The 57,671-nt window shown below is 66.3% G+C and carries 39 protein-coding genes and 3 pseudogenes (1 of these 42 running past the window's edge); 16 read left to right on the forward strand and 26 right to left on the reverse strand.

Annotated elements, in window-relative coordinates:
• Together ALI144C_RS02140 and ALI144C_RS53985 are read right to left on the reverse strand one after the other, a co-directional pair.
• The coding region (locus ALI144C_RS02140; protein ID WP_168211145.1) for a helix-turn-helix domain-containing protein at positions 1-207 on the reverse strand (207 nt) is incomplete at its 3' end.
• 63 nt (positions 208-270) lie between these two features.
• Entirely contained in the window at positions 271-549 is a 279-nt protein-coding gene (locus ALI144C_RS53985; RefSeq protein WP_143230338.1) for an AMED_5909 family protein, read from the reverse strand.
• 318 nt (positions 550-867) lie between these two features.
• On the opposite strand from ALI144C_RS53985, the gene ALI144C_RS53990 reads away from it, so the two are divergent.
• On the forward strand, positions 868-2,136 hold the full coding sequence (locus ALI144C_RS53990; protein WP_143230339.1) for a hypothetical protein: 1,269 nt from the start codon (positions 868-870) through the stop codon (positions 2,134-2,136).
• A 201-nt stretch (positions 2,137-2,337) separates the two neighbouring features.
• The gene (locus ALI144C_RS02150) at positions 2,338-3,063 is read left to right on the forward strand and encodes an MBL fold metallo-hydrolase (protein ID WP_076985288.1); all 726 of its coding nucleotides are present in this window, start codon (positions 2,338-2,340) and stop codon (positions 3,061-3,063) included.
• Between the two features lie 170 nt (positions 3,064-3,233).
• On the opposite strand, the gene ALI144C_RS02155 is transcribed toward ALI144C_RS02150, so the two are convergent.
• The 4 genes from ALI144C_RS02155 to ALI144C_RS02170 form a co-directional block, all read right to left on the reverse strand.
• Positions 3,234-4,436: a helix-turn-helix domain-containing protein gene (locus tag ALI144C_RS02155; protein WP_076985289.1), complete on the reverse strand. Its 1,203-nt coding sequence runs from the start codon at positions 4,434-4,436 to the stop codon at positions 3,234-3,236.
• Positions 4,437-4,667: 231 nt separating this feature from the next.
• The gene (locus ALI144C_RS02160) at positions 4,668-5,714 is read right to left on the reverse strand and encodes a PucR family transcriptional regulator (RefSeq protein ID WP_143230340.1); all 1,047 of its coding nucleotides are present in this window, start codon (positions 5,712-5,714) and stop codon (positions 4,668-4,670) included.
• Between the two features lie 44 nt (positions 5,715-5,758).
• Positions 5,759-8,029 carry an ATP-binding protein gene (locus ALI144C_RS02165; RefSeq protein ID WP_143230341.1) on the reverse strand — a complete coding sequence of 757 codons (2,271 nt, stop codon included), beginning with the start codon at positions 8,027-8,029 and terminating at the stop codon, positions 5,759-5,761.
• A gap of 62 nt (positions 8,030-8,091) precedes the next feature.
• Complete coding sequence (locus tag ALI144C_RS02170) at positions 8,092-9,282, reverse strand: lipase family protein (RefSeq protein ID WP_076985291.1); 1,191 nt, start codon at positions 9,280-9,282, stop codon at positions 8,092-8,094.
• A 284-nt stretch (positions 9,283-9,566) separates the two neighbouring features.
• Between ALI144C_RS02170 and ALI144C_RS02175 the strand changes: the two genes are divergently transcribed.
• A complete protein-coding gene (locus tag ALI144C_RS02175) occupies positions 9,567-10,778 on the forward strand; it encodes a PucR family transcriptional regulator (protein ID WP_076985347.1) in 1,212 nt (403 codons plus the stop codon).
• 473 nt (positions 10,779-11,251) lie between these two features.
• Here ALI144C_RS02175 and ALI144C_RS02180 read toward each other — a convergent pair whose 3' ends face one another.
• The 4 genes from ALI144C_RS02180 to ALI144C_RS02195 are packed head-to-tail and all read right to left on the reverse strand — an operon-like array spanning position 11,252 to position 19,735.
• A complete protein-coding gene (locus tag ALI144C_RS02180; RefSeq protein ID WP_076985292.1) occupies positions 11,252-13,918 on the reverse strand; it encodes a hypothetical protein in 2,667 nt (888 codons plus the stop codon).
• A complete protein-coding gene (locus ALI144C_RS02185; RefSeq protein ID WP_076985293.1) occupies positions 13,915-17,100 on the reverse strand; it encodes a tubulin-like doman-containing protein in 3,186 nt (1,061 codons plus the stop codon). Before ALI144C_RS02185 ends, ALI144C_RS02180 begins: the two co-directional genes overlap by 4 nt.
• Before the next feature lie 11 nt (positions 17,101-17,111).
• Positions 17,112-19,529, reverse strand: coding sequence for a hypothetical protein (locus ALI144C_RS55195; RefSeq protein ID WP_076985294.1), 2,418 nt, complete (start codon positions 19,527-19,529; stop codon positions 17,112-17,114).
• Positions 19,526-19,735, reverse strand: coding sequence for a hypothetical protein (locus tag ALI144C_RS02195; RefSeq protein WP_143230342.1), 210 nt, complete (start codon positions 19,733-19,735; stop codon positions 19,526-19,528). The genes ALI144C_RS55195 and ALI144C_RS02195 overlap by 4 nt, the downstream gene beginning before the upstream one ends.
• 335 nt (positions 19,736-20,070) lie before the next feature.
• Between ALI144C_RS02195 and ALI144C_RS02200 the strand changes: the two genes are divergently transcribed.
• The 4 genes from ALI144C_RS02200 (at position 20,071) to ALI144C_RS02215 (ending at position 26,411) form a co-directional block, all read left to right on the forward strand.
• Positions 20,071-23,751, forward strand: a complete 3,681-nt coding sequence (locus tag ALI144C_RS02200; RefSeq protein WP_076985296.1) for an AAA family ATPase — start codon at positions 20,071-20,073, stop codon at positions 23,749-23,751.
• A complete protein-coding gene (locus ALI144C_RS02205) occupies positions 23,748-24,572 on the forward strand; it encodes a hypothetical protein (RefSeq protein WP_076985297.1) in 825 nt (274 codons plus the stop codon). The genes ALI144C_RS02200 and ALI144C_RS02205 overlap by 4 nt, the downstream gene beginning before the upstream one ends.
• Before the next feature lie 80 nt (positions 24,573-24,652).
• On the forward strand, positions 24,653-25,792 hold the full coding sequence (locus tag ALI144C_RS02210) for a hypothetical protein (RefSeq protein WP_076985298.1): 1,140 nt from the start codon (positions 24,653-24,655) through the stop codon (positions 25,790-25,792).
• 94 nt (positions 25,793-25,886) lie between these two features.
• Positions 25,887-26,411, forward strand: coding sequence for a pyridoxamine 5'-phosphate oxidase family protein (locus ALI144C_RS02215; RefSeq protein WP_076985299.1), 525 nt, complete (start codon positions 25,887-25,889; stop codon positions 26,409-26,411).
• Here the strand turns inward: ALI144C_RS02215 and ALI144C_RS02220 are convergent.
• Positions 26,398-26,898, reverse strand: a pseudogene (locus ALI144C_RS02220) (alpha/beta hydrolase fold domain-containing protein); the annotation flags it as partial. The gene ALI144C_RS02215 and the pseudogene ALI144C_RS02220 sit on opposite strands and share 14 nt — an antisense overlap.
• A gap of 206 nt (positions 26,899-27,104) precedes the next feature.
• Entirely contained in the window at positions 27,105-27,704 is a 600-nt protein-coding gene (locus ALI144C_RS02225; protein ID WP_076985301.1) for an ArsR/SmtB family transcription factor, read from the reverse strand.
• Positions 27,705-27,967: 263 nt separating this feature from the next.
• Here ALI144C_RS02225 and ligD point away from each other — a divergent pair.
• The 4 genes and pseudogenes from ligD (at position 27,968) to ALI144C_RS02250 (ending at position 32,810) form a co-directional block, all read left to right on the forward strand.
• Positions 27,968-30,068 (forward strand): annotated as a pseudogene (gene ligD, locus ALI144C_RS58845) (DNA ligase D).
• Positions 30,069-30,896: 828 nt separating this feature from the next.
• Positions 30,897-31,184: a hypothetical protein gene (locus ALI144C_RS02240; RefSeq protein ID WP_076985304.1), complete on the forward strand. Its 288-nt coding sequence runs from the start codon at positions 30,897-30,899 to the stop codon at positions 31,182-31,184.
• Between the two features lie 328 nt (positions 31,185-31,512).
• Entirely contained in the window at positions 31,513-32,127 is a 615-nt protein-coding gene (locus ALI144C_RS02245; protein ID WP_083752639.1) for an RICIN domain-containing protein, read from the forward strand.
• A 275-nt stretch (positions 32,128-32,402) separates the two neighbouring features.
• Complete coding sequence (locus tag ALI144C_RS02250; RefSeq protein ID WP_076985306.1) at positions 32,403-32,810, forward strand: hypothetical protein; 408 nt, start codon at positions 32,403-32,405, stop codon at positions 32,808-32,810.
• A 359-nt stretch (positions 32,811-33,169) separates the two neighbouring features.
• Here the strand turns inward: ALI144C_RS02250 and ALI144C_RS02255 are convergent, their stop codons facing one another.
• Entirely contained in the window at positions 33,170-33,730 is a 561-nt protein-coding gene (locus tag ALI144C_RS02255) for a hypothetical protein (RefSeq protein ID WP_076985307.1), read from the reverse strand.
• Between the two features lie 25 nt (positions 33,731-33,755).
• Between ALI144C_RS02255 and ALI144C_RS02260 the strand changes: the two genes are divergently transcribed.
• Both ALI144C_RS02260 and ALI144C_RS57165 read left to right on the forward strand, forming a co-directional pair.
• The gene (locus tag ALI144C_RS02260) at positions 33,756-34,043 is read left to right on the forward strand and encodes a hypothetical protein (RefSeq protein ID WP_076985308.1); all 288 of its coding nucleotides are present in this window, start codon (positions 33,756-33,758) and stop codon (positions 34,041-34,043) included.
• A gap of 9 nt (positions 34,044-34,052) precedes the next feature.
• Positions 34,053-34,581 (forward strand): annotated as a pseudogene (locus ALI144C_RS57165) (GGDEF domain-containing protein).
• Between the two features lie 114 nt (positions 34,582-34,695).
• Here ALI144C_RS57165 and ALI144C_RS02275 read toward each other — a convergent pair.
• Both ALI144C_RS02275 and ALI144C_RS02280 read right to left on the reverse strand, forming a co-directional pair.
• Entirely contained in the window at positions 34,696-34,917 is a 222-nt protein-coding gene (locus tag ALI144C_RS02275; protein ID WP_076985310.1) for a DUF397 domain-containing protein, read from the reverse strand.
• 37 nt (positions 34,918-34,954) lie between these two features.
• Positions 34,955-35,866, reverse strand: coding sequence for a helix-turn-helix domain-containing protein (locus ALI144C_RS02280; protein ID WP_237773922.1), 912 nt, complete (start codon positions 35,864-35,866; stop codon positions 34,955-34,957).
• Between the two features lie 1,310 nt (positions 35,867-37,176).
• On the opposite strand from ALI144C_RS02280, the gene ALI144C_RS02285 reads away from it, so the two are divergent.
• Together ALI144C_RS02285 and ALI144C_RS02295 are read left to right on the forward strand one after the other, a co-directional pair.
• Entirely contained in the window at positions 37,177-38,049 is an 873-nt protein-coding gene (locus tag ALI144C_RS02285) for an integrase (RefSeq protein ID WP_193441143.1), read from the forward strand.
• Positions 38,050-39,298: 1,249 nt separating this feature from the next.
• A complete protein-coding gene (locus ALI144C_RS02295; protein WP_076985313.1) occupies positions 39,299-40,273 on the forward strand; it encodes a hypothetical protein in 975 nt (324 codons plus the stop codon).
• A 93-nt stretch (positions 40,274-40,366) separates the two neighbouring features.
• Here ALI144C_RS02295 and ALI144C_RS02300 read toward each other — a convergent pair whose 3' ends face one another.
• From ALI144C_RS02300 to ALI144C_RS02315, 4 genes are all read right to left on the reverse strand, one after another.
• Positions 40,367-41,827: an ROK family protein gene (locus ALI144C_RS02300; RefSeq protein ID WP_143230345.1), complete on the reverse strand. Its 1,461-nt coding sequence runs from the start codon at positions 41,825-41,827 to the stop codon at positions 40,367-40,369.
• A 623-nt stretch (positions 41,828-42,450) separates the two neighbouring features.
• Positions 42,451-42,756: a hypothetical protein gene (locus ALI144C_RS02305; protein WP_193441144.1), complete on the reverse strand. Its 306-nt coding sequence runs from the start codon at positions 42,754-42,756 to the stop codon at positions 42,451-42,453.
• A 284-nt stretch (positions 42,757-43,040) separates the two neighbouring features.
• Entirely contained in the window at positions 43,041-44,792 is a 1,752-nt protein-coding gene (locus tag ALI144C_RS02310; protein ID WP_168211147.1) for a BTAD domain-containing putative transcriptional regulator, read from the reverse strand.
• A 256-nt stretch (positions 44,793-45,048) separates the two neighbouring features.
• Positions 45,049-47,859 carry an ATP-binding protein gene (locus ALI144C_RS02315; protein WP_076985316.1) on the reverse strand — a complete coding sequence of 937 codons (2,811 nt, stop codon included), beginning with the start codon at positions 47,857-47,859 and terminating at the stop codon, positions 45,049-45,051.
• 342 nt (positions 47,860-48,201) lie between these two features.
• Between ALI144C_RS02315 and rfbA the strand changes: the two genes are divergently transcribed.
• Positions 48,202-49,095, forward strand: coding sequence for a glucose-1-phosphate thymidylyltransferase RfbA (rfbA, locus tag ALI144C_RS02320; RefSeq protein WP_076985317.1), 894 nt, complete (start codon positions 48,202-48,204; stop codon positions 49,093-49,095).
• A 52-nt stretch (positions 49,096-49,147) separates the two neighbouring features.
• Here rfbA and ALI144C_RS02325 read toward each other — a convergent pair whose 3' ends face one another.
• The 7 genes from ALI144C_RS02325 to ALI144C_RS02355 form a co-directional block, all read right to left on the reverse strand.
• Entirely contained in the window at positions 49,148-50,137 is a 990-nt protein-coding gene (locus ALI144C_RS02325; RefSeq protein ID WP_076985318.1) for a Gfo/Idh/MocA family protein, read from the reverse strand.
• Between the two features lie 33 nt (positions 50,138-50,170).
• Positions 50,171-51,046 (reverse strand): AfsR/SARP family transcriptional regulator, encoded by an 876-nt coding sequence (locus tag ALI144C_RS02330; RefSeq protein WP_083752640.1) that lies wholly within the window; start codon positions 51,044-51,046, stop codon positions 50,171-50,173.
• Positions 51,047-51,248: 202 nt separating this feature from the next.
• Entirely contained in the window at positions 51,249-51,830 is a 582-nt protein-coding gene (locus ALI144C_RS02335) for an NADPH-dependent FMN reductase (RefSeq protein WP_076985319.1), read from the reverse strand.
• Positions 51,831-51,832: 2 nt separating this feature from the next.
• Positions 51,833-53,248 (reverse strand): NDP-hexose 2,3-dehydratase family protein, encoded by a 1,416-nt coding sequence (locus ALI144C_RS02340; protein WP_076985320.1) that lies wholly within the window; start codon positions 53,246-53,248, stop codon positions 51,833-51,835.
• Between the two features lie 216 nt (positions 53,249-53,464).
• Positions 53,465-55,063 (reverse strand): MFS transporter, encoded by a 1,599-nt coding sequence (locus tag ALI144C_RS02345; protein WP_076985321.1) that lies wholly within the window; start codon positions 55,061-55,063, stop codon positions 53,465-53,467.
• A gap of 194 nt (positions 55,064-55,257) precedes the next feature.
• Positions 55,258-56,520 (reverse strand): activator-dependent family glycosyltransferase, encoded by a 1,263-nt coding sequence (locus ALI144C_RS02350; protein ID WP_076985322.1) that lies wholly within the window; start codon positions 56,518-56,520, stop codon positions 55,258-55,260.
• Positions 56,520-57,671, reverse strand: the 3' portion of a protein-coding gene (locus ALI144C_RS02355) for a DegT/DnrJ/EryC1/StrS family aminotransferase (RefSeq protein WP_076985323.1). Its footprint extends 45 nt past the window's final position; the window shows 1,152 of its 1,197 coding nt (coding positions 46-1,197); the start codon falls outside the window, past its right edge; its stop codon occupies positions 56,520-56,522. Before ALI144C_RS02355 ends, ALI144C_RS02350 begins: the two co-directional genes overlap by 1 nt.

The raw sequence follows: 57,671 nt of genomic DNA on the forward strand, positions 1-57,671 counted from the left end.
GCTGAGAACACCGTAGGCGTCCAACAGGATGACCAGTTCGTGGTACGTCGGCAATTGGTGACGTTCGAGCCTGCCGAGTTTCTTCGGCTCGATGCGAGCACGCTCACCCGCCTGCTCCTGGGTCCACCTGCCCTGTTCACGGAGCTTCTTCAACGCCCGCACGAGCTTGCGGCCGTGGTAGTTCAGGGGTGGGATCGACCCTGCCATGCTTGTTCCTCCAGCGATACCGCGACCACGGCGTGTCATGGGTGGCACGATGTCGCGTTGTATCTACTGTGGACTACGTACGCTGCTTTGACGTGTCGCCGTTTGGAGTTCTTGCTGAACCTGATCTGCCTTCTCCTTTTCCAGCCCAACACAGGCGATTGCTTCCCAATAGCGTTGCGCATCCGTCTTGGCGACATCGCGGAACATGGCCTCGCGCTCGCGATAGAATTCGCACTTCTGCCGTGCTGTCGCACTGACCGGGGGCAACATCGGCGTCACCGAGTACGCCTGTTGCAGGGTGGTTATACCCTTCCCGATACGCCGTGGCCCCATTTCGGTCATTACTGACGGCTCCTCAGCGTTGCTAGCGCTCGCTACACGGGCGCCATTCGATACAGACCGTGCCATTAACTGTCCGTTGCCCATACCGTCGCCGCCACATCAACCCTGGAATGCCCATATTCAGATCGGGAATCCCGCCACGTGACGGGGTACTTTGTCGGTGTTCAGCTTCACCCGTTGGTGTACGTCTGACGGCGGATGTACGCTGGTCAGCAGCGATAGATCGAGCTCAGCACCATGCGGGGTAGGAAGATGAGCGTTGCCGGGCCACGGAGAAGATTGACCAACGGCGCACGGCGCTGTCCTAGCTGTGGTTCGGTGCTCGCCGCTGACAACACGGCGGCTCTATGCAGTAGGTGCCTGCGCGACCAGCTTTCAGGCCCACCTGCCGACCTCCGGGTTGAATTTTTCCAGACGGACGAATTTAGGGCAGCGTTCGATAGCCAGCATATGGGCCAGGTGTGCAGGGCATACCGACATCATCCTCACTGGCTCGAACTGCTCGGGAAGACGCTCAATCAGGAGACACTGGGGCGATGGCTTGGCCTCAACCAGAGTCAGATCAGCAAGCTTGAAAAGGGTGCGCCAGAGTACAATCTCAAAGCTTTGCGTGAATATGCGGCAGCGCTGAGCCTGCCGCATCACATGCTTTGGTTTGATTTTCCCGGCGAGCGTCGCTACGCATTTTCCGAGGTCGAACCCCGTTCAATGGCCGCAAGTATTGAGTTCGAGTGGCAGGACCCGGCGTTCGAGAATCCCCTGAGAAAACTAGGAGAAAAAGCGGCCGGTGCAGCTTTGGCTGCCTTGACGGCGGCAGAGTCGGCTGCTTTTGGATTGAGGCATCAAGTGGTCGAGATACACGCATCCACGATGGAGCAGATCGAGGAAGAAGCTCGGCAGCTCAGTACGGATTTTATTGCCAACGATCCACTGAACACTTTCATGCGCAGCCGGAGACTACGCGATGACATTTTCACCCTGCTTGATCAGCGCGCGTTTCCTCACCGGCAACGACTTCTGTACGGTTTCGCGGCTCGTACGTGCGGTTACTTGGCGGCAGCAGCGAGTGACTTCTATGGCGACTACGACGCGGCCGCCCGTCAATGCCGTGTCGCGCGTCAACTCTCCGACGCGGCAGATTTTTCTGAATTGCAGTCTTGGGTTCTTGGCATAGAGTCGGGAATAGCCTTCTGGCGTGACGAATGGAAGCGGGCGGCCACTCTCGCCGAGCGCTCGCTAGAACTTGCGGTAACCCGTTCGGGCGTGATGCGCGCGGCTTCAATGAGGGCACGCGCCCTGGCACGCCTAGGAGACAAAGAGGGGTTGCAGGATGTTATCGCCGCATCCGAAGCAAGTTCGATTGATACCGTTGGCGACGAAGAGAACGGAATGATTTTGTTCTCGGAAGACAATCATTTGCGTTGTATTGGCACGGCAAACCTATGGGTCGGTGAAGCGCGTAGAGCACGCGAGCAGCTCACACAAGCGCTCGACGCCTACCTTGCCAGTTCTCCCGAGAACTTCGCTGTAATCACAGTGATCCGAGCAGACATAGCCCTACTCATTGTTGATGGACAAAGATGTTGAAGGCGCGACAGAGGCCCTCACCCCGCTGTTCGAGGTAGATACCAGGCGGAGGCTCGAAGGCGCCGTTCGACGGATGCGCACGCTCAACAGAGTTCTCCAGTCCCAGTATGCGGGCTCAGCACAGGCCAGCGACTTGACATCACGTATCAACACTTTCCTTTCAAGCGTGCATGAAAACTCGAAAGAATTGCCGGAGGGCTCGTGAAACTAAGAGTACTAGGATGCTCGACACCCTACCCGCGGCCTCAATTCCCATGTTCCGGATACCTCGTCTCGTCAACAGAGAACCACATTCTTCTGGATTGCGGCTCTGCAGTATTCGGCGCGTTGCTCGAGCATATCGATCCCAGCAGTCTGTCGGCAGTGTGGATCTCTCACATGCACCCAGACCACTGTGGCGACCTTCCGGCATTGGCGAACTGGGCGCTCAATACAGCGAATGGCCCAAGGATTCCGGTCGCAGGCCCAGAAACCTGGGATGCTCGACTGAACGCGTTCATCTCGAACGACAACAAGGCCGACGTCGTTGCCGACATATTCGACGTCCAGTACCTTCAAGACGGTGGTACACTGTCCGCTGGCGAATTCAACCTGGCAAGCCGACTTGTACACCACTCGGTAGCCACTTATGGCGTACGCGTCTCGGACGGTACGCACACAATCGCGTACTCGGGAGACAGCGGGCCTTGTGCAGCGCTGGATGAGGTTGCCGACAATGCCGACTTGTTCTTGTGCGAAGCGGGCTCGAACGAGCCCGCCGAGTATCATATGACCGCACAGCAAGCGCATGAATTGGCGGTTCGGGCCAACACCAGAAGGTTGATACTCACACACATTCCAGCCGATGCGCCGGTGAACAAACCCGCAGGTCAATCCGCTCCGTCGGACATCGCATACCCAGGCGGCGAATGGCTTACCAGCGAGTGAGCCAAGGCGATCAAGATCTGACAGCATTCGGGCACAACCAGTCAGGAGCGCGGGGACGTTGCTCCCGCACGTGTTCGATACGTGGGGTCCGAGTAGGGCGCCACGTCCCACTACCCGATCAGTGGTAGGACACCTTGTCCTACCACAAGATGGTCCCGATATGTCGGGACTCAATTTCCAGTGACGCCGAGTCTCCGAGCCAGTCCGCGAAGCCGCGCATTCCGTCCGTGCGACAGCAGTTCAGCCACGATTTGACGGGGTAGCGAGTGGTAGCGCATCAGGTCAGGGGCCAGGTGCTCAGCGGCCAGTACAGCATCCAGAGCACGCTGGTCTTGACCGAGCCTGGTGTGTGCGAACGCCTGATCGTAGAGGTTGCGGGCGCGAGACACGATCGGCAGTCGAGTGTCTGTCGGCAGACGTTCCGCGGCAGTGAGCGCCGCCGTGTAGTTCTCAGTGACTACGTGGACGTCGACTGTCTGCATGGTCACCTGGGACACCCCGAACGACGTTTCATAGTCGTTGCGGTCACCGCCTAGGCGTTCGGCGAAGTGCATCGCCGTTGTGAGCAGGTCGTTGGCCTCGCGTACCCGCTGACCTCGCCCGGCAGCACTAGCCGCTGTTAGCAGAAGGTGACCGTAGGCTGCCATGTGCGGTAGTGGTGCGTTTCCCGTCGGTTCGATCTGCCTTGCAGCATGAAGAGCGACTTCACGGGATTCGTCGTAACGACCCTGTGTCAGGAGCAGGTGAGCGGCAGAACTCCGCATCATCGCCTCCAACAACGGGTCCGAGCCGTGTTTGACCGCATCGAGTGCGTTCCGGATGGCAAGCCATGCAAGATCCGGTTGACCAAGTCGCGTCACGGTGCATCGGGTGACGCAGTACATCTGGGCCAATAGCTCGTACGCCTGAGCGTGTTCTCCGGCAGCAGCCGTTCTAGCTGTAGCGCGGAGTTGTGCTATCCCAGCAGGTATAAGGGTGCCAAGTTGCTCCAGCCGCCCGGCCCAGTAGCTTCCCCATGCGTACTGGACGATTCGACGCGCCTCGGTAAGGGTTACGGGTTGACCGTGTCCTGTTACGTCACTTTGTACGAGGTCGTCTACAGAGGTCAGTGCGTCTCGGATGGCAATCACCCCAGTGTTGGGGTTGTTGGACGGCATTGACGTTGGCCTGGCAAGGAGCTCCGAAAGATCAACATCCAAGGCACGGGCGATTCGATGCAGACTGCCGATCGACGCGGTATGACGCTTCCCTTGTTCGAGCTTTCGAATCAGATCCACGCTCACCTGCGCGGCGTCGGCCAGCTGTTGTTGCGTGAGCAACTTGCCGCGCAAGGAACGGATGCGTGCGCCGATTGGCAACTCATGGTCACCCATGACTGACCTTCTTTCGCGGAGTTGCGCCTCTTCGCGTGCCCCCGGTGGCCAAGCCGGGGGCGTCCCTTCGTGAAGAGGTGCCCATAAGGCTACCCACCAAGTAGTTACGCGTGGCCATGGACGGTCAGCAGTGACCCGCTCGTCGTGACCCAAGCAACCAATGTGGCATTCGTTGCGAAAAACGCAACCAAGGCGGCATTCGTTGCGTCCCGGGTACGCCGCGTGAGAGCACTAGTTGCGGTAGTGGCTGGTGCGCAGCAGTGCGGCACGGGTGGCCAGCTCGAGGTCGAGCCTGCCGTGGGGTTCGGAGAACTGGCTGCCGAACATCTCCTGCAGCTTGCGCACCCGGTACCGGAACGTCTGCACGTGCACCCCGAGCCGCTTGGCGGCTTCCTCCGCCTGGCCCCGGCCGGGTCTGCTCAGCCACTCGTGCAGGGTCGCCAGCATCCGTTCGCGTTGCTTGGGCATCAGGTCCGCCAGCGGCGCGAGCCTGCGGTCGATGAGCTGTTCGAGCAGGTAGCCGTCGGTGAACAGCAGCAGGTTCACCGATTCGGCCATGCAGTCGATGACCGGCCTGCGCAGCGCCGGGTACCGCTCCACGAGGTCAAGCGCGCGCACGGCGACGGCGAGCGAACCCGACACCTCGGCGAGCGGTGCCGGGATGCCGATGGCGGCACGCCAGCCGGGGCAGCGGTGCGGGAACGACTTCAGCACCGGGTCGCCGGCGCGCACGATCAGACAGGTGCGCCCTTCCCATTCGCCCGCCAGCACGTTCGGGCCCAGCTCACCGAGCGGCTCGGTACCCAGCCGCGCCAGTGCGATCCCGATCGCCGTCCTCGGCATCGGCCAGTTCACCTCGCGGGCCAACTCCTCGTCGGGTTCGTTCGCCATGACGAGGTGGAACAGCCGACGCCTGCGCATCACCATGCTTTCCTCGCCGGGGTCACGCGCCGCTGTGTAGCCCGCGGCGCAGACCGTGGCCACTTCGGCGATCCGGGCCGCGATCACGGGTCTGCCCGCGACCTCGGCGGCGACCTGGAACACCCGGCGCAGCGAATCGCCGGACAGCCCGTCGGCGACGGCCAGCGCGCCGAGGCTGCGGAACATCCTGACCCATCTGGCGTCCATCGCGCCGGGTGCGGTTGCCCAGTCGAGTGCGGCGCCGAGCACCGCGCCGAAGGGGCCGGACAGCTCGATCTCAGGCGACTCGGCGCGCAGCCGCGCGGTCACCTGTCCATGGAGCAGCGAGGTGGTCGCTGCTGCGTTCAGACCAGACACACTCACAGAGTGTCAATACCGCCGTACCGAGTTCATCGTTGAAACTACCTAAAGGACTGCTCCGACAGCTTCGAGTTCACGAACCACGCGGCGATCTGGGCCCGGTTTGTCACCTGGAGCTTGACGCGGATGTGTTCGACGTGTGATTCGGCGGTGCGCCGGGCGATGGACAGCTCCTCGGCGATCTCGTTGTTGGTCATCCCCCGTGCGACCAACTCGGCGACCTGCGCCTCGCGCCTGGTCAACGGCGAACTGGCGAGCTGGCGCTGCGGTGGTGTCCGGCCGCCGACGGCGAACCCGACGGCTTCGTCGGCGTCCATCCGGACACCTTCCATGAACTCGGCCGCGGCTTCGATCAACCCCAGTTCGCCGGTCACGAGTTCGATGTCCTTGCGCATCGGCTCGACGAACGAGGCGTAGTTGGTCGGCATGGCGCCGAGGGCCTGCCAGAGTTTGGTGGCGGCGCCGAACAGCCGGGCGGCCCGGCGCGGCCGGTCGGTGTGCGCCGCGCAGCCCGCCATCACGGTCAGGGAGAACGCGAGGATGGTCCGGTCGTCGGTCATCTTCTGCAGGCGCAGCAACTCCAGCCCGGCCTTTTCCGAGGACCGCACGTCCCCGCGCAGGTACTCCGCCGCGCTGTAGGACCACAGCGCCCAGGACCGCCAGAACACCTCGCCCGCTGCCACGCACCGGCCGACCGCGTTCTCCAGGATCCGGCGGCCGGAGTCCGGGTCGCCCGCCAGGCTGACCGCCAGGCCGTAGTTGTACGTGGCCCACAACTCGCCACCGTGGTCGTCCTGTTCGCGGAACATTTCGATGGCCAGGCCATACAGTTCGGCGGCGCGCGCGGGTTGGTCCCCGATCAGCGCCGCGTACGCCCGCACGTGGTGCACGTAGGCGCGCGCCCGGACGTGCCCGCTCGTCTCCGCCGCGACGCAGGCCTGCTCGAACGCCGTCATGTCGCCCTGCACCAACGCCAGGAAGGCGTACTGCCACTGACCGTCGGCCCACTCCGGGTCGTCGTCCGCGACCAGTGACAACAGTTTGACCAGCCACATCCGGCCTTCGGTGTTCAGACCGGCCACCACCCAGAACTCCTTGACGGCGTTGATGATCCGCATCCCGCTGGGGGCCTCGTGCGGCTCGGTCAGGCAGAAGTCCAGCGCGGCCCGCAGGTTGGCGTGCTCACTGCGGATCAGCTCGATCAACGACACCTGGTGCGGCCCGAACCACTCCTGTTCGAACCGCGTGGCCAGCCCGACCAGCCAGTCCCGGTGCAGCCCGCGCAACCGGGCGGTGTCACCAGTGGCGCGCAACTGGTCCTCGCCGTACTGGCGGATCGACTCGAGCATCCGGAACCGGACCGCGCCCGCGTGGTCCTCGCGCAGCAGGATGGACTTGTCGATCAGCCCGTCCACGGCCTCCAGCACCGACTCGATGCCGTCACCACCGCACACCTCCTCGGCGGCGTCGAGGTCGAACCCGCCCACGAACACCGAGGCCCGTGCCCACAGCAGACGTTCGGTGTCGGTGCACAGCTCATGGCTCCAGTCGATCAGCGACCGCAGCGTCTCGTGGCGACTCGGGCCCCATCTGTTGCCCTGGTTGAGCAAGGTGAACCGTTCGTCGAGCCGGTCGGCCAGCTGGCGCACCGACAGTGAACGCATCCGGACCGTGGCCAGCTCGATGGCCAGCGGCAACCCGTCCAGCGCACGGCACAGCCGCACCACGTCGTCCGCGTTCTCCCCCGTCACCGCGAACGAGGGCAGCACGGCGGTCGCCCGTTCCACGAACAGTTGCACAGCTTCGGAACTCGTGGCGTCGTCGACGCCGTCCGGCACGCTCAGCGGCGGTACCGGCAGCACTCGTTCGCCGCCCACACCAAGGGACTGCCTGCTCGTGGTCAGCACCACCAGCTGCGGGCACGCGGTGAGCAGCGCGTGCACCAGATCCGCGCAGGCGTCCACGAGGTGTTCGCAGTTGTCCAGCACAAGCAGCAGCCGCTGCTCACCGATGTACTCGACGAGCTGGTCGATCGGGCGCAGCGAGGAGTGGTCGCCCAGTCCCAGCAGATCGGCCACGGTACTGGGCAGCAACTCCTGCTCGCGCAGTTCGGCCAGTTCGACGAACACCACGCCGTCGGGGAACCCCGGCCGCGCCGCGTCCACCGCGCGCAGCGCCAGCCGGGTCTTGCCCACCCCACCGGGTCCGGTCAGCGTCACGAGCGACGCCGCGCCGAGTAACTCGGCGGCTTCGCGGATCTCGGCGCGACGCCCGACGTAACTGGTCAACTCGGCCGGCACGCGGCGTTCCATCGCCAACCACCCCCGTCTGATCCGGACGGCCATTGTGCCGTGCAACCAGCCGGAGCGCATCCTTAACAGTTGGAGGTCGCTGGTTTTCCCGCTACGCGGTCGGCGATGAACGCCCTGGCATCCGCGTTCCCGTGATACACCAGGGTTATGTGGTCGGTCGCCTGCGTCTTCCACGTCAGCTCGACGCCTTTGCCGCAGTACGCGTCCCGCAACGCCTTGGCCTGCGAGTAGTCGACGAGGTCGTCGCTGGTGGCGTGGTACTGCAGGACCGGGACCTTGATCGGGGTGGAGCCGAGCTTGTTCTCCGCGACCCTCGCCAGCCACGGCGGCGTGAGGACCGGGCTGCTCGTGGTGTAGTCGAGCAGCTTCTTGTCCTTGTAGTTCAACAGGACTTCCATCGTGCACGCGTCGGCGCGCATCTCGGTGAGCAGCGCCCGTCCCGCGTTGTTCAGATACGTGTCCAGCTTCAGATCGGGGTATGCGGTATCCAATCCCGACAGGGAATACATCAGCAGCCCGAAACCACGCTTGCCGTCCAGTTGCAACGCCACCTGGGTCAGGTCCGCGGGCACGCCACCGCCCACCACGCCGACCAGGTTGAGGTCGGGCGCGTAGGCGGGTTGTTGCTCGCCCGCCCACATCGCCGCGCCGCCGCCCTGCGAGTAACCGCGGAAGGCGACCTTGGCCGTTGTGGACAGCTTCGTTTCCGGAAGTCGTTGTGCCGCACGGACCGCGTCGATGACCGCGTGCCCCATGGACTGTCCGACCACATAGGTCGTCCGCGGGTCCGGTTCGTATCCCTCGTAGTCGGTTATCGCGACCGCGTAACCGGCGGCGATCATGTCGTTGACAGCGGGCTGTTCGTAGAAAGCCCCCGCGTCGATCATCTTCGACGGCGCGCACCGGAAAGCCGGGCCCTGGGTGCCCGCCGCCAGACCGATGATCGGCGCGGTGGCCGGGTCGACGCGCTTGGGGACGAGCACGGTCCCGGTGACCGCGTCGGGCTGGCCCAGCGCGTCCGTGGACCGGTACATCACCTGGTAGGCGATCACGGATTCGTTGATCGGGGTCTTCGCCGGGCCGATCTTGGCCGGGCGCCAGCGGATGACGTCACCCGGCGATCCCGGCGGCAACGGCACGGGTGGGACGTAGAAGCTGTCGTCGGCCGGGCCGGGGTCGACCGCAGCGGCCGGAGCGGCGGCGACGGTCACCGCGGCGGTCATCGCGGCGAGAATCGCGGATAGTGCGCGCATGTGCTGTCTCCGATATTTCGAGGTCGATAAATCGTAACCTACCCGCCAGTAATGTCAGAGGCAAACATCCGCTTGAACTGTCATTGCGAAACAATTTCAAGGAATGGTTCATACCTTTTTACCACGGTGCCGACCAGGCCAAACGACCCAACTTTAGCAAGATCGTATAGTTCCTGACGAACGGACTGTCAGTACTCGACAATAGTGCATCATTGACATTGATCCCGGTCATATTTATGGTCGATGGATCCTTGCCCTGCTTTTGTCACACAGGAGTGGCGATCATGAGGACGGAACTCGACCGTGCCGTGGGCACGCCAAGCCAGCAGGCGCTCACGGCCGTGCCGAGAGAACTCGCCGAGCGGATGCGGCCACACCTCGGCCAGATGGTCCGCGACATGATCGTCGAGATCCAGCGCGCGGTCCCGGCGTACCGGCAGCCGTTGGAGGGCAAGTTCGGCGAGATGCTCATCGGTGGCGTGCAGACGGCCATCGAGGAGTGCTACGACACCATCGGCACCTCGCCGGCGCTGCGACCGGACTGGCTGCAGTTCTTCCGCTACAGCGGGAAAGTCGAGTTCCTCGAAGGCCGGACGATGGACGCGCTGCAGACCGCCGTGCGGATCGGCGGGCGAGTCGCGTGGCGGCACCTGTCCACCGCGGGCCGCGCGCTCGGCATCGAGCCGGACACGCTGTTCGCCGCCGCCGACGCGATTTTCGCCTACGTGGACGAACTGTCCGCAGTGGCCGTCGAGGGCTACACCGAAGCACAGGCACGAGCAGGCGGTGCGCTGGAACGGCGCCGCCAGCAGCTGTTGAAGATGATCCTGGCGAAACCGCAGGCACCGAGGGAAAGCATCGCCGAACTGGCGGTGGCGACCGACTGGGAACTGCCGGACCAGCTGGCGGTGATCGCGTTGGAGTACCGCGACGACCAGCACCAACTACCCGCGACCGCACTCGGCCCGCAGGTCCTCGTCGACCTGGAAAGCGCTGAACCCTGCCTGGTGGTGGCGGCGCCGGACACCCACCTCCCACGCCTGGCGGGGGAACTGCGCGGCCGCCGCGCCGCCATCGGCCCGATCTCCCCGCTGTCGGACGCACGGCACTCGATGCGCTGCGCCCGCACCGCGCTGACACTGGTGCAGCGCGGTGCCTTGCCGCAGCAGCCGATCACGTGGTGCCGCGACCACCTGTCCACTTTGCTCCTGCTGTCCGACGAATTCCTCGCCGCTCAGCTCGTGCGCCGCGCGCTGGCGCCGTTCGCCGAGTTGACCGAGAAGCAACGCGACCGCCTGACTGCCACCTTGCACGTCTGGCTCGGCACCAGCGGCAGCATCAACGAGATCGCCAGCAAGCTGGACATCCACCCGCAGACCGTGCGCTACCGCATCGCCCAGCTCACTGAACTGCTCGGTGACCGGCTCAACAACCCGGCCGAACGCCTCAACTTGGAGATCGCTTTGCGCGCACGGCAATTGATCGATCCCAGGTGATCGATCCGCGCTGGGCCTCGATCCGCGCTGGGCCTCGATCCGCGCTGGGCCTCGATCCGCGCTGGGTCTCGATCCGCGCTGGGCCTCCACCTCGATGTGACGACCGCCCGGCGACCACTGCCGGGACGACCACGGCTGTGGGTCCGGTCCAGCCGTGGTTCCTCCACGAAACCTGTGCCAAACGAGAGCACCCGCGGCCAGCGCGCGCTCCATCTCCTACGCTCAACGCCGCGACACCAACGAAGGTTCCAACCCCGACGAACTCGCCCACAATACTTGACACCAACGCACCTCGCCTGATCCGGATCCGGATCGGCGAGGCGAGGCGAGGCGAGCTGAGCCGAGGTGTGAAGGAACGACGGCCGGACTGGGGCCGAGGCGCTGGCTGGGGCGTGGTGAGGCGAGCCGCCCGGGCGAGCAGCGCCGCAGCAAGGCGACCCCAGTTCGGCAGTCCGGCGACCCCAGTTCGGCGTCTACTGCTCGGCGAGCAGCCGCAGGTCGGCTTCCTCGCACCCCTCCGACACGTCCAGCCGGATCACCGACATCTGGTAAGGCAGGTCCTTCGCCGGATTTCCCCGTTTCACCACGTGATCGTGCTGCGGCAGGCGCAGCGAACTGCGGGTCCACTGCTCGAACGGCCCCCACAGGTACACCTTGGCCACGTTGCCGCGGCCCCTGATCCGACCCTGGTCGCTGAACACGGTCGACGCCAGCGGTTGGCTCGGCGCGTCGTCGGTCGGCTCCGGCAGCACCGCGGTCAGGAATTCCGGTGTGGACATCAGCGACCCTGTCGAGTCGGCCGTCACCATCGGCATCACTTGTTCCGGCGCCTGGTCGAGCAGTGCGTCGCGGATCCGGTCGGTCAGCTCGTCCTTGGCGATCGTGCCGCAGTTGCCGTTGCGGAACTCGCGCAACAGCTTGTCCCTGGCGTGTTTCGGAGGTTTTGCCGGGTCTGCCTGTGCGTCGTTCGGGCCTGGGCCCGGCGAGGCGTCCGGGTCCACCTGCCCACCGCTGCGTCCTTCCGGGTTCGGGATCAGGGTCTGTTTGAGCACGCCGTAGAGCCGCGTCAGCCAGCCTTTGCCGAAGACGTCCTTGGTTGTCCGGTCGATCACTTCGTCGAACTGCTCGGTCGTCACTTCCGGCCGTGCCACCCGGAACGCCTCCGGGCGCGTCATGTCCGCCGGGCCTGGCACCGACGCGTGCGCCTCGCCGTAGGGCTCGTGCAGCATCCAGCCGATCACCTCGCCCCAGTCGACCAGCACCTCGTACACCGACGTCAGCCGGTCCACTTCGGCGGGCCACCGTTCGATCGCCGCCACGTGGGCTCGCAGGCGGGAATCCACGTACTGCAGGTCCCGTTCGAGTGCGGCGGCCCGCGCTGCCAGCGCCAGCATCCACAGCACCGCGTATCCGCCGCCGAGGATCGCCGCGCTGACGGACAGGATCAACGCCCACTGCGGCAACGGGGTGACCGCGACCGACACCAGCCAGCCCACCAGGCCGATGAACCCGATCAGCATCGCCCACACCTGGTTTCCCAGCCGGGTGCGGATCCGGTCGAGTTCGTTGAGCACCGCCTTGCGTTCCCGCTGCGCCTCCGCGTACTCGACCGCGCGACGGCCGAGGTCACCGCTGGCCTTCCGCATCTCGTCGCTGACGTGCGTGCTCAGTTTGCCCAGCAGCGACTTGTCCTCGCGTCGTTCGGTGACCCAGTCGTTGACCCGGTCGCGGAACGCCTTGAGCTTGTCGCCGCCCGGCAGTTCGGCGAGGCGTTCGTACAGCGCCGCGATCATGTTCACGTCACCGGGCCGGATCCGCCGCGTGGGCGGCAGGTCGATGCTGCCCAACACGTCCTGTTCGGACTTGTCCAGGTCCAGCCCGCGGCGGGGCGGCGGGGCGACCCACTTCGGATCCGACACACCCGGCCGCAGCGTGTTCCACGACGCCTCCACCTCAGGTGGCAGGTCACCGCCGTCGACCAGGCTGAAACTCAGCCGCCGCAACGGCGACCACACCTGCGTCGACACGGGCACGGTCCCCGGCAGCAGGCCCCGCAGCTGGTCTGGCGCGTCCCTGGCCACCTCGAGCATCTCCCCGGCCGTGACGACCCTGCGGCCGATCTCGTTCGGCGCGACGTCGACGACCGTGCGTTCGAGCCATTCCTGTGCCGCGGTGGCCAGCTCCATGGTCCCGCTCTGCTGCCACTCCAGCATCCGGATCTTGGCCAGCTGCAACGAGAACCGCACGAGCATCCGCAGGGTCTTGACCGCGAGGTGGTCGGTGGGTTCCTTGATCTCCAGCCGCGGCGGGCGGTACGAGAACTCCCCGTCCTCCATCTTCAGCATCATCGCCACCGCCGCGTCGACCACGGCCTCGTCGTGGGCCGTGCGGTTGGGGTCCGGGCCACGGTGCCGGTTGAGCGACGTCACGCCGTCGCGCATCAGCCGGTCGACGACCTCCTCCGGCATCATGCGGCCGTCCACCACCCGCGCCATGGCACGGGTGACCACGATCCGGCCGTGGTTGCCCGCGCCTTGGCCTTCGATCTGGTCGAACGCGCCGCGATCCGCGTGCCGCCACAGCCCCGCGACGGACGCGCACGCCAACGCGGTGTGCGCGCGGAAGATCTCCGGGCGGCTCAGGCCGAGGTCGATCGCGCCTTCCCTCGGCCGGTCCTCCGGCGAGACGATCACGTTGATGTCGCACCCGGGTTCCAGCAACTGCTTGGTCCACACGTCGGTGCCGTCGGGCACCAGCAGGTTGATGCGGCGCAACACGGTCTGCGAGCCCAGCCGTGCCTTGAGGTCGTCGGCGAAGGACCACAGGTCGCTCATCGGCTCGTCGCCCTTGTGGACAGCGGTGATCGGCCGCAACGCCACGACCCGCACGACTTGGTACTTGTTCTGGCCGTAGATCTCACGCACCGGCATCGTCTTGGTGTCCACGGAGGTCACGTACCGCACGGGTGTTTGCAACGGGTCGCCGTGGGCGAACTGGTCGTCGGAGAGGTCGAGCCAGATGGAGTCGTGCAGCAGGCCCGCCGCTGTCCAACCCGCGATGGTGTCGCGTTCGACCTCCGTGTCGGCTCCGGCGACGAAGGTGATCGTGTCGACCTCGGCACTGGTCCCTGAGTCGTTCACAGTACTTCGCCTCCGACCTCGCGGCACAGGTCTTCCAGTACTTCGTGCACGTCGGCGCGCAGTTCCCACGCGCGGTCCGGGGCCAGCGGCAGTTCCACCGGCAACCGTTGCACGGCTTTGCCCAGCAGCTTCTCGATCTGGGTCGCGATGTTGCCGCCGGACTGGGTGTTCTCCCTGACCAGGTCGGTGACCCGGCCGAACTCGGCCAGCGCGCGGTACGCCTTGACCGGCTCCGAATCCTCGGCCAGCGATTCGATGAACACCAGCGGGAACGACTCGAGCACGGCTGCCAGCGCGTCGAACGGGTCGCCGACCATGACCGGTTCGCCGAGCAGCGGCGCGGGGAACGACAACTCGTTGCCGGGTGCGGTGATCCGCACCTTGGTGCCGTGGCCGGTGATCTCGATCCGGTCGAGCAGGTGCGCCACGAACCAGCCGCGGACCATCTCCCGGCGCATCGGCGCGGGCAGCGGCACCACGCGTGTCAGCGGCCGTGCCCGCCGCCAGCGCGCGAACCCCGCGCGCTGGCCCGCGTTCTCGGATTTCTGCTGCCAGTCCGAACGGATCGGGTCGGTCAGCGACAGGAACGCGACCGGGTGGCACGGCGCGCCGAGGAACGTGGTGAACTCGATCTCGCCGGAACCGGCCACGTTGAACTGGTCCGCGGCCTTGTCCTCGTCGAACCCGGCGCGTTTGACCAGCAGCTGCAAGGCCTTGTTGTACGCGTCGGTGCCCTTGCGCAGCGGGATCTGGCTGATCAGCGGCCGGTTGCCGATCGTGCCCTCACCGGCTTGCAGGCTGCCGTACGACGGGTCCATCTCCACCAGCGGCGCGGACGCCAGCAGTGCCTGCTCGAACTGGGCGGCGAACCGGTCGATCCGGGCGCGTTGCTCGGCGTCGGGCTGGTCCCCGCCGAGCGCGTCGGCCAACGACTGCTCGATGTAGGAGCCGAGCCCGGGTGCGGACGTCGCCCATTCCTCGCAGCGGGCGAGCAGGTCGGCCGCGGCGACCTCGATCCGGTAGACCGCCCGTTGTTCGGTCGCGTCGGCCACCCATTCCCGCATCACCTCGGGCCGCCAGGTCGCGGTCTGTTCCAGCAGCGACGGCAGGTCACCCGACCCGTCGCCGATGATCTTCCTGACCGCGGCGGTGACCGCGTCGCCCTTGAGCGACGCCGAGACAGCGGTCTGCAGCAGCTCCAGGAACTTCTCCGGGTAGTCGTCGATGTCGTCGACGAGGAACTGGGTCCGCACCGGCTCGAGCGACTTCGGCACGCGGAAACCGGGCGACGGCGGCCACTGCTCGACCACCGACGGTTTCCCGTCCACAGCGGACTCGACGTCCCTGCGCAGCGCGTCGAGGCCTTGGCCGAGCTCGGCCACCAGTGGTTTCAGCAACTCGCGCACCAGGTTCTTGAGCAGCTTCGCCGCGCGTTTGCGGACGACGCAGTCCACCGAGCGGCCGAACGCCGACTCTATCCCCCATTCCAGGCCGGCGATCACGCGCTCGTTCTCCGGCGGGAACAGCCTGCGGCGGCGGAACAGGTTCTTCGGCGGGTCCTCGCCGAGGCCTTGGCCGACGCGTTCGCGGTAGGTCCCCGCTTCCTGCTCGTCCTGCTGGGCGCCGTTCTCCAGGTGCGGGATGGCCTCGTCGGTCAGCACCCGGATCGTCTCATGCAGCAGCCGAAGGGTGACCGGCAGACCGTCGGACACGATCGACTTGACCGTCGTCTCCCTGATCCTGCCCTGCACGGCCGTGATCCACGCCTCGGACGTGGCGTCGAGCAGTTGTTGTTGCTGCCGCACGAAAGCGTCCCGCCGCTCGCCGATCAACGCGATCAGCGTGCCGCGCCACTCCGACACCTGTTCGGGGTTCGAGCCAGCCGCCGCACGCACCTCGCGGCACTGGGTCTGCAGCACCTCGTCCCGTGGCGGCCGCAGTGCCTCGTAGACGTCCTCGACCGGGTGGTTGAAGTCCGGGCCGCCGAGCCCTGCCTGCCGCATGAAGTGCTGTTTGCGTTGCCGGACAACAGCGTCCATGTCGACGCTGACACCGGGCGTGCCCTTCATGATCCGCTCGGCGGCGGCCCTGGCCAGGCACTGGCCGACGTACTCGCGGAACAGGCCACGGCCGAGGCCCACGCTGGCGTAGCCGAGCGCGGAGAACGGCATGGCCACGTCGTTGCCCGCCAGTCCGAGCGGGTCTGGCCGGGTCGCGGCCTGCTGCCAGTTGCTCTGCACGTAGGAGGAGAACTGCTTCTGGATGCTCGGGCTGGTCGCCCATGCGGCCACGGTCCGGCCGACCGCGGCGAAGACCTCCTGCTGGGTGCGGAAGTTGACCTTCTGGTTGGTCGAGCCGACCAGGAACGCACGCGCCGGGCCGCTGCGCGGCAACTGGTTGCCCACGGTGACGCCGGCCAGTTGGTGCATCGGGTCGATGGTGGGCTCGCTGTTCCAGTACCCGGCGAGCAGTTCGGTGACCGTGGCCAGTGCGTTGGCCTGCACGCCCTGCCGGACGTCGTCGGCGAGGCCGGCGAAGACGTCCGGCGCGTAGAGGATCGCGGTGGAGTCCGCGGCCCACGAGTAGTGGTGGCCGCGCAGCAGGTCGCAGACGTCCTGGAACATCCCGGAGCCGGTGCCGCCCGCGAGCGACGAGATCACCACCGCGACGGGGGCCGTGTCCTTGGCCATGACAGGCGGTTTGCCGGTCAGTTTGGTGGTCACCGGTTCCAGGCTGGCCGCCGCGTCGGCGTGCCGGACCCGTTTGACCACGGTGGTCAGTTCTTCCTTGATGTGCTTGAGGCGGGTGATGGCCAGTACCCGGCCGATCGAGCGGTACTGCCCGGCGCCTTCCTCGATGGCCACGTTGACCTTGGCCGGGTCCGGTCGCCAGCCCGCCATCGCGCTCTTGGTCTGTTCGCTGTTGCCCAGTGCGCGGGCGATCGTCCGGTAGGTGACGTCCCGCTGGACCAGTCCGACGTAGGTGTAGTTGCCGGACTCGGGGATCGCGAGGTTCTCGTGGGTTTCCTGGGTGGTGCGGCTGTCGACGTGCAGGAACTGCCAGCCCGACGGCATCTCGTTGATGCCGACGCGGCGCAGCCTGGTGCTCAGCTCGTTGTACAGGTGCAGCAGGGTGTCGCCGCCGGACCCGCCGACTCCGACGAACAAGAAGGGTTGGGACACAGGTGGACTCCTCAGACTGGTGAATCGACGGACGCGGGCTGGTCGCGCGGCAGCAGGCGGCGGCAGGCGGTCAGGCAGGACCGGGTGAGGGCGGCGGCCATGTCGGTCACGTTCTGGTCGGTGAGCACCACGATCAGTTCCGCGGTGAACTCCTCCTCCCCGGTGACGGCGGCGCCGGTCGTGACGACGACGGTCCCGCCGAGGTCGAGCGACAGGCCACGCAGCACGCGAGCGGGGTCGTGTTCCGGCGAGACCACCTGTGTTCCCCGGTGGGCGACCACCTTGGTGTAAGCGGGTTTGAACGGGTTGACCGAGGCGCGCGCGACGAACCGCACCTTGCCGACGGGCAGGCTGCGCGTGCGGCGGACGACCGGGGTGAACTGGTCGGGCCGCGGCCAGTCGGTCCTGCCGTCCTGGGGGATGATCTCGATCGTCGTCCCTGGCACGACCCGGACGGGGACACACGCGACCCGCAGCGTCCGCGCGCGTTGGAACCGGGCCAGGACAAGCACGTTGAACAGCGACATCAGCAGCAGCGGCACGAAGCCGATGACGGCCAGCGCGATCCACACCGCCCAGAAGTCGATGTCCCGCGCGATGTCCAGTGCGAACGTGACCGGGACGTCCGACTGGTACTCGGTTCCGCCGTCCGGTTTCACCCGCAGGGACACGGTGCCGTCCGCGCGGCCGGTCCACCCGTGGTCGGCGCCGAACCGGAAGGTCAGTTCCCTGTGCTGACCGTGGTCCACCCGGACGCAACTGTCCGGTGTGGACGCCTCGGGGGTCGTGGTGGTCGCGATGTGCACGGGCACGCCGGTGAAGCGGCTGTTGCCGTTGTCCACCCACACGCAGCCGCCTGCCGCGGGTGCGCTGATCCTGACGGTGCCCTGTGTCGTTGCGGTGCCGAGCACCGACGGCAGCGCGAGGCTGGCAGGTTCGAGCGTCAGCGGTGTGATCACTGTGACGTCGGTGACCAGCGGCGGTGGGCTGATGTCGATGCCGGACGGTGTCCGCACGCTCAGCCCGATGGTCAGCTTCACCTGGGTGGAGTGCCATTCCGGGGGCGGGTCGAACGTCACCGCGACCGTGCCGTCCGGTTCGGTGGTCGTCCTGGCCGCGCGCCGGTCGTCGCCGTCGGCGATCGCCACGGTCAGCTCGGGGCGGATCCGGTCCAGGTGGAGTCGCGCGTCGGCCGGGCTCATGGTCTTGACCGCGAGCGTCCACTGTTCGCCGCGCACGAACCGCGGTTGCCGGACGATCCGCTGTTCGAGGTCGCCGATCAGGTAGACCCGGCCGCCCTGGGCCTTGCCCGCGCCGCCGTCCAAGCCGACTTTCCACGTGCCGCGCCACTGCCCCGCGTTGGACCTCGGCAGTTCCCCGCTGACGGTGACGATGTCGTCGCCGAACCACGCCCAGCGCAGCTTCGCCCCCGCGGCCTCCCTGGCGTCGCCCGCGCCCGGCCGGTCCAGGTTCACCGGCGGTCCCGCAGGCGGTTGCAACGTCACTGCCGCGCCCGCTCCGCCGGTGTGGATCAGGACGTAGAAGTTGCGCAGCACGTCGTCGAGTTCGAAGGAGCAGCCCTGGCCGCCGCACAGCTGGGCCGGTTCGCCCGCCGCGCGGACCTTCTGCATCAGGTCGGAGAAGGCGTCGACGAGCCCGGCGTCGTCGCCGGATGGGACGTACACGCCCCAGTCCGCCCCGCTCTGGCTGCCGCAGCCCAGGGTCAGCCACCGCAGGAACTCCTGTCCCGCGACGGAGAAGTCCTGTTTGGTCAGCGCGACGGTCAGCAGCGGCACCCGCTCGGCGCGCATCCGGTCGAGCACACCGTTGGGGTCGCAGAGTTCCCGCTTGCCGCGCTCCTTCTCCGCCTCGTTGCCGGGGGCGCTGTCGAGCGGGTCGTAGTCGCCGTCGGTGAACCAGAGCAGCGCCTGGCACGGCGGTTTGCCACCGGCGGACGTGGCGGTCGCGGCGTGCTCGGCCAGTTGTTGCCGTGCGCCGCGCAACGCGGCCGCGTAGTCGGTTCCCACGATGTCGTCGCGGTCGGCGAACCCCGAGACGTCGGCGTTGATCGCGGGCGCGTCGGCGACCAGGTCGCGCCACGGGCCGGGGCTGAACCCGCGCGCGAAACCCGCGAGGCCGACCTGGACGCGGACCGGTTTGGCCGGTGCCATCACAGCGGCGTCGGTGAGCTGCCGCAGCCCGTGCAACGCGACCTGGGCCGCGCGGACCCGTCTGGCCGGTTTGTCGGTGCTCTGCAGGCTGCGCGACTCGTCCATCAGGATCAGCACGTCCAGCGCGCCGCGCTCCTTGACGCAGCCCGACAGCTGCGACATCGCCGGTTCGGCAGGCGCGGTCGCCGCCGCGGCAGGCGCCGGAAGCACCGGCAGGACGAGCAGCGCGGCGGCGAGCGCGACGCGGGGCAGTCTCATCCGGACACCCACCAGGTCGCGAGGTAGTAGCCGTGGCCGAGGCCGGCCAGCCAGCCCGCGACGGCCGCGCCGACGACCGGGCCGTTGCTGAACGAGGTCGTGCTGAAGTCGGGGCGCCCGCTCAGGGCCCTGACCCGCAGCCGGTGCAGCACGAGGCAGATCATCGGAATCCACGTGCCCGCCACCCAGCCGAGCACGTGAATCACGAACAGATCCCATTCCCGCGGTGTGTACAAAAATAAACAGACAGCGCCGAGAACCGCGGCCGCCGAGATGACCAAAGGCCATCTGGGCGGCCGCGTTCCGCGCCCGTAACGGACATTATCGGCAACGACAGTCACTGACTCCCCAATTCGCTGTGTACCGATGGCCGCGACTGTGTACCACATCCGGCAGACACATTCGCACCCGACCTACCGCCGTATGGAGTCTTGCTAAAGTGCTCCAGCACATGACGCATCGGGTGATCGGGAGCGGGTGCGTGGCACAGTCGAGAAGAACCGCTTTATTGATCAATGTAGAAAGCTTTTTCGCAGGTCAAGTGCTACTCGACAAGGACGGTGAGCCCCGTTCTCCCGAATTTGGCGAACTACCGTACGGCCACGAGACCGCACACCTCGCTGACGTGCTGCAACGCGGTTTTCATTTCGACGTCGGGACGCACAAGGACCCGTCGTCGACCAAGCTCGGCGAGCTGGTCGAAAGTGCCATAAGGGCACATCACCAGGACGACGTGGTCCTCATCCACGTTCTCACTCACGGTGTGCCGAACCCGGATTTCTACGGGATGTACGCGATAGGCAATGACGGCGAACGCGTCAAGCAGGCGGATGTGGCCAATTGGCTCATGGTGTGCGCGGAACGTGCCAGAAACGGGCCACACGTGTTGTTCCTGCTGGATCTGTGCGGTGCGGGCGAAGCCGTCCGGTTCGACGACGCGATCCGCCGGACGAAGGCGCACCGGACCTGGATCGTGGCCGCGGCCCACGCCGGGACCGGCGCCTTCGACGCGCGGTTCACCCGGGCGGTCGGCCACGTGCTCGAGCGGGTCACCGGCGACCGGCGACCGGGGCTCGACCTCAGCAGCGGACACAGGTTCCTGCCGCTGGACACGTTCGCCCGGCAAGTGGGCACGACCGTCACCGACCTCGCCGACGCCGAGGGCAGAGCCGCCCGGCAGACGGTGACCGGCACGAGAGTCGACATCGCCGCGTCGGACGTGGTGCTGGTGCCGTTCTTCCCCAATCCCCGCTACCGCGCCGAGGCGCCCGCACCACGGGTGGTGCCGTCCGGATCCGGCTACGACCGGCAGGCCGGGCACTTCCTGAGCGCGGCGAGCGGGCATCCGGTCGCCGAAGCGGGCAACGGCCTGTTCACCGGCCGGACCCAGGAGTTGAACACCCTGTTCGGCCGGTTGACCGGCGAACCGGCGACGCTGGTGGTCACCGGCCGCGCGGGCGTGGGCAAGTCGGCGCTGCTGGGCATGCTCGTCTGCACAACACACCCGCAACTGTCCACAGTAGCCACCGAGATGACGCGGCCACTCGCGGTCCCGTTGCCCCAGGGGCGGATGGCCGCGGTAACCGCACGGGAACTGGATCTGACAGCGATCGTCGTCGCGCTGGGCGCCCAGCTGAAAGGCGCGCGGGACGCGCGGACGCCCCAGGCGCTCATCGACGCGATCCGGCGCCACGGCGAGCAGCCCGTCCTCGTCGTCGACGCGTTGGAAGAGGCGCTCGACCCCTCGGCGGTGCTGACGGAGTTGTTGCTGCCCCTGAGTTCCCCGCGGATCTGCCGGTTGCTGGTCGCGGCCCGCTCGGCCGAGTCCGTCGCCGGGCTGCCTGCCGAGCCGATGGACCTGGACAGCGCCGACCCCGAGCAACTGCGCGACGACCTGGAGGAGTACGCGACCCGGCTGCTGCGCCGGCTGCCGCCCTACAGCACGAGCGAGTACGTGAGCGCCCGAGCCCACCTCGCGGCCGCGATCGCCGAAGCGCTGACGTCCGGCGAGCGGAGTGTCTGGGGCGAGTACCTGATCACCCGCCTGTACGTGCAGCACATCGCCGACCGCGAGCCGGTGCGGGACGAAGCGGCCGCGCGGGAGCTGGGGCGGTCGGTGCCGTTGAACCCCGCGGACCTGCTGGACGCGGACCTGAGCAGGCGCCCGTCGTGGGTCCGCCCGGTGCTGTCGGCGGTGGCGTGGGCCCACGGCGACGGCATGCCGTCGGAGGTGATGCCCGCGGTGGCGTCCGCGTGCACGGACGATCCCCACCTCCGGCCGACGGACGAGCAGGTCGCGGATATCCTGGCCACCAACGGGAGCTACCTGCGGCGGATGCCGGGCAGCGATGGTTTCGTCCGCTACCAGCTGTTCCACGAGGGCCTCGCCGACCGGCTCCGCGACAGGTCACGCGCCGCGGCGGTGTTCGACGCGCTGATCAGCACGGTGCCGGGCCGGTGGGATCTCGCCTCGCCCTACGTGCGGCAGCACGCCCTGGACCACGCGCGTGACGCGGACCAGGTGGACAAGTTGGTGCTGGACCCGGCTTTCCTGCTGAGCGGACCACCGGAGGATCGCATCGCGTCCTTCGAACAGCTCGGTGACCGGGCGGCGGCCCAGGTCGCGGTGCTCAAGGCGGCCAGGGCCATGCCGGACGACATCGATCCCGACCGGAAACGAGCCGAACTGGCCGTCGAGGCGCTCCGCCACCGCTCCCCCGAGCTCGCCGGGGCCCTGTCCGGCGGCCTGCGCCCGATCTGGCACGTCGCCCTGCCCACGGGGCGCGACGCCCCGGAGTCCAGCCGGAGCACACCGATGTTGGTCGTCACCGGCGGCACCTCACGTGTCGAGGTCTACCACCTGAGCGATCCGCCCAACCTCGCATACTCGTACAAGCACGTGAGTTCCATCCGGTGTGTGGCGACTGCCCGGTATCGCAACGAGAACGAGATCCTCTGCGGCGGCAACGACCACAGCATCTCGGTGTGGCCACTGCGGCACGTGTCGGTGCCGCGGTTGGTCCTGAAAGGTCACCGCGGCCCGGTGCGCTGCATCACGTCCACAGTGGTCGGCGAACAGACGATCGCGGTCTCGGGCGGGGCCGACCGCACCGTGCGCCTGTGGGACCTGGAAACGGGTGAACTGCTCGACACGATCACCACCTACGACGGGCCGATCCTCGACCTCGCGGTGATGAAACCCCCCAACCGCCGCAAAGTCGTCGTGGCCAGAACAGCTCACGGAACGCACACCAGGGACTTGCTAGAGCCACGGCGGACACGCGAGAACCAGCGGCTGCAGAAGGACGACGCCGTCCTGTTCCCGCTCGCGGACGACAACGCGGCCCTCATCACCATCCACGGAGACTGGTCGACCGCGCCGAGCCGCTCCGCGGAGCTGCGTGTCAATGACCTGAGTTCGCACAAGCTCATGAAGAGCGTGCGTCAACAGGGCATGGTGACCGCGGTGTGCACAGGACAAGTGGCCGGGCAGCCGACCATGGCGGTTGCCACGAGCGACGGCTCGGTCTGGCTCCACGGTCTCGACAGCGACGAGCCGCCGACAAGCTTTCCGTTGTCGGTACAGGCACGCGGTCTGGCGCTCACCGAGATCGAGCCCACGGCTCGTGTCCCGGCAGCACGCTCCATCGCGGCAGGCCCCGGCTACGGCGGCACAGTGCTCGCTGTCGGCGACCGCGACAGCGTTCACGTCCACCATCCCGCGACAAGCTGGTCGGTGACAGCCGCTCATGAGACGTTCGCCGCGGTGCAAGTGCGGCCGCTCGACGACGGTGCCGTCGTGCACGCACACGTCGTGGGCGGCAGGGCCTTCTCCTTTCACCCGCTCAGCCGGAACGCGCTCGACCTGCCCGTGCCACCGGCAGCGCCCGTCGCGAAGGACAGGGACTGGGTGCTGACCGCCCACGGCGCGATCACAGCGCGGATCGACAACGACGGCGCGCTCACCGCCGGTGCACACCGCCTGGTCGGGCATCACGGGGCCGTTCGTTGTGTGGCCGCGTGGCGCTGGGACGGCCGGGCGCTCGTCGTCTCCGGCGGTGCCGACTCGACCATGCGGATCTGGGACGCCGAGCGCGGTCTGCAGCTGCGCCGGTTCTGGCTTCCCGCGCCCGCGAACGCCATCCGGGCGTCCGGCAGCACCGTTCTCGTCGACATGGCGGAAGAAGCGATCGCGTTCGAACTCAGGGAGGAACACCTGTGATCCCGGTTGTCGGAGTGCACGGCGTCGGTTACCACATGCCCGGGTACACGCCCGCCGACGCGGCCACGACGCTGGCCAGGTCATGGTCGGCCGCGCTGGCGAAGGGAATCGGCGAGGACCACGGCTTCGACGTGACGATGGCGTACTACGCGCACCATCTGCGGCCCGACCACACACGCCAGTCAGCCGACGACTTCGACGATCTGAACGATCTCGACGACGAGGCGATGGAGATGCTGCTCGCGTGGGACGCCGAGCTGCGCGGGTTCGAGCAGGTTCCGCAGGGCTGGCCGACCATGCCGCCACGCCAGCTGATCAGCGGCATGGCGTCGTTCGGCGGGTTCGCCGCGGTCCCGTTCCACGCCTTCGCGCTGCTCGTCATGCGCGACGCCACCACCTACCTGGGTGCACGCCATGCGGCGAAAAGGCAGAACGCCCGTGACGCCGTGGCGAAGTCCATCCGGAACAGCGGCGCGCGGATCGTGCTGGCGCACTCGCTCGGCTCGGTCGTCGCCTACGAGGCGCTGTGGGCCTGTCCGGAGCTGGCGGTCGACCTGCTCGTGACGTTCGGGTCCCCGCTCGGGATCAGGGGGTTCGTGTTCGACCGGCTGGTCCCACGGCCGGACAGGCCCGGCAAGCGCCCACCCGGCGTCGGGCGCTGGGTGAACATCGCCGATCCCGGCGATGTGTGCGCGGTGCCGCGCTGGCTGAGCAGATCGTTCGACGTGGACGAGGATTTCGAGGCTCCGATCGGGACCTTCGGCTACCACAAGGCCGTCGGCTACCTCGCCTGCCCGGTGATGGCGGCGACATTGCGGTGACCGTCATCTCGTGAGTCCATCCGGAGCAACCTCCCCGCCGTGGACTTCAGTACTGTTCGTGGCGACAGGGGGAGGCTGAGTTGCGACGGTATCTGCGGCCACAGACGGACGTCCCGGCGGTCGAGGACTGGTCGACGGCGCTCATCCTCAAGGAGAACCGGGCGTTCGCGCCGATCGCGTTCGCCATCTCGGTTTCCTTCGCCGCCGTGGCGTCGTGCGTCGCGATCTTCCTGCCGGGCAGTCCGGGCAATGTGGCCACTGTCGTGGTGCTCGGCGCGCTGAGCGTGCTGACGTCGCTGAGCGTGGTGGCCGCTGTCGTGGAATCGGCGCCCGCCCGGCGTGGACGGCTGAACTCGCCGTGGCGCCGGTGTTCGGCCACGGTCGCGGCGCCCATGCCGGACAACCCGTGGTTCCAGCGGTTGCTGGTCTTCGACGAACCGGGCACGCTCGTGTTGCGCGGCACGTCGTTGGAAGGCGCACTCGACCTCGTGCTGGATCAGCAGGAGCTGTTCCTGTGCGGCCCGGACGAGGAAGGCCGGGCGATCATCCGCGTGCCTGGCCTGTGCCAGCTGTACCACGCGCGCGTGGACCCGTTGCTCGAAGCGGCGGACGTCCGCCCCATGGAACGCGAGCCGGCCGTGTCCAGCCGCCCACTGGACGACCCGGCGGTGGCGCACGCGTTCCGCTATTTCCGGTGGGGCACGAGGCAGTGGGTCTTCCCGGTGATCCCCGGCGCGGTCGGCTGTGCGCTGGTCGGCCTGAGCATCCGGCCGCTGGCGATCGCGGGCCTGGTCACCGGCGGGCTGCTGCTGCTCGCCGCCGGGATCGCCACGTCGTTGCTGGCGCTCGCCCCGTTGTACCGGCAGGCCGTCGACCGGCTGGAGGCGGCGACCGAGTGGACGACCGTGCCGTTCACCTTGTTCCCGTGGGAGCCCGCGCAGGAGGTGGCCGGGTTGGCCCAACTGCCGGGCGGCGGGATGGCGTTGGTGCAGTTCCCCTTCCCGAACTCGGTGCTGATCGCCAACATCGCCGACACCGGCACCCTCTGGGTCGCCGGATCGCTCACCGACCAGGCAGTCGCGGTCGGCATCCCCCGGATCACCGTGCTGTCGCTCGCTTTGGTGCAACCCGACCGCGACACCCCTGACGACAAGCCGCAACCGTGGCTGCTGCGCGGCAACGAACCGTCACTGCGCCGGATCCCCGTGCTCAATCGCTGAGCCCGGTCCGCCCGCCTGGCAGAACTCGACGCTCGTCGACGGCGATCTGGAATCGTTGACACAAGATGTCAGGGTTTGTGGGGATCATCGTGTCATGCGTGAAACGCCGGAGGAGCTCACCGAGCTCCAGGCCCTCCTCGATGCCTCACTCGCCCGTTCCACCTCGCACCTGCGTTCGATCATCGACACCGGCAGGACACTGACCGCGGCACAACTCACCCAGGTCCTCACCGGCATGTGCACCCTCGCACTGTCGACGGTGACCGCGACGGGCGAGCCGCGGATCAGTGGCGCGGACGGGCACTTCCTGAACGGCAAGTGGCACTTCGGCACGGCCCGCACCGCCGCGAAGGCCCGCCACCTCGCGGCCCGGCCGGCTGCCAGCGTGGCACACATGCGTGGCGAGGACCTGGGCGTGTTCACGCACGGCACCGTGGAAATCCTCAACCCGGCGGACGGCGAAGCGGCGGCGGACTGGCCGCGTCTGCTGGCGTACCTCAAGGACTTCTACGGCGCCGACGACGCGTTCGACTGGGACAACGACGTGGTGTACTACCGGCTGCGTCCACACTGGATGACCGTCTACGCCCCGGATGCCGGGAAACTCATCCCGTCATAGCCGTGCGCACGTGGTCGGCGATCAGCCGGTACGTGCGTTCGGTCAGAGCCCGCGTGCCGAAGCCCAGGATGTTGTACCCGTGGTCGGTGGCGGGGACATCCTGGTGTTCGACCAGGGCGCCCGCGGTGCGCAGTGCTTCGGCGTAGCGGATGCCCTCGGCACGGAGCCGGTCGAACTCACAGGTGACGACGAGGGCCGGGGCGATTCCGGTGAGGCCGTCCGCGTTGGCCTGCCACGCTGGTGAGACGAGCCGGTCGCGGCGAATGGCGGGATCGGGGACGTAGGCGACGTCGAACACGTCGGACATCCACGGCCGCATGATCGGCTTGTCCACGGTGGACGGCTTGTCGCGCAGGTGCGTGACCAGGTCGAGCGGCGCGTACTGCAGGACCTGCAACGCGATGTGAGGACCGTTGTTCTCCCAGGCGAGGCGCGCCGCCGCGGCGGCGAGCCCGCCTCCCGCGCTCTGACCGCCGACGCAGACGCGTTGGCCGTCCCGGGCGGCCCACGTGACGACGTCGAAGAATCGCGTCCGTCATGTCCAGGGTGTTCGTGCCGCCTTCCCGCGGTTCGATCGCGGTTCGCCCCATGAACCAGGAGTCGACGCCGGGGCCGGTGGCGATGGCGTCCCACACCTGTTGCGGGGTGGCGGCCACCGCGATCTCGTCGGCGATCTCGAAGTCGCGTGCCATGTCAGGAATCTCCGTCCTCGGCCGGTTGGGGCCTGGGATGCAGGGCGATCAAGATCCGGTGATCACGGCCGCCGGGCGTGTTCTCGTCGTGGTACCGGCTGATCAGCGCGGCGACCGTGGTGGTCAGTTCCTCGGTGAAGGCGGCCCGGTCGGCGGGGTTCGCGAAGCGCACCTCCGCGTCCAGCCCGAAGGTCGCCAACGCCTTGCGGGCCTTGGTGGCGCCCGTGATCAACGCACCGACCTCACGCACCAGCCGGGCGCCCACCGCGATCAGCCAACCGGCCGACAGCCGGTCCGGCGAGCGCGCCGGGTCGGGCTGGACGGCGGCCAGGACAGCCGGGGAGATCACATAGGACCGCGCCGACGCCCGCATCAGGCGCTCGGTGACGTTGCCCTTCTTGCGCTCCTCGACCAACTCGATCAGGCCGTGCCGTTCCAGCTCCCGCAGGTGGTAGTTGACCTTCTGCCGGGCGAGTCCGACCCGCGCGGCCAGCATCGTGGCCGAACCGGGCTCGGCCAGTTCGGCGAGCAGCCTGGCCCGCATCGGGTCCATGCACACCTCGGCTACCGCCGGGTCCTCGATCACCGCCACGTCCACCATGCGACAACCCTCGCACCGACAATCCAAACTGTCAAGACAAAACTTTTTGTCGGTGAGGTCGTGCTGGGCGGACCAGCGGTCGGGAAGTGTGGTTCAGCGTTGCTGATCGCCGCCGATCCCTGGGCGGTTGTGGTGCGTGCGATTCGACGCACGGTGGGTCCCTCATGCGGGTAGACGTCGCGTTCCTCTCAGCGCTGTTGGGCCGTTCGGGTTACGTTCGAGACGAAAGGCCAGGTCAGCGACGACAGGCGAAGGCGGCGGTGATGGCAGGCTCGGCACTCGGTCACGCTGAGGTCCCGCCCTGGATCGAGCCGATGCTGGCCAAGCCCGACCGGGGTCGGCTCCCCAGCGGGCCGGAATGGACCTACGAGTACAAGCTGGACGGCTATCGAGCGTGTATGCAGGTCGCCCCGGATGGGACCACCGTGCTCACCAGCCGCAACGGCATCATCTTCACCAACGAGTTCCCCTCGCTGTCCGGCGTGCTTGCCCCAGCCCTGGAGGGTCGATCCGCCGTGCTGGACGGCGAGATCGTGGTCTACAACGACGCGGGGCAGATCGATTTCGGCGCGTTGCAGGAGCGACGTGGCCGCTACCGCAGACACGCCAAGCTCACCCGCGGCGGCACGCCGTTTGAGGACGTCGACGTCCGCTTCCTCGCGTTCGACCTGCTGCGACTGGGCGACGAAAGCCTGCTGGACGCACCCTACGACGAGCGTCGGGCACAGTTGGAACGGTTGCCCATGCCCGATCCATACCGCGTCGCGGTAGTGCCCGCGTTCACCTTCGACGCGCTGGCGGCTGACCGGATCACTCCCGAGAAGCTGCTGGACCGGGTCACCCGCGCAGGCCACGAGGGGCTGATCGCCAAGCTGCGGACGTCAACCTATGTACCGGGGCAACGGCCGGACTCGTGGATGAAGCACCCGTTGACCCAGACCCAGGAGGTGATCGTGTGCGGCTGGCGGCCGGGCCAGAACCGGCTCGCCGGGACACTCGGCGGTCTACTCCTGGGAGCCCATCACCCGGACACCGGGGCACTCCAGTACATCGGGGATGTGGGCACGGGTTTCTCGGAGAGTTCCCGCAGAGACCTACAGGCGCGGCTGGAACCCCTCGAACGCCCAACTCATCCGTTCGCTGAGACACCGCCGCGTGACGACGTGCGCCGAGCACGGTGGGTGGAGCCCGTGTTGGTGGGCGAGGTCGTGTACCGGCAGTTCACCCGCGGCGCGGGACGTCTCCGGCACACCGCGTGGCGTGGGTTGCGTGAGGACAAGGCGCCCCAGGGCGTCATCGCCCCCACCAGTCAGCTGGCGATGTCCACGCCACAACCCGCGGAGTCCTCCACGCCAACTGTGCGGTCACCGGGCAACAAGGTCGTGGTGCAAGCAGGGGCCCGGCGGCTTACCCTGTCCAATCTGGACAAGCTGATGTACCCGGCGACCGGGTTTACCAAGAGCGCGGTCATTCGTTACTACACCCTGATCGCCCCAGCGCTGCTCCCGCACGTGGCGGGTAGGCCGATCACGACTATCAGGTTCCCGGACGGTGTTGAGGGGCAGCGGTTTTTTCGAGAAGAACGCGCCACGCGGCGCACCCGACTGGCTACCCACCGCCCGCCTGCCCAGCAGTGGGTCACGCGGCAGTGGCGACGTGATCGAGTATCCGCTGTTCGACGAACTGGCCGCGCTGGTCTGGGCTGCGAACCTCGCCGCGCTGGAACTTCATGTACCACAGTGGACGGTAGGCGCCAGTGGGCAACGGCGGATGCCTGACCGGCTCGTATTCGACCTCGACCCCGGGCCAGGCGCGACGGTTGTCGAGTGCGCCAGAGTCGCGGAGCGGCTCTACGAGACCCTCGTCTTGGATGGCCTGACTCCGGTGGCCAAGACCAGCGGTTCCAAGGGAATGCAGGTGTACGCCAGCGTGCGCACCCGTACACCGGATCGCACGTCGACCTACGCGAAAGCCATCGCGCACCAGTTCGCCACTGAGACTCCGGACTTGGTCACCGCGAAGATGACCAAGGCCCTGCGCCCGGGGAAAGTGTTCATCGACTGGTCACAGAACAACCCAGCGAAGACAACTGTGGCACCGTACTCCCTGCGCGGCCGTGACCAGCCCACCGTGTCCACTCCCGTCACCTGGGACGAAGTCCGTGCTTGTACCGAGCCGTCCGACCTGGTGTTCACCGCCGACCAGGTCATCGACCGGGTCACCGAGCTCGGCGACCTGTTCGCCACGCTCACACGACCCGCACACCCCTGCTTACCTGACGTTCCGCCACCTACGGCCGAATACCGAGCAAGGCCGCACCGGGTGCCGACGAGCAGGTACGGCGCGCTGGCGGTGATCGCCTGACTCTCGCGACAACCTGCTCACCTGGGATCGTGCGCTCGCTACGGCAGGTTCGAGACTCATCAGCACACCGAACACGCGCGGCAGCATCGCACGCAGCGCCTCAAGCGGCAGACGGCTGACCAACCTGCCCGCGCCCACCACCAGCCGGTAACACCAGCAGCCACACCCACACCGGGACGCCCTCGTGAACTCCCACCAACCACACGACGACAGCCACGACCGCTGCACGCTGGTGTGACAGCCGCCCGCCCCCACAGGCAATGGCGGTGAGGCTGGCGGCGGTCCCGCCACCAGCCTCACCAGCAACCACCAGCCGTCGGTCAAGTAGACAATGACGCCACACCTTCGCCACCACAACCGGCGCCGGCACCGCCCGGACAGGTATGCCCCAAGCTTGCGGAGGGACGTATCGCTGACCTGCGGTTCGCAGGGTAGGTCTGGACAGGGGACGGTGAAGTTGTCCGGATCTACCTTGCGGATTCAGCAGCCGGTAGTTGGACGCCACCGTGGTGACAGGAGGTGAGGACGAGCTGTCGCCGCATCCGCATGGCGTCCTCATCCCCTCGTTCCGGGCCAATTCCGAGGGCCTTGGTGTCATCTGATCTGGTGGTCATTGGTGCGGTCCGTCGCTTATTGCAGATGGGTGGGCATCCGCTACAGAACCGGAACACCCACCAACCAGCCGGCTCGCATCGGGCCGGTAAGGAGGTCGACAATGATGCGTTGCCCTAGGAACGCCGCCGCCGTTACTGCGGTCATGGTCGGTGCCGCCGCGCCCGCTGCAGGGGCGGACCAGCCGCGAGCCGTGGCCGGGGCCATCGACACCACGTGCTGTTCGCCACCTTCGACAGGGACCTGGCCACCGAACTACGGGTGGCCGGATGCGTCAGCGGACCCGACTGGGGTGGCGAATTCACCATCAGCGCCGAGATGTTGCGCCTCGGCGAGACCGTCGTGGGCGATTGTGTGACGGTGGATCTGCCCGACCCGCCCGCTGAGGGCGGGCGCCCTGGGCACACCGGCGAGGCGTTCGACCAGTCCGACGTCGACCGGGGCAAAGGAACATCGCTTCCGACGGAAGCATCAGAGATGCCAGGGCGGGGAGCACATCGGTGATCTGCCCAGCCAGTCCTGCCCCGAGGATCCCGCTCACCACCAGCCGCAGCAGTTCGCCGACGAAGTAGCCCCACGGGCCCGCGGCTGTGCTGTTGGCCGTCGCACCAGCCTCGGCATCGATCTCCCCACGGCCATTTCCGGTGCTTGCGCAGCACAGCGGCGAACTCCAGACCTTCGACCACGAAGTTCCCCGCAACAGCCCACAGGGCTGCGTGCCACCACACCATCCCTAATCGGAATCGTCCGCCAAACACCGAACGAGCGGGTGAAGCGCGGCAGCGCATACATTCGTCGCTGGGGACCTCTCCCTTCCAGCCTCTGCTAGACCATGGACGCAGTCGGTCGCTATCTCTACTCGAAAGTGAGAGGGATCATGACATTGAACGCGGGGTTCATCAAAAAGATCAGAGTACTGATGCTTGCTACGGTCAGCGCCGCATTGTTGCTTGTCTCCACGGTCACCGCAACCGGGCAAACAGGGGCACACGCGGTAGAAGGCAGCGAGATGGTGCGGGTCAGCTCGCCCGGAATCGCGGCTGTCTATCAGGTCGTCAACCGGCACAGCGGAAAATGCCTGGAAATCCTAGGTTGGTCCACTACGGAGAGCGGTAAGGCTGGACAGTGGGACTGCCATGGCGGGAACAATCAGCGATGGGAATTCATACGCTACGGCAGCACGTACCGGCTGCAGAATGTTCACAGTAAACTATGCCTCTACGCGTGGAGCAAGAATAACGGCACGATAGCCGGGCAGCTTCGTTGTGACCACCCCGAGTACGAATACACCACCCGCTGGACGACCAGCGGCAGTTCGAGCAACAAGACCTGGCGCTTCAAGTCTGTCTACGGGCTGTGCCTGGAAACCCTCGGCTGGTCGACCGCGAACGGTGCCCATGTAGGCACGTGGAGCTGCACCAACGGCTACAACCAGTACTGGTCCTGATACCCCGGCTATGGCGTGGAGTATCGCCATCATCAGCGGCGGGAACAAAGGCTGGCCGGGGACTGGCTCGCCGGCACCTCTGTCCGCACATCCGCCCACACTGATCAGACTCGCTCACATCGGTGGAACACACCAAGGTCCGAGTCATGCGCTGACGGGGCGGAGGGGTGCCTCAAGTGCCGAGTGCCCGTAATCGGGCCGCCGCTCGGCGTCGTCGGGAACCACGCGGCGAAGCGGGTCGTTGAACCTGGGCTGTTGGTCCGATTCCGCTGAATGTGTGGAGGAAAGCCATCACCGCCGAGCCGTACGTTCCGAACCTGAAGGCGCTGCGCGAAAAGATCGACCAGGACACCAAACTGTTGGGCTCGCTCGACCCGGACTCCGACGTCTATCGGCGCCTGCAAGCCCGCATCACCGACCAGACCACCCAACTGCTCAACTACGAGGACACGCTCGACCGGCGACGCAAGCAGCTGGCTGCCGAAGAAGCGATCAGGGCGATGCCGCGCCCGCCGTCGCCGGCAGGTGAGGCTGCTGGCGCGGGCATGCTCTTCACCATTCCTGGCCTGCTCGTTGGCTATTTCGGCTGGGGCACGTGGTGGTTGGTCCTGGCTGGCGTCCTGCTCCTGTTCGGTGTGCCGAACCTCATCGAGGGCATCAAGCTCGCCGTCAAGAACATCTGACCCGACTCCCACACGTGAGGAGGGCTCGCCGCGTCATCCGCGGCAGGCCCTCCTCACGTTGTCGAGTGGGGCCGGTGCCACATGAGTCACGTGGTCAGGTGAAAAGTTTGGCCAGCAGTTCAGCTGCGGCCTTCGGGCCGAACTCCAGGGCGAACTGGCGGACGCTGGTGAGCAGATTGGCGAGGGCACTCTTCGCGCCGCCCGGGAGCGCGATGATCCCTCGCTGTTGGGTCCTTGGTCGTCGTGCGCACGTGAGTTCCGAAGTTCCTCGTGAACGCGAAAGTCCCGATCCGCCCTGGTCCTGGGCGGGCAAGATGATGGCCGATGCAGACCTTGAATCAGCTCAGCCTGCCCCTCGACTACCTCGCGCGACTGCGGGGCCTACTCCTGATCCGCCTCCCAATTTGAGGTGCGCCTTTCATTTCGGCTGTAAGAAGTTGCCGTGCCGATTCGGCATAGCGTATTGCGGTTTTGGGTGCGAGGCCGAAGACAACGGCGAGATGGAGAGGGTCGGGGCCGTGAGTAAGGGCTTCTTCGAGCTGCCGGTCTCGGCGCAGCCGTTCGAGGGTGGCGATTTGGCCGTGGAATGCCGTGGCGATCCAGGGGCGGCTGGTCGGGGCTGTTGTCAGTGCTGTCTTGCGGTTGATGATCACGTGGGGGTTGGCGGTGGCTGGCCACTGGACGCGTCGGTAGTTCAACCACTCGACCAGGGTTTGGTAGGTGAGTTCGTCGAGCGGGCGGGTCCGGCCGGCGATAGTCAGACGACGGTCGCCAAGGTCGAGGTCGGTCAAGCGCAGGGCACGGATGGCGCTTACGCGTGCGGCGTGCACGGCGGCAAGGGCGAGAATCAGTCGGTCGGCGGGACGGGTGGCGGCGGTGATCGATCGCTGGATGTCGCTTGTGGCGAGCGGTTGGTTCACCTTGCGTGTCTCTTCGTAGCCGCGGATGCGGCTGGTGGGGTTTCTGAATATCGCGCCGTGCTTCTTGCAGAAGCTGAACAGCGAGCGTAGGGCGGTCAAGGCTTCTCAGCTGTTCGAGAACTTCAGCGAGCACTGGCTTGAGGCCGGAGCGTTCGGCTTGGGCCTGGTTGCCGCCACCCTGGTGGTCCGCGACTCTGTGGTTCTCGCCGGAGTAGTGGTCGCATTGGTGGCGATGCATCGCGGCGTTCTTCTTGCCCAGTTCCGGCGGGCCGCCCGCACCGACGCGAAGACCGGCCTGTACTCCCCGGAGTGATGGCACCAGATGGCCCAACAAGCACTGGAACGCGCAGAGGTTCGAGGGACGGGCATGGCAGTCCTCATGCTCGACCTCGATCACTTTAAGGTCATCAACGATACCTACGGTCACATCGTCGGTGATCACGTGCTCCGGGCAGTGGCACAGGAACTCGCTGCCGAGACCCGCGACTACGACACCGCCGGCAGGTTCGGCGGCGAGGAGTTCATCGTCCTGCTGCCCGAGGTCGACGCGGAGAACGTCCGGGGTCTCCGAGCGTATCCGTCGCCGCATCCATGGCTTGATCATCCCCGCGACGACGGAGGACGACGAGACGGTCACGATCAACGACCTGACAGTTTCCATCGGCGCCGCCATGTACCCCAGCGCGGGGATCAGCACCCTTGAAGAACTCCACCAGGCCGCCGACTCGGCTCTCTACAAGGCCAAGAACAACGGCCGGGACCAGGTACACCTGGCGACCAGCCGGATCCCGCGCAGCCGGGGCCGACCGAACCTGCCTAGACCACCGACTGCCGGCCGACATGGGAAGTAAGCGGCGCTCGGCAGTGAGCCGCCGAGCCGTGACCACGCAACCGCACACCCACGCCCTACTCCGCGAGGCCGCGGTGGGAGCCGGGCAATATCGACGATCGAGACACCTCCTGTATCAAGAGCTCGGGTCCTTGGACGAGGCGCTGAGGCCAGCCTTGAGGTCGTCGAACTCCTCGTCCGTGAAGAAGAGCCGAGGACCATTGGGGCCAGCCTTGCTGTCCAAGATCGCAGCCCAACCGTCACGCTGCGCAACCTTCACACAGTTGTTGCCGTTCTCGCCGCTGAAGCTGGACTTGCGGAACTCGTGAGGGGCGAAGTCCGGTGGGGTGTTGGCCATCGAGGCCCTCCTTGACTGAAAAGCCGGTGGTGGTGCTTCAGTTGTACTCGTTGGCCACCTGACGCAGGAACTTCCGGGTCGCCTCGAAGCTCAGGGCGGCGCCTGTGAGGCGAGACCACGCCCTGTCGTGAGCAGCCACAGCCGCCTTGTCGTCGAGGTAGCGCAGCTCGCCCTCGTTCTCGGTGTAGGCAAACTCCAGCGGGCCGGCGACTCCCGGCGACGGGATCCGCAGCAGAACGAAGCGGTTGCCGATCGAGGCGCTCTGCACGCGAGTCTTGAACGGGAGCAGCTGAAGGCGCACGTTAGGCAGCTTCGACATCTCGATCATGTAGTCGACCTGTTCGCGCATGACCTCCGGCGGTCCGTACTCCCGGCGGACCGAGGACTCCGAAATGACGAACGCCACCTCGGGCGGGGCGGACTTCTTGTAGATCGCTTGCCGCGCCAGTCGCGCTTGAACGCGAGCGTCCAGGTCCGTGCCAGCGTGAGCGTGCTTGTAGAGCGCGCGGATGAACGCCTCGCACTGCAGCAGGCCCGGAGGCACCTCGCACTCGACGGTGCGGATGAGATCGCAGTGCTCCTCCAGGTCCACCATCGTTCGGAACTGCTCGCTGTAGTGGCTGCGGATGCCGGTCCACTTGCCGCGCTGGTGGTTGTTCCGGCGCAGTTCCAGCAGCACGTCCTTGTGCCACTGTTCAGTCACGCCGAGGCCATCGAGCAACAGGAGCAGGTCGCCAGGGGTGATGCTGGCTTGCCCTGCTTCCAGGGCGGCGATCTTGCTCTGGCCCTTCTCGATCAGCGCTGCCGCTTCCTCCTGTGACTTGCCTGCGAGCTCGCGCAGGTGCTCGATCTCCTTGCCGAGCAGGAGCTTCTTCGCGGTCGGCGTGACCTTGGCCATGCGGTGCCCTTCCCGAGCGGACGGTGAGCTCGTTCCATCCTCGCTGGTCACACAGCGTACTCAAGCGGAACCACCCATTCGGGTGCATATCTAAATTCCGATTATCGGAGTAGCGTCGGGAGTCAGTCCGATAATCTGACTTTAGATGACTGGACACGGTACACCGTCCATCGACCGCCACGAAGGAAGGGGGCCGCATGCCGCAGTGGCTGATCTACGTGCTCGTAGCGGCGCTAACCCTCGTGGTGGTCCTCGCTGGTCTGGGCTGGCTGGCGTGGGCCACTTGCAAGTGGCTCGACAGCCGGCGTGACCGGCGGTGTCAAGCCGCACGCGCCACGGTGTTGGCGCGTATCGCGGCCGGGCACATCAACGAGCCCCTCGGCGGGGAGGCTGCTTCCCCCGACAGCGGCCTCCCCGCCGAGGTTCCACAGCGCCGACGAGCGCCCCGGCGGTCGTCCACACCTGTTCGTCGGCCTTCAACCGATGTGCCAACTGGACGTCACGCCCGCGTTGTCCACTCCGCGAATGGAGGTGCTCCTGTTCGATCACGACGGACTGCATCTGTCAGTCCCGGTTCCTGAACCTCAGATCGAGTGTTCCGCACCCCACATGCATCAACCGGCCGCAGTCTGATCCTCGGGCTTCTACCGATCGGGCCCCGGAAATCCTGTCGCGCGGCCGTAAAGAGGCCATCGCGGCCTTGCGTGCGTGGTATGCGCTGACACTCCAACGTGTCCACAAAGGAGAGGATCAGCAGTGGCTGTCGCTACGCTTGACGATCTCGATCAGCTCGCTGGTTGCGATCCCGAATTTGGTCCCACGGCACAGCGTTGCGGCCAGTATTACAACGATCACGACTTCCCCGTCGCCCTCGACTTCCCGTCTCGGTGCATCTTCCTCAAGGTCGGCGGCCTCGTTGGTGCTATCACAACGCCCACGCCGATCGGGACAGATGTGTTGTGGCGTCTGGACACCGCGATATCCGGAGGCCCAGTGGTCATCGACTCCGGCAGGAAGCGATGGATCTTCCTTACCGGCTCCCCGCGTTCGATCAACGATGACACGGCGGTCGACTTACTCCGCCTTGGTGCGACTGTCCACAAAGGTGGCGAACGGTTGGCGCTCCCCACGCCCGAGGAAGAACAGCTCGGGCTACGGCAGTGGCAGCGACCACTGGATCGCCGGTCGAGATCTGCCTCGGCAGTCGCTCGTCAATGCCATTGATCAGGATCGCAGGCTCCGAAGCCCGGTGATCTGAAGCCCACGCACCTGGCAGGCCGAAGCCGTCTCGAATCTCCACTCTCCTGAACGCCGCCGTCCGCGCACGGCTCATCCCCGCCTCCCCCTGCAGCGGAGTCCGAGTGACATCAGGCGAGTACGAGCCCGAGCGACTGGTCGCCTCACCCGTACAAGGCCTGCGGGCAGCCATGCGCCTGTACGAATCCGGCCTCGGCATCAGTGGATTCACTCTGTGCCTCACGGATTTGTACACCGGGGCACGCTGGGGCGAGTTGGCCGGCCAGCAGCGGCATGAGTACGACGAGATGAGCAGGTCCCTGGGCATACTCGCCCCGTTCAAGGAAGTAGGTGGTGCCCTGAAGAAACATGGCCTGGTAGTCACACCAGCCGAAGAGCCCTCTCCAGCGCCCACACGCCGTCGCGGCGCTGCGGCACGCAAAGGCCGAACCAAGACGCCAGCCGGCACCCGCTGGGTACAACTCCCACCCAGCATCGCCACCTTCTACGAACTGCTGATGGACAGTCACCGCCATCCGTTCGTGTTCACCACACTGGAAGGCATGCCATGGCGGCGATCCAACTTCCGCCAACGCTACTGGCGACCAGCCTGGGACGGAGCCAACACCGACAACCCTGAAGCAAACGACCATGTTCCCGCGATCCTGCCCTGGTTCACCTTCCACGAAGGACGTCACACTCACGCCACCTGGCTCACCGAGGACGGTGTGCCGGAGGTGGCCCGACGTGCCCGGTTGGGGCAGAAGATGAAGGGCATTGCCCGGATCTACGACCACGTCACCGAGCCCATGAAACGTCAGATCATCGACGTCCTTGAGCAGAGGTGGAACGCGAGCCTGCTCGCCCTGACGGCTACGGAGCGTGCTCGTTTGACTGAGTGGTTTCCACACCTGGGGCCGGTCGTCACCAGGCTCATGATCAGGAGCCAGGACGGTCAGGAGAACTTGATCTCCAATTTCGCTCCATTTGATCACTGAAGCCCTGCCCCTCACGAGGAGGAACAGGGCTTCTGACCAGCAACTTCTTACTGGTGGGCGATACTGGGATTGAACCAGTGACCCCTACCGTGTCAACGTACGACATCATCAGGCTTGACCTGCGGAAACACGACTTCTGCACGTCATGACAGGTCCGTTGACATTCGTTGAGTGCAGATGAGACCGGTCCAACGCGCCGGGTTGCTCCCAACCTGCTCCCACGCAGCGCTCCCAACGGGGGCAGGCAGAGAGAGCCTCGTTGTTGACGGACATGACGTCTGGTCGGATGCACGATGCGTTGCGACCCCTTAACTCAAATCAACGCTTCACCGTCCGCCGACACGATCATCTCTGCGGAATCCTTCATGAGTACCGACGTGTCATTTGACCTGGATGGACGTGGTTTTCGGCACGCACAGATGCGCGCGGCCAGGACGGGGCCGACCCTGGGTAGTTGCAGCAGTGACGGTTCAGCGTGTGCGAGCGCGTCGGAGATGTGCTTCTTCGTGGCGGTGATTTTCTTGGTGGCGGATCTCAGCGACGAGGTCGACCGCGAGAGTTCGTCGGGTAACTCGCACTCCACGCGCTCGGCGAATACGCCCCAGCAGGGCGGCGGCCTGGTCGGCGGTCAGCGCCCGCGGGGCCCTGCCCTCGACCAGGTGAGGTAGCAGCACGTGGAGTCGGTTGACGACTTGGGTGCGTCGTGCGACGAGCTCCTCTCGGTGTTCGCGGCCGCCTGACAACCCGCCAGGTCGGCCACCGTCACCGCGGACATGGGCCTGTGGTCGCCGCTGCTTTGCAGCGACGGGCGAAGAAGGAGAAAGGGGCCCGGGGCCCTGATGGAGCGCGGCACGGTGAACCTCAGCTGCAGTCCGAGGTGATCGCCGCTGGCCCACCCGGCACACGGGATTGAACCGAACGGGTTGCCATTCACGATACGACGCCGGGCCACGGAATCACCAGGCCCTCGGGTACCGCCATCGACGATGCTCCGACCAGCCCTGCCACCGTTGTAGTCCACTGACTGCCTCGACGCAACGCGGCGCGACCGGACACACCTGAGCTGCGACGCAGCCTTCACCGTCGTCTCGACGGTGTCCGTATCAGTGCCCGGTTGGGGGACAGCACATCCGCTACGCACGGTGTAATCTCAACCCCGGCTCTCACCGGAGAGTGACAATATCCGGTACCGCTCCTGACCCCGGCGGCGAGTTCATCCCTCGGCGTCAGCGATCTCAGGAGCATCGCCATGGTCACCCCGATTGTCGTTCCCGACGCGTCGCAGCCGGTCCACGTCAGCGCCCCGGACACCGCCGAACTGATCGAGCGGCAGACGAAGTTCCTGCGCGAGATGGACCACCGATCAGGCGGAGGATCCTGCCTGGACGGCGCGCTGACCCTGATCCACCGGATACGGCACCTTCCCGGCTCACCCCACGACATCGAACACCGGCGCCGCGACGTCGCGGTCGCGGACCTACACAACTTGGTGGGGTGGGCGTCGTTCGACATCGGCCTGACCCATCAGGCGCACCGGTATTTCAGTCAGGCGCTGGCGTTGGCTGGGCGTGGCGGCGACGCCCGGTTGATCGCGGACATCTTCCACCGGCTTGGCCGGATGCGGTTGCACGAGGACAGCCCAGTCGAGGCGCTCGACTACCTCCAGTTCGGCCTGCTCGCCGCCGACGCGCCCGGTGGCGAGATCACGACCAGCATCCTGTTGATGAACCAGGCGTGGGCCTACGCCATGACGGGAACCGCGGCACTGGCCTGTCAACTGGTCGACCGCGGCCATGACCTGTTCACGGCCGCCGCGGCCAGTGACCGGCCCGGCTGGTCGAGCTTCGTCACCGAAACGGACATGCTCGCCATGACCGGTACCGTCTACAGTGAACTCGCTCATCGGGTGGATCCGTCGTACGCGCGGACCGCGATCCCGCATCTGACCCAAGCCATCGACGGTTACGGCGACCCCATGGCCCGCAGCCGAACCTTCACCCTGATCCTGCTGGCAATGAGCCACCTGGTCGACGGCGAGGTCGATGAGGGGGTGGAGATGGGTTCCCACGCACTCGCCTGTGCCGAGAACCTCGCCTCGGTCCGGGTCCATGAGCGCATGCTTCGGCTCAAAGCGGACGCCGAACGCCACGACACCCACACCGGGGCCCGGAAACTAGCCACACGAATCGCTGCCCTCACCATCCCCCCAGGACACACGCGATAAACGGCGCATCCGCGGACCCGATCCAGCCATGTAACGCGGCTGCAGGTCGCGGGGCGCTGCGCAATGCCCCATGTTGACCACCCTGATCCTCGCCTAAGCGGCACCGATGTCTTCTCGGGCTGCGGTCATGCCGTGGTTCTTCCGGCTGGTCGGATCGTCGCTGCGGCGGCGGCCGGGCGTCTGGCAGCCGTCGAGCCCTCGGAGGTGCTCGATGAACGCGTCGATCACACAGACAGCGGCGGCGCGTGCCCCTGTGACCAGTACATCGTCAAACGCCTCGACGATGAGTTCGGCGTCTGCCGCTCCTGTCGAGAAGACCGTGTTGATCTCTCGCTTGACCGCCGTGAGGTAGGCGCTGGCTGCCTTCTCAGGGGAGTATTCGATCAAGACTGGGGGAAGTTTGAGGATCAGGCGCCCGGGGTTGACGAGGGTGATGGTGTGGGCGAGCCCTCGCCCCAGGCCTGTGCCCGCTCTGGTGAAAACGCGGTACTCGCGGGTGTGATTGCCCTCCGCATCCACGGAGGGAGTCGCTGCGGCGGCTTGCAGGTCCGTGACCCCGAGTTCTCCGCGGATGCGGGAAGGCGTGGCGAGGACCTCGACATGCCCGAACTGCGTGCACCAGCACGCATCCGAGAAACCTGGCACGTCACGGTCGGTGGCTGCCGACGCGTGCTCGGCCACCTCATCCTGCCGCTCCACGGGGAGATGGCCGATCTCCATCGCGGCGCCGTGTCCCCCTCGGCGGACACGGCCGTCCATGACCAGCCCACCGCCGACGCCCTCGTCGTAGACCGCGACGACGACCATGTCGAGGCTCCCGTAGTTGCGCTGGCGAGTGGCCATGACCGCGAGAGCGTTGACATCGTTCTCCACGACGACCGGCTTTTGCAGCAGCGACTCCAACATGTGGGCGAGTGGCGCGGTGCCGGACTGCCTGCTGTAGTCGGACAGGACAACCTGACCTTCGAAGACGTGCCCACCGACCTCCACTCCCGCACCCAGCAGCTCACTGGCCGCCCGTCCCTCGCGAACGCGCGTGTTGTCGTCGTCCGCTTTGATCGAGTCGATCTCGTCCTTCGCGATCCGCGCGATCTGCGGCCAGACGTCGTCGGTCGGCGAACTTGGGCTCGGCAGTGGCACAGGCTCACGCTTCCGCAGAACCGTTCCGTCAAGAGCGGTCAAAACCGTGGCCACGGCGACCGGCCTGGTGTTGTGGTGCGTGACCTTCACACCGGCCACAGTCCAACCGCTGCTGAGCCGGAGGGGAAGCACTGGTCGTCCGGTCGCCCGCTGCAGAGATGAGGTGCCGATCTCCAGGAGGTTTCTCTCGATCAGCACTTTCACGGCTTTGCTGACCGTTCCCGGAGTGAGCGTCATCCGGTCCACCGGCCGTCGTTCCTCCGGGTCGGCGATCTCCGCGCGGGAGATCTCCTCGGGCGCCTTGAACACCACCCGGGCCAGCACCTCGCCGAGGACCTCACGTCCGATAGCCGGCCGGCCGTCCGCATCATCGCTCTCGAGAGCGGCCAGCAGCCTGTCGAACTGTTGGTGCATGACCCACTCCAGTCGCTCGTCGACGCGTGCCGCGCTGCTCACACCTTACTAGCCCACTGAACTTCATGGTGGATATGAACCTAAAGTTCCAAAAAACTTTTAGTAGTTGTGAAAACGAGATGTTCCTACAGAAACTTACCTGTAGGTTGAAGTCAGAGCCACCGGACCTCCACCACCAGGGACCGAGGAGCCGACACCGGACAGCTCGACACGAACCAACACCGAAAGGGGCGCCACGATGAGTACCAACTTGACGCGAGTTCTCGCCGAAGAGATCGGAAACCTCCTCCACATCACCCCAGAACGAGTGAACAGGTGAATCGCTCGTGTGAGCGCGAGGACACACGTGCCAGGCCTGCGAGGCCAGGTTGCGCGAAAAGCGCCTGAACCCGTGGAAAATGGGACAGACGCTTGCCGCGCTCATCATCCGGATCAGCCTGTGGATCTGGCTGAACAACTAGGTCCCGTGCCGCCCTCAGCGACATCGCCCGCTGATCGGACCACCCTGCGCGTCGCACTGGCGTTCCTCGATCGGCCTTGACCCAACCAGCACAACCGCCCGATGCAGACCTCTCTGAGGCTTTCCACGCTGCAAGGCGAGCCGCAGAGAGGTCTTCGGCGCATCAGGTGAGTTCTCCCAGGCGGCGCCGCAGGTAAACGCGCTCCGCCTCGTTCGAGGTTTGGGCGAGCGCTGCCCGGTACGCGTCGACGGCAGACCCTACCCGGCCCGCTCGGCGCAGCAGATCGGCGCGCGCCGCGTGCACCAGGTGATCACACCCGCCGTCACGGTCGAGGTCGTCCAGCAATGTCAGCCCGGCGTCCGGCCCCGACGCCATCGCCACCGCGACAGCCCGGTTCAACGCGACCGTCGGCGACGGGACCTGAGCCAGATCCACGGCGAACTTCTCGTCCTCGGCGTCACACCACATCCCACCGCGCGGCCGGGGTCACCCAAGCCGCACGCAACCTCGTCATGGACATCGAGGACGGGAGCCGAGCGCGGTTCCTGATCCGCGACAGAAACGGGAAGTACCACGCGGTGGTTCGCCACGATCCGCAGGGCGACGCCCCTGCTCCCGGCAGTTGCGGTCGGCCACGATGAGCGACGTCAGCCCTGCGGCACCGAATAACGTCACGGCCCTGAGATCGACCACCAACATCTTGGCCGTCGGCTGCGGCCACCTCGGTGTAGCTTTCAGTAGTCGTGGCTGAATCACTCGCGTTCGTCACGTTGGATCGCTGTCGATTCGGCCCAGTATTCCGCGGTGCGGCTGAGCACACGGGCACGTGCTGGCTCGGGTAGCTCCTCGTGGGCGCGCGTCCTGGCGTAGAGACCGAACAAGTCATCCAGCCGGTAGCGCAGCATTCCCGTCGAATCCACTCCGACAACGTCCACCAGCCTGCGGTCCACCAGGGAATCGAGGAGCTTTTCGGCCAGCGGCGGCGCGACGTCACCCACGATGGCAGCCACCTCAGCCGGGAAGTCGAGCCCCTGCAACAGGCTCAGTTTCCACCACAGACTTCTCGCCTCATCCGGCAATCGCCGAACGGTCAGCGCCAGGCTGTCGCGCACGTCGAGCCCGCCGTGCGCGAGTTCGTCCAGTCGCCGTTCTGGATCACGCAACCGGTCGGCGAACTGGGCGAGCGAAAGGTAGGACCGCGCGGCGAGCCGCGCGGCGGCCGACCTGATAGGCAGGGGTAGGTATCCGGTGGCGCGGATGATTTGGTTCCGTGGCCCGGGTTCGGCATGGCAGCGATCGGCGCCGACGATCCTGGTGAACAGGTCGGTCGCCTCGTCCTGCGACAGGACGCCGACCTCCACCGGAGTGGCCCCTGGCAGGTCGGTCAGGGTGGTGTGGCCCGTAAGAAGCACCGCGCTGTCCGGCCCGCCAGGCAACAACTGCTGGGCTTGCGCGGCGTCGGCCACGTCGTCCAGAACGATGAGCATCCGTCGCTCGGCCAGAACGCTGCGGTACATCGCCGCCCGCCCGCACAGGTCGACTGGAATCCACGAGTCCGAGTAGCCCATTGCGCGCAGGAATCCGCTCAACACCTCGCCGAGGTCGGCGGACAAGAGGTACGAACCGCCGAGGTCGGCGTAAAGCTGACCATCCGGAAAACGGCTCCGGAGCCGATGCGCGACATGAACAGCCAGCGCTGTCTTGCCGGCACCACATCGGCCGAGAAGTGCACAGATCCGTACTCCCCCTCGCCCGTCCACGCTCAGCAGGCGTAACACCTCCGCGACGTGACTCGTTCGGCCCACGAAGTCGGTGACGCCGGCAGGCAGCTGGGCCGGTTGCAACGGCGGCGCGGCAACCAGCGCCGTGGATTTCCCGGCCAGGATGGTCCGCTGCACCTCCTGCAGCTTCGGCCCTGGCTCCAAGCCGAGCTGGGCAACCATGGCGCTGCGACCTTCCCGATACGTGGCCAGCGCCTCGGCGCGGCGACCGTCTCCGGTAAGAGCCAGCATCAACTGGCAACGGAGACGTTCCCGCAACGGGTTCTCATGGACCAAAGTGGTCAGCTCGGTGACCAGCTCTGTGGTCCTGCCTGAGGCGAGCTCCAACTCGATGCACTCCTCGAGCACGGTGAGCCTGCGCTCCGCCCACATAACGGCCGCCGCCTGTACAAGCGCACTGTCGATCTCAGCGAGCACTGGGCCGCGGAACAAGTGCAAGGCTTCGCGGAACACGGAGATCGCGGTCGTGTTGTCGCCGTTGGAACGGGCGACCTTAGCCTCGCTCACCTGCCTGTCGAACACACCTGTGTCCACCCAATCCTCGGGGAGGTGCAGGGCGTAGCCCGACATGGTCGTCGCGATCAACCCATCCTTGGCCCCACCTCGCACGAACGATCTGCGCAGGCGCCAGACACAGGTCTGGATCTGCTCCGCGGCCGTCTTCGGCGGACGTCCGTTCCACACCGCTTCCACCAGCCGGTCGGTCGAAACAGGCTTGTTCACATCCATCAGGAGAAGGGCGAGGACGATGAGTTGCCGGCTCTTGCCCGGCGAGACCAACCGTCCGTTGATCGACGCTTCGAGCGTGCCGAGTACACAGAACAACGCAACCCCCAGGACGACAACAACGCCCGGATCTCGTTCGCTCTCCCATGATCGTCGTTCGTCGCCCGCCAAGCATCACGTGTTCGCGTAGGTCATCGGCTGGCACACCGTGGTGCCGACGACTCCGGGCGCGGCCCGTTCACCCGAATAGCGGTCACGCGATCCCATGCCGGCCCGCCTCCCGGGCCAGGACATGGCGAGTCAAGTCGACTCGGCTGCTCACACCGAGCTTGGCGAAGCAGCGCCGCAGGTGGCTGTCCACCGTATGCGGGGACAGGCGTAACTCCCGGGCGATCTCGCGGTTGGTCATGCCGTGGGCCACCAGCCGGATCACGCGCAGCTCCGATGGTGTCAGGCTCGCCCAGCCCTGCCGGTCACGGTTCCCGTCCCGGCGGGGTCTTCCGCGAACGCCGAGCGCGGGCAGTCTGCTCCGGACACGCGCGGTGTCGCGCTGGGCGCCACTGGTCTCGTACAGCTCTTCGGCCTGCCGGATCAATCCCGATACCTGCGATCGCTGACCCGCCATGTGCTCGGTGACCGCCAGGTCCTCCAGAGCCGACGCCGTGGCAAGCGGCCGTGGACCGGCCCGGAATACCTCGACCGCCCTTGCCAGCGCGTCGATGTTTTCGCGCAGCAGCCCTTCGGCGTGCATCGCGGAGCCGACCAGCGAGTTCGAGGCCGGATTGCGGTCGGCGAGGTCGCTCGCGGACTCGACCACGGTCTCCGCATCCACGACCCTGCCGGTACGCAACGCCATCCGCACGATCTGTGCCGCCGCCATCGGCTCGTGGACGAGCAACGACGGTCCCAGCCACCTTCCCGTGCCGGACTGGCCGACACCTGTCAGCCTGTCCAACGCGAGATCGGGACGGCCCATCGCGTCGTGCAGCCCGGCGAACGCCCAGTTGAGCTCCACGAAGTCGCCGTCCTGACCGGCGCCGCGTAGTCGCTCGGCTCCGCCAAGGTAGCCCTCCGCCATGCCAAGATCGGCTCGATGGATCGACAAACGTGCGAACAACGCCATCAGGAGCACGGACGCGCCAACCGAGTTGATCCGCTCCGCAGTGCCCAGCCCTTGATCAGCCTCCTTCCACGCATCGTCCAGCATGCCCGAGGCCATCCGCAGTTCCGCTCGGCGCAGCCGGTACAACGGTCGCGGCCAAGCCGTGCCGAGCCGGTCGGCGTCGCGCTGCCCGCTCGCACACACCGAGCCGGCCTCGTCGAATCGGTCGGCTGTCGTCAGTACCTGGCACAAACTCAGCCGGGTATGTCGCCGAAGCGAGTCGTCACCTGCCTCGTCGGCAATCCGAACGGACTCCCTGGCCAATGTCAGGCCGCGGTCGAGGTCACCTGCCGCCCTGGCGACCAGGGCGCGCACCGCGATCCCACTGCATCGCGCTGCCGCGGACCGTCCGTCGGCAGAGTGTTCGATCGCATCGAGCGCCACCAGGTCGGCCGAAGCGAAATCTTGCATTCCGATCAGGCCACATGCCTGGATCGCGAGCAGGTCCGCCTTGGCCGCATCGGGAGTACTCACCCTGGCGAGCGCGCGCTCGGTGTACTCGACAACCCGGGCATTGGAGCCGACGAGGTGCAACGCCTCCGACACCGCTACCAGCAGGCTTGCCTGCTCGGTGTCCTCGAGTCCATTGCGCAGCCGCTCCTCGGCCAACTCGATCGCCTCGGCCCCCCGGCCCGCGGTGATCAGCAACCGCACTGCCTCCGCGACGAACGGCGCTCGCGCGGCTTCGTGCGGACCGATCACGCCCAGAAGCCGGATGATCAGGTCCGCCGCGGTGTTGGGCGCTGCGGGCCCGACTCTGTCGACGACCAATCGGAGAATCTCCGCGCCATCCTCGCCTGCGACGTATCCGCTACGGATGAGGTGCTCCGCCGCCTCCGCGGGCGAACGACCTTCACGACGCGCGGCCGAAGCGATCTCGCGGTGCAGCGCCGAGCGCACCGGACCGGGCAATCCGTCGTAGAGCGCCTCGCGGATCAGGTCATGCCGGAAGGTCAACTCGGCGCCGTCCCCCACGAGCACGGCGGCATGGATCGCCTCCGTGGTCACCGTCAGCAACTCCGGTATGCCGCCGCTGGTCAGGACGGCGACCTCGTGCACCGTGAACGGCCTGCCAAGCACAGCCGCCGCAGACAGCATCCGGCGAGCCTCGTCGGAGAGGGGGAGCAGATACTGATCGACCACTGCGACGAAGCCGTGCGGCAGTCCCTCCGCATCGGCCAGCACCGCTTCACCCGACACGATGCGCACTCGCCCGGCGGTTCGAGCCGCGGTAAGCAGTCCTTCCAGTAGAAACGGGTTGCCATCGCAGCGGGCAGCCATCTCGACCACCCCTGCGCCGGGGTCCCCACCCAGGAGGTTGGCGCACATTTCGATGGCCGCATCCGGCGAGATGGGTCCCAATCGGTGCGGGCTTGCGCCCCGAGCCAGCAAATGGTCGATACTGGCCTGCGCCCGTCCGCCTGCTGGGACGGGCCTGCGGATCAACAACCACAGCACCGGCGAGGCAGCGAACACGTCGACAAGTACCCGCAACATCAGTGTGGTTACCTCGTCCGCCCAGTGCGCGTCGTCCAGCGCGACGAGCACGGGCTTGCGGGAAGACCAGCCGTCCAGGCGCGCACGGACCTCGGCGATCAGGATGCTGGGGTCTTGCTCGGAGTTGACCAACTCGAGAGCATCCGTCCTTCGCGGTGGCCCTCCTGCGTTGAAGAGTCCGCGCAGCGCGCGTGCCGGAACCAGGCTGTCGAGCTCGGATGCCTGAGCGCGGGCAACGATGAATCCCCGGGCACGGGCCTCCGCGACCACGACGTCCAGCACGCGGCTCTTGCCAATGCCCGCGACTCCCTCGACCACCACGCAACCGCCCTGCCCCGACTGGGCAGCGGCCAACCAGTGTCTCAACTCGGAGAGCGATTGTTCTCTTCCCACCAGTGGAAACATGATCGGCGTCCCTCGCCAGCCGCCATACCCCTTTACACGACACCACAACGATAGCGATGACCGACTGTATTGCGCATCTGCTCACAGCGATCGCCGCGCAAATCGTGTTCGACGGCCGTCTGCTCCGTGATGTCACCAATAATCCACGCGGGTCAGGGCCCACACCGCCGGATGGCATCCCTTGGGTGTCGCAAGGCCAACTGGCCACGCTGTCGGCGCGCACAAACGCAGTTGCTTCGCGGGCTCACCGGTGCGACTTCTGTAGCGACACTTGATGACGCTCCCACAATCAAGCGCCAGACTCTCGACTCACAGCGGAACCAAAGCGGCGGAAGGTGTCACATGAAGGGGATCATCCTGGCAGGCGGCAGCGGAACTCGTCTGTACCCCATCACCCTGGGTGTGTCCAAACAACTGCTCCCCGTATACGACAAACCGATGATCTACTACCCCCTGTCGGTGCTGATGCTCGCAGGCATCCGGGACATCCTGGTCATCTCGTCACCCGCCGACCTGGACGGTTTCCGCAGGCTACTCGGCGACGGAGCACCACTCGGCCTTTCCATCAGCTACGCCGAGCAGGACGAACCGCGTGGCCTCGCCGACGCGTTCGTCATCGGCGCGGCCCACATCGGCTCGGACTCGGTGGCGCTGGTGCTCGGCGACAACATTTTTCACGGCCCGGGCTTCTCGGCGGTGGTGCGGCGCAGCATGCACGCAATCGTCGGCTGTGTACTCTTCGGTTACCCGGTGCAGAATCCCGAGCGTTACGGCGTGGGCGAGGTGGACAGCCGTGGTCACCTGATCTCCATCGAGGAAAAGCCCGCCCATCCGCGATCGGACCGGGCGATCACCGGGCTCTACCTTTACGACAACGATGTTGTGGACATCGCTCGAGGACTCCGGCCGTCGGCACGCGGCGAACTGGAGATCACCGACGTCAACCAGGTCTACCTCAAGCGCGGCAAAGCACGTCTCGTCGATCTCGGGCGCGGGTTCGCCTGGCTGGACACCGGAACCCACGACTCACTGACTGAGGCAAGCCAGTACGTCCAGATCCTGGAGCACCGGCAGGGCACCCGAATCGCCTGTATCGAAGAGATCGCGCTGCGAATGGGCTTCATCGACCAGGATGCCTGCCACCGGCTCGGCGAGGCGCTCGCCAAATCCGGTTACGGCCAGTACGTGATGGACATCGCCACCGCCACACCACCGGGCCTGCTCGTGGCCAAATGAACGGGCCACCGCGACCGGCTGACGGACCGGACCGATACTCAGGTTCCGACAGTCAGCCGGCCGGTCGAGTCCCATGCCACCGAATGTCGTCGATCAACCTCGCCTGAACCACTACGGTGTCGGCGTCCAGGACAGACCCCGCACGCACCGCGCCGGTGAACGCGGCGACGCTGGCCGCGTATTGATCGTCGCTCGGCAGGGTCAGCTGTTCCCGACGGTCCTGACACGCAAGCCGCACGACAGGCCGATGCCCAGGTGGCGGGGTGAAAACATGGTCCAGGGACAGTCGGCCGTCAGTTCCGAGAAACTCATAGTGGGAGGTGTAGGCGTGGCGGAGGCCGAATGACAACTGGGCAGTGACCCCATCGTCCCGTCTCAGCAGCGCAGCGCCGCCCACATCGACGCCAAGTACATTGTCATGGCTGAGAGAGGCTCCCATGACAGTCAGATTCGCACCGAGGAGCAGTTGTGCCGCCCGCACCGGGTAGCCACCGACGTCCAGCACGGCTCCCCCGCCAAGCTCGGCGGAATAGCGGATATCACTCTGCGGACGCGGGGGGATCGCGAACGTCGCGGCGAACGAGCGCACTGTGCCGATGGCTCCGTCATCCAGCAGTCGGCGCACGGCCGCGTGCTGGCTGTGCCGATGGAACATGAAGTTCTCCATCAGTACCCGCTGCTGCCGGTGTGCCAGCATGGCTACCCTGGCGGTCTCGGCCCCGGATGTCGTGAGCGGCTTTTCGGCGAGTACATGCTTGCCTGCCATCAGCGCCCGCGCGATCCACTCCGCGTGCAGGGCCGACGGCAACGGGATGTAGACCGCGTCCACATCGGTTCGGTCGAGGAGCGTCTGGTAGCCGAGCACGGGTTCGCCCCCGAAGTGGGCGGCCAGCGCCCGTGCCTTGCCCAAAGTCCTACTGGCAACCGCAACCAGCCGGATACCCGACGTGGTGGCGACTGCGGGTAGTACCCGGCGCGCGGCGACATCGGCACAGCCGAGCACACCCAGCCGGATCGGCGCGGCATCGTCGGCGGCGCTCATCCGCCCACCTGCTCGATCGCCACGGCCCTGACCTCAACTCGCCAGCCGGTCGGCTGAGAGCAGGTCATGGTGCAGTTGTTGCACATCGGCGCAGGGGTCAAGACCCAGTTCCTCGTTCAGTACTGTCCGGAGACCCCGGTAGACATCCAGCGCGTCGCTGCGGCGTCCGCTACGGTCCAGCACCCTGATCAGTTGACCCTGCAACCCCTCATCGAGTGGGTTCGTGGCCACCAGGGATCGTAGTTCTCCAACCAGTTCCCGGTGCAACCCGATCTCGATCTCGGCCTCGATCCGAAGATGGCGTGCATGGTGCCGTTGCTCCGTCAAGTCCACGGCGTACGCCGACAGCCGAGGCCCACAGTTCACATTCGCCAGCGGCGGACCGGACCACAGCGAGAGCCCGTCCCGAAACAAACCGGCCGCCTCCTTGTAGTGGCGGCGATGCCATGCCTCCCTGCCCTCCTGACACAGCCGCTGGAACACGAACATGTCGATCTGATCGCGATCGACCATCAACACATATCCCGGCGCCTTGGTGACGAGCATGTCGTCACCGTTTCCGGCAAACCCACCGCTTTCGATCATCCTTCGCAACTGATACACATAGGTCTGCACAGTCGTGCGCGCATTTCGCGACGGCGGTCCCGACCACAACTCCTCGATGATCGAATCAGTGTGCACCGGCCGACCCGCCCGGAGAATGACCATCGCCAGCAACTGCAATAACTTCGGCGCCGTCGGCGCGTAGTCGTCACCCCCCTTGACAGCCTCCACCGCACCCAGCACAGCGAAGCGCACGATCCTACTGTCATCCGCCCTACTGTCATCCGCGACCTTGGCGAGGCGGCCGGGGCCACCCGAAACCACAACCCCAGGAATCGCCACATACTCCTTCTGCGTCGTACCCATCTTCGTCCCTATCAACCCACGATCGACCGTGGGATTTTGTTGGCACAGAATTGGTCGCGCATCTCGGATGACGACGTCCTATGACAGTGAAGTGTACCTAGTTCAGAGTGACACACGTGGCTCTCACGGCGCTCTCACATTCCGGACGCGGCTCTGACTTGGTTCCACATCCTCCGGGAGTGCCGGCCTCTCTCGCACAGGTTCATGTCCTGTATGGACGCTTGGCCCTCGCGTCCCGAAGCGCGTGGCCCCACCAGATGAGCTGATCGAGCATGGACTTGGCGGCCGCATTGCACTCTTCGGGTGCCTTTGCCTGGCCATCGGGCTCGAACTGGCTCCACGCGCCGTGAAAGCTGACCGTGTCGCGAATCGTGACCGCGTGCAGCTCCGCGAACACCTGGCGAAGGTGCTCCACCGCCCGCAGCCCACCCGCCATGCCGCCGTAGGAGACAAAACCGATCGGCTTGGCGTGCCACTCCTTGGAGTGCCAGTCGATCGCGCTCTTCAGCGATGCCGGAAAGCTGTGGTTGTACTCGGGGGTCACCACGACGAACGCGTCTGCCGCCGCCAGCCGCGATGCCACCGCGGCCACCTCCGGCCCGGGCTCGTCTCCGAAATCGGAAAGCGTCTCGGGCAACTTCGCATCGGCCAAATCGATCACATCCACGGCCAGGTCAGCGTGCCGCTCGGTCTGTTCGACAAACCACGCGGCCACAGTCGGCCCGAAACGGCCTTTCCTGGTACTACCGATGATGACGGCAATACGGATGCGCTCGTTCGTCATGACTATCCTTCCGGTAGTGCGGAAAGCTCTGGCACATCGGACGACCTACCGATGTCACGTCGCCCCCTCGTGCCAACAGCACGGTCCGGTTCGCCCGCGAGGCAGCTCAGCAGGCAGCGCGCCGCGACGTTGACGTGGTTCCCGTAGCGAATGAAACCGGTCAACTGACTCACCGTCATCCAGCAGAAATCATCGGGAACGTCGAGGTCGAAGTCCTGGCCGACATCGACGACGAGGTACTGGTTCTCCGCGTGGAAGAAGCGGCCCCCTTCCTCTGAATGCACGACATCGACGATGGTGCTCGACGACGACGCCCGAGAGAAAGCTTCTAGGTACCACGGATGCCGCTCGGCCGGAAGCCCGGCGTAGTTGGCTGGGATGCAGTTCACCGTCGGCGACATCTCGACCACATCGTGCGTTCCGGCTTCCGTCCGCGCCTGCACCAATATGTGGAACACACCGGCAATCTGCCGCCCGAGAAAACCGATCACACCCCGGTCGACGGGTGCGAGCATTGGCTGCGACCACTGACTCACCTCGCGGCTGCTCGCCTGCACATTCACCCCGATAACCGAGAAGTACCTCTTTTCTTCGTGCACGATCTCGCCGGAAGAACGCACCCAATGCGGCAATCCGGACAACGGCAACTCCCGCCGGGTAAGGTAGTATCGGGATTTGACCTCGGTGAACCAGCTCAGCAGTTGCTCGACCGAATGTAGCGGGTCACCGCCGGGGCCGAGGTCGGTGCTGAGCGGTCCCGCCCTGTCGAGGCTGGTTTCAGTGAAGAAGAAGGGAATTCCCGACAACACGGTCCGCGCATCCATGTTCACCAGATTGGGAACCCTCATCAGGGTCGCGAGTTGCTCGAGACTTAGCCAGCAGAAATCGTCGAGCGGCGGCAACTCCTCCGCCACTTCGACGATCATATTGCGGTTCCGCTTGTTCAGGAACCATGAACCCTGTTCCGACTGCAGCGCGTCGAATACCGCGCGGCCACCGCGAGGGGCCATGAAGTGGTCCAGGTAGGGCACCGGATTACCCTGATGTACCCGCGTGTAGTTACTGCGGGTCGCCTGCACCGTCGGTGACAACTGGAGTAGGTTGATGTTGCCAGGTTCCATCTTCGCCTGCATGAGACAGTAGACCGTCCCATTGGCCACCGTCATGACGATGCCAAGGATACCGATCTCCGGCTGAAGAATGATCGGCTGCGTCCAGGAATTCGTATCCCGATGATCGGTACACACCTCGAGCCCGCGTATCGAGAAAAACTTTCCGCTCCGATGCGCGACGTCTCCGGTCTGGTCGTGGATGTGCCAGCCATCCATCATATCCAGAGAAGTCCTGGTGACTTCATACTCGTTTTCCTGGTTTCGCTCGGCAAACCATTCGTAGAACTCCGCCAGATCGTGGAACACGCGGTTACCTCCCGATAGGGCACTCGACTGAGAGCTTGAAACGGCGATGCGCCGAGGCAGCGCCTTGCTTGCCGCTATCGTCGCGGATCGCGCTGCTGCCAGAGCCGCCCTCCGGCTGAAGAACCGCTGAACCCTGTCCAACGGACAGTCGGCACGGAGGGCGGGGCCCAAGCCCCGTCCTCCGAAGACGACAGTCTCTAATGGACTAAAGAAGCGTCACTCCCCGTCTCGTGACTTGACCACGTCGACGGGAACCGCCTCGGCAGCCTGCCCGGAGTCCGGCTGGTCCTCGGGTTCCGGCTTCATATGCAAGTTCCGGAGCAGGACCATGATCAAGATTCCGGAGACCGCCACCACGGCGGCGCTGATGCCAGCGGTCACCTGCAGGCCGTGGGTGAACGCCTGGCGGGCGGCGGCGAGCAGGTCGACGCCGAGCTGACCGGACAGTTGCCCAGCCGTTGCCATGGCACCACCGAGTGTGTCCTGTGCGGCTGTCGTCGCTTCGGGCGGAACTCCAGCCGGAACGACGTCGGCGACGTCACCGCGATACACAGCCGTGCCGATGGCGCCGAGCACCGCCAAGCCGAGCGCCCCGCCGAACTCCTGGCTGGTCTCCGAGATCGCCGACGCCGCGCCTGCCCTGTCGGGTGGAGCGGCGCTGACGACGAGGTCTGTGCTCAGGACGCTGCCCGGGGCGAGGCCGATCGCGAAGACGATGGACCCGGTTACGACGATCGCGAGTCCGCCGGTGGCGTCAACCTGGGTGAGCATGCCGAACCCGGCGGCAGCGATCACCATGCCAACGCCCATGGCGACGGACGGCCGAACCCACCGCACGATGGTCGAGGCCAGCATGACGCCGACGATCAGCCCGCCGACCATGGGCAGACCCCACAGCCCAGCCGACAATGGCGACAGCCCAAGCACCATCTGCAGATACTGCGCGATGAAGAGGTTCAAGCCCATCATGATGAAGCTGCCGATCATCATGATCGCCAACGATCCGCTGAAGGCGCGGCTGGCGAACAGGTTCAGGTCGAGCAGTGGATCAGCGAGCTTGCGCTGCCTTCGGACGAACCCCGCGCCGATGACCAGCCCGACCACGATGAGCAGCGCGGCCAGCCAGTCTGCTCCGTGCTCGGCGATGTCCTTGATGGCATAGATGACCGTCAGTACTGCGACAAGCGACATTCCCGCGCTGATCAGGTCCACCCGGCCCGCCTTTGGATCGCGGTATTCCGGCAGCAGTATCGGTCCCACCACCAGCAACAGCACCATCACCGGTACGCCGAGCAGGAACACCGAGCCCCACCAGAAGTTCTCCAGCAAAGCACCGCCAACCAGCGGTCCTATCGCCGCGCCGACCATGAAGCTGATCATCCACGTCCCGATGGCGACCGAGCGCTGCGCCGAGTCGTGGAACATATTGCGGATCAGCGCCAGAGTGGAGGGCATCAGGGTCGCTCCGGCCACCCCAAGCAGCGCGCGAGCCGCGATCAGCAATTCGGCGCTGCCCGCGAACGCGGCGAGCATCGAGGCGCCACCGAACGCGGCGGCGCCGATCAGCAGCAGCTTGCGCCTCCCGATGCGGTCACCCAGGGTGCCCATCGTGATCAGGAAGCCGGCCAGCAGGAACCCATAGATGTCGGTGATCCACAGCAACTGCGAACTGCTGGGTTTCAAATCTGCGCTCAGCGACGGCACCGCCAGGTGCAGAACGGTCAAATCCATGGAAAGGAGCAGGGTCGGCAGCGCAAGCACCGCTAGCCCAATCCATTCCCGTCGCCCAGCGCGGGCTGGGATCTCTGACGTCATGAGAGCTCTCGTCTCAGTAGTGTCGCGCAGATTGCCGAAACTCGTCACCGGCAAGATCAAAAATGACAGAATCTCAAGCGCGACCAAGGTTCGAGGTCGCCGAAACTTGAAGTTGTAAAACCATACTAGCACCCCTGAGCAGCGACGACCCTGAAATTATCGGCCAGCTTCCGGTCTTGCCCCCGGGAGCCTGGTCAGCCGCGGTGCAATGCCGTCAATTTCTCCAGCATCGGAACGAGATCATTCGGGCTCGGCGTAGCCAGTGAGTCCTCGTACAGCGATATCGCACCATCGGTGAACGAGGGCTCGGTCAAGATCTGGATGAGCTGTTTCCGCACCGCGTCCGCGGAGAACCCGACACTGTCGACGACAAGGCCCGCGCCACGATCGACCACATATTTCGCGAGATCGTCGTAGTCGGCGCCGTCCTCGAGAGAGATGAGCTGCGGCACCTTGTTCGCCACCGCGGCCGCGAACGTCCCGGTGCCCCCGTGGTGAATGATCGCCGAGCAGGTCGGCAGCAGGAGGTGCAGTGGCAAGTAGTCGACCACGCGCACGTTGCCGGGGACCGTGCCCACCACGGCGAGCTGTGTGGCGTTCAACGTGGCCACGACTTCGATGTCCATGTCCGCCACCATGTCGAACAAGTCCGCGAGCGGAACATCGGTTGCCTGGAAGAACTTCCGCAGAGCCAGCCCCAACGTCAGGCATACCCGTGGCCGCTCCGGCTGCCGCCACAACCATTCCGGAATTGCCGCCGATCCATTATAGGGCACCGAGCGGATCGGGATGGAACGCAGGTCGAGCGGCAGGCGCATCCGGGTCGCCATCGGGTCGATGGTCCACTGACCGATGAGCATTTCCTCGTCAAATTCGTCCCCGAACCGCCGCAGCGTCGGTGCCATCAACGCCGCCATCACATCCTCGGTCAGGTCCGACCCCTGCTCGTTGAGCTTGTCCAGCAGTTTCACCCTGATCCATGCGAAGTCGTCCAGTCCCCAGAGGAAACGGGCATGCGCGGCACCACACGCACGTGCGGCGATCGGCGCGGGCAGGAACAGGGGATCCCAGATGATCAGATCCGGCCGCCAGCCACGCGCGAAGTCGACGAGGTCGTCCACCAAGGGCCGGTGCTCAGGACCAGGCGGCTCGGCTGGGTAGTACATCGAGAACGCGGACAGCAGGTACTGCCTGTCCGACTTGCGAAGGCGACCGAGATCGCCGGAAAGCGCGTCGACGACGATCCGGCGCGCTTCATCGTCGCCCTGCACGATGGCCGCGATATCCATGGTCTCGCCCACCGAGACCGCTGTCAGGCCGGTGGTGGTGATCGCATCGACCATGTCCGGGTGGCTGGCGACGCAGACCTCGTGCCCCGCGCCCCGCAGCGCTCCGGCCAGCGGAACGATGGGATAGAGGTGCGATGTCGACGACACGACCGTGAACAGCACTCGCATCATGATTTCCCGTCGGGTAGTTGTCGCGATGTGCCGTGGTCGTCGAGGCCGGCCAGGTGCTCCCGGCGCCGGTGGTCCACGGCCTTGCGGAGTTCGTCGGCCACGGTGTGCACGTCCGTGTCATCAAGTCCTTGGTGCAGTGGCAGCAACAGGGTGGCGTCCGCCGCCGAATCGGTCGCAGGTAGCGCACCAGCCGCGCGGTAGGCGGGCACTTTGTGCAATGGGGGGTAGCGAAACGTCGTGTAGATGTCGTTGGCGAGGAGATCGGTGGCCACCAGGTCGCGGATTGCCGGGTCCAGCTGCACCCAGTAGAAGTAGTGGGAAGTGCGGTGCCCGGCGGGCAGGGACGGCAGCGTCCGGATTCCGGGCACCCCGGCCAGCAAACGGTCGTACAGCTGGACGATCTCGCGGCGCCTGCTGACGAACCGCGGCAGCCTGCGCAGCTGCACGGAGCCGATCGCGGCGGTCAGGTCGTTGCCGATCAACCGGCGGCCGAAGTCCTGGACGTCCAACTCCCACCATCGGGCGGACACCTTGGCGGCGGCGAACCCGTTGGCTTGCTCGAGACCGTGGTACGCCAGCCGCCGGGCTCGCCGGGCGAGCTGACCGTCCCGCAGACAGAGCATTCCGCCGTCCCCGGTGACCAGTATCTTCATCGCGTCGAAGCTCCACACCCCGATGTCTCCGAAGGTCCCGCACGCTTTGCCGCCGACCGAGGAGGCCACCGCGCAGGCGGCATCCTCGATCAGGGGGATGCCCCGATCCCGGCAGAGTGCGGAGATCGCGGAGATCTCACCGGGATAGCCGCCGTAGTGCAGCACGAGCACGGCCTTCGTCCGCGACGTCAGCACGCCTTCGACATCGGTGACTGTCGGGTTGAGGGTTCTCGGATCGACGTCGCAGAACACCGGTTGGGCGCCGGTGGCCGCGATCGCGTTCCCGGCGGAGACGAAGCTGATCGACGGGAGCACCACCTCGTCCCCTGCACCGAGCCCGAGCAGTTCGCCTGCCAGGAACAACCCGGCGGTGGCCGAGGCGATGAACAGCACATTTTCCGGATCGACCCCGAGATGTGCGGCGAATTCCGCTTCGAATGCCTTGGTTCGCGGTCCATGACCGGGCCAGTTGCTGTCGAAAACCTGAGATACGGC

The organism is Actinosynnema sp. ALI-1.44, assembly GCF_001984155.1.
Taxonomy (GTDB): domain Bacteria; phylum Actinomycetota; class Actinomycetes; order Mycobacteriales; family Pseudonocardiaceae; genus Kibdelosporangium.

Bases quoted from the DNA above. Each gene is read 5' to 3' on its own strand.
- ALI144C_RS02260 (WP_076985308.1), top strand. From the start codon at position 33,756: ATGCGGCTGGTGGGGTTTCTGAATATCGCGCCGTGCTTCTTGCAGAAG.
- ALI144C_RS02275 (WP_076985310.1), bottom strand. From the start codon at position 34,917: ATGGCCAACACCCCACCGGACTTCGCCCCTCACGAGTTCCGCAAGTCC.
- ALI144C_RS55195 (WP_076985294.1), bottom strand. From the start codon at position 19,529: ATGAGACTGCCCCGCGTCGCGCTCGCCGCCGCGCTGCTCGTCCTGCCG.
- ALI144C_RS02225 (WP_076985301.1), bottom strand. From the start codon at position 27,704: ATGGTGGACGTGGCGGTGATCGAGGACCCGGCGGTAGCCGAGGTGTGC.
- ALI144C_RS53985 (WP_143230338.1), bottom strand. From the start codon at position 549: ATGACCGAAATGGGGCCACGGCGTATCGGGAAGGGTATAACCACCCTG.
- ALI144C_RS02165 (WP_143230341.1), bottom strand. From the start codon at position 8,029: ATGGAACGCCGCGTGCCGGCCGAGTTGACCAGTTACGTCGGGCGTCGC.
- ALI144C_RS02350 (WP_076985322.1), bottom strand. From the start codon at position 56,520: ATGCGAGTGCTGTTCACGGTCGTGTCGTCGACATCGCACCTCTATCCC.
- ALI144C_RS02315 (WP_076985316.1), bottom strand. From the start codon at position 47,859: ATGTTTCCACTGGTGGGAAGAGAACAATCGCTCTCCGAGTTGAGACAC.
- ALI144C_RS02300 (WP_143230345.1), bottom strand. From the start codon at position 41,827: ATGCACCAACAGTTCGACAGGCTGCTGGCCGCTCTCGAGAGCGATGAT.
- ALI144C_RS02330 (WP_083752640.1), bottom strand. From the start codon at position 51,046: ATGGGTACGACGCAGAAGGAGTATGTGGCGATTCCTGGGGTTGTGGTT.
- rfbA (WP_076985317.1), top strand. From the start codon at position 48,202: ATGAAGGGGATCATCCTGGCAGGCGGCAGCGGAACTCGTCTGTACCCC.
- ALI144C_RS02215 (WP_076985299.1), top strand. From the start codon at position 25,887: ATGCGTGAAACGCCGGAGGAGCTCACCGAGCTCCAGGCCCTCCTCGAT.
- ALI144C_RS02175 (WP_076985347.1), top strand. From the start codon at position 9,567: ATGAGGACGGAACTCGACCGTGCCGTGGGCACGCCAAGCCAGCAGGCG.
- ALI144C_RS02295 (WP_076985313.1), top strand. From the start codon at position 39,299: ATGGTCACCCCGATTGTCGTTCCCGACGCGTCGCAGCCGGTCCACGTC.
- ALI144C_RS02155 (WP_076985289.1), bottom strand. From the start codon at position 4,436: ATGGGTGACCATGAGTTGCCAATCGGCGCACGCATCCGTTCCTTGCGC.
- ALI144C_RS02245 (WP_083752639.1), top strand. From the start codon at position 31,513: ATGGACGCAGTCGGTCGCTATCTCTACTCGAAAGTGAGAGGGATCATG.
- ALI144C_RS02170 (WP_076985291.1), bottom strand. From the start codon at position 9,282: ATGCGCGCACTATCCGCGATTCTCGCCGCGATGACCGCCGCGGTGACC.
- ALI144C_RS02345 (WP_076985321.1), bottom strand. From the start codon at position 55,063: ATGACGTCAGAGATCCCAGCCCGCGCTGGGCGACGGGAATGGATTGGG.
- ALI144C_RS02335 (WP_076985319.1), bottom strand. From the start codon at position 51,830: ATGACGAACGAGCGCATCCGTATTGCCGTCATCATCGGTAGTACCAGG.
- ALI144C_RS02305 (WP_193441144.1), bottom strand. From the start codon at position 42,756: ATGTGGTGTGACGCCGAGGACGAGAAGTTCGCCGTGGATCTGGCTCAG.
- ALI144C_RS02325 (WP_076985318.1), bottom strand. From the start codon at position 50,137: ATGAGCGCCGCCGACGATGCCGCGCCGATCCGGCTGGGTGTGCTCGGC.